The organism is uncultured Rossellomorea sp. (genome assembly GCF_947488365.1).
Classification (GTDB): domain Bacteria; phylum Bacillota; class Bacilli; order Bacillales; family Bacillaceae_B; genus Rossellomorea.
On record NZ_CANKZT010000008.1, the window covers coordinates 1 to 57,671 of the forward strand.

Sequence of the window (57,671 nt, forward strand, 5' to 3'; positions counted from 1 at the left end):
TAGCTGCGGCGGCTAGAGGCTCGAGGTCATAAGTTAAACATGCCAAAAAGGCAAAAAGCGCCTTTCCGGCATGTTCATCTTATGCTTGTCGCCTCTGAACGAGCCGCCTCCGCTTTTCTATTAACCTTATGTTTATGAGAGGACGAAATGACATGATTAAAACAAAAAACAATATATATCTGCTTTATTTTTATCTCTTTTTTGCCCAGTTGTTCTTTGACCGAGCGTTGTGGGTCATCTACCTTGGCGATAAGGGGATGACCTTCGGTGAAATCGGCATATTGGAGGCGTTTCTCCACTTGGCCATTGTCCTGTTTGAGGTTCCGACCGGGATGATCGCAGATTTGTATGGGAGGAAGGTCAGCCTGGTGATCGGGAATGTGTTCAGTCTCCTTTATGCCTTGTTCATGCTGATGAGCGGGACGTTTTCGATGTTTACCCTGGCCTTTCTATCCATGGGTCTCATGGTGACCTTTCATTCCGGTGCCGAGCAGGCGTTTGCTTATGACACGTTGAAGAATGAAAAGCGTGAGAAGGATTACACGAGGATAATCGGAAGCATGACGGCCATTTCCCTTTTATCATTGAGCCTTGCCAAATTCCTAGGGGGATTCATGGCAGAGATCAGCTGGGAATGGGTATATGGTGCAACCATCGTCACCCATGTCCTTGCTGTGATTCCACTGTTTTTCATGAAGGAGCCGGAACGTGAAAAGACGGAGGATATCGGCGGAAGATGGTATAACCAGTGGGTTCATCAATTTAAATTAGGGGTTGCCGTTTGGAGAAATAACACGGTCATTCACCAGCCTGTTGTGCTATTTATCTTAGCGAGTGCAGTCATGGTGATCATGGTGTTCTACGGACAGGAATACTTCATTCAATTAGGGTATTCGCCTGTCGTGGTGGGAGCGGTGTTTACAATCGAAGGGCTCCTTGGTGTCCTGATGGCGAAGATCGCTTACAGGGTGGAGGCGCGATTTAAGTTCTTCAATATTTTATATTATGGCTTAGGTATTTTTCTCTTCTTTTTCATCCTGTTCATTTTCGCCACGGACTGGGCGATCCTGATATCGTTCCTGATCCTTGCACAGCTCTTGAGTCTGTTCGAACCGATCTTCAGCTCATTCGTGCAAAACTTTCTGCAAAGCAATATCAGGTCTACTTTCCTTTCGCTGATCGGATTAATGGAGAGCTTCGTCATCATGATCAGCTTTCCGCTATTCGGATTTGCCATTGAACGAACGGGGTTTACCGATGGGTTTGCGGGCCTGCTTCTGATTTTCTTCGTGCTGGCAGGCGGGTATTTGATTGGTCAGCAGTTAATGCAACGGAAGAGGTAGTGAAAGGGCTTCTCACTTTTGAGTGAGGGGCTTTTTTTATGATCGCTACAGGAAAATTATGTTAAAATATTATAAGGTAGACTCTACACGGAGATCAATATGAAATATCTGTTTGATTTTTTTCTGGCAGCATCATTAAAAGGTCTTTCTTATTACATCGAAAGCTTCGTTCTTAGCCCTGGATTGGCTATTTGGCAGGCGTTCATCACCGACTTATCTGTCGTTTCACTCGGGGCTTTGACCGAAGCTTTGGGAAGCCCGATGTGGTTAATTGTATTGGTCCCATTTCCAGTGGGGAAGTTCTTGCTATACTCGTTCCTTCAAGAATCGGTTCCTCAATGGTTTTTGACGTATTTGCTCACTCTTGCCATATACACCGTCATCCATATACCGATGAGTTATTTCTTTAATTTCCATTCGTTCATTCCGGCATGGAAACTATCTTAATCAAAAGGAGAGATTGTTGTGAATGCTGAAAAGATGAAAAAGACTTTCCGAGTAGTAGGATTAAAAGGAGAAGGAGCTTTCACTGATTTTAACACGGAGGTACCGAAGCTTGCCCGGCAATTTCTAGAGAGGTTACATGAAATCGAAGCCGAGCAGGGTCCTGAAATCGCCCTTTATGAACCTAAGAGAGCTTCGGACCATCTGGAAGGCATCTATTATGTCGGAATCATGGTGGGCGAATCATTCACAAACGTTCCGGTCGGGATGGAATATATCGAATTGGAAGAAGAATATGTTACGGCGAAAGGAAAAATCCATCACATTGGCAAGCTTCATAGCGAACTTGTACAGTGGATGGATGACCGGGGATATAATAGAAAATCGGATTCCTATATTGTGGAGACCTATCATCCTTTGGAAAATGGCGAGGAAGACGTAGCAGTTTACTTACCTATTAAAATGCAAAATTCATAAAAGGTAACAGAGGCTCATAAGCCGTGAAACCGGCTCAATATATTGAAAGGGGGTTGTTCAAGATGAAATTTCTCTGGGCGGCTGCAAACATTCTGATGCCGGTTTTGGTATTATTTCTGGCTTTTGCTACCTGGATCGGGTACATTGCAGAAGATATCCCGGAGTATTATCACTTTAAATGGGCAGCCCTTCTTCTTTTCTTAGTTGGGTACGCTATACAGTTTTATAAAAAAACAATCGGTCTGCTCATCGTATTGTTAAGCCTTGTTAGTTGGTTTTTACTGTAACTGGCTCGCCCTCATTGAAAAGGAAGGTTAGTAGAATAATAAGCTCAAGGCATTAACAATCACTCGAATGTTTTCCATAAGATTTTTGATGCTTTTCATAAAGAAACAGACTATGTAAAAGAGGGCACGGTCGGTGAAGCAAGGTTAATCCCTATAAGAGAGATGGTTGAGTAAGCTGTCGGTTGGATGAATGAAAACAGGGGGGAGACATGAAATGCAATTATTTCATTATCACTGGTGGACGGACAAAGTGGAGGAAATGGAAAGGTTTTATCAGGAGTCAGGATTTGAAACCACGTTAAGAGTCGGTCGATACAATGGGGAAATGCACACATTCAATCCTCCTTTAAACTGGGAGGATTTCCGGGATAAAGACATTCGATTTAGAATCATCGAGATGGTCAAAGGTCAAACCAATCTGACATTTGGACACGGAAAAAGGGATATGTTCGACCATATCGGCTTCTTGGTTAAGGATCCTGAGTATTCAAAGGTCATAGAAAGAGCGAAAGAACTAAAGTGGAAGGTAAATGAAGGCGAACGAAGAACATTCATATCCACTCCCTGGAAGTTTCGGATCGAACTTCAAAAAAGGCGGGAAGTGGTCACTGAAGAAAAACACCCATCTATCCAAGCGATGGAGATTCACATGCCCTTCTGTGAAGACCCTGCCTTAGTAAGCAGCCTATTAGACTTTGAACTGATTGAACAATCTAGTGGAAAAGTAAAAATAAGGGACGGCGAGTGCACCCTTACTTTTTGCAACAGTGAGAAAAAGGAAGCGAGTCTGCATTCCATTATGTACCTTGCCAATCAAGATTTTAACAAGGTAGATCCTGTTCATACCACATTAATAGGAAGAACACAAAAATGGAATCAGTGAAACGACACCTTTTTATAATGGGGATTTTGATCCTGTTCGTAGCATCTTGCGGCAACCAGGACGAAATCACCGACCCTCACTTTATGTGGAGAGGTAATAAGTATATCACTACCTATGAACCAATAGAGGAAGAGCGATTAGCAGAACAGGTGGGTGTGATAAAAGCAGAGGTGGAAGGCCCTGTTGATGAGAATGGGGAAGCCAGGGGTCTTCCGGAAGGCACGCTCCTTTTTAAAATTGATGATCAAAAAGAAAGTCCCGCAGACATGATGGCTTATCATATTGGGGATCGGTTTTATATAGCCAGAAAACTGGTCGTCTATCAATAAGCAAGCGTGGAAACCAACAGGATTGCATCTGTGGTCTTTCTTTAGAATAACGTAAATAATAAATGACCTATCTTATCATGTGGATCAGGAAGGGGGAATTTCGTGTTTTTATTTATCGCATTGGCGCTGCTCTTTCTTAATGTGGCGTTCCTTATATTAAAGCTAGTGGCTCCTTACTCGGAAATGATGAACTCATTTAAAACTGTGAATGGATTTTGGAAAGCTCAAGTGGCTTGTTTGGCTTTTGTCTTGCTCTTCGTATTTCTCCATTTTTCAGGGGAAGAGAGGGCGAAATGGCATACTAGCCCGGACTTTGTTTCAGATGGTCATTTGTATTTGGGTGATGAGAAGGGGAGCATCGAATACAATTCATTTGTGGTGGAGGAAGAAAACTTTGAAACGAATCTGATACTTCCTGAAAAAGCCGTAGGTGCAGATAAAGTGCGCCTTCTATTTTCTCACGATGGACACGGAAAAAAAGCACCGATAGCGTTACCGCATTCCCGGGAGAAGGAACAGCCAGTGACGCTGTGGTTTCCTGAAAGTGGGCAATGGAGAATGGATATTGAAATAAATGGTTCCGTTTACTCCTCGGTTGTGTTACCTGTCCAAGAGAAATAACTGGATCACAGGGATAGGTCCCATGGTTTATAGTGGAATAAGAGCCAAGGGGGTCTGTCCCTGGTTCATCTTCATTCCTCTCTTACTGATTTCGTATCAGGTCGGTGTAAAAGACAAATGTGGCTGCTGGCCGGTTTCAATGAGAAAATGCCCATTTGTTCGATTTTACTATTTAAATGGTTATTGGGGTTTGTCCTCCACACGTTAAAGTGTAAGCGTGCAGGGTGGGCAGATCCCATTTTTTTGTCTTAGAAATTATCTGATGACCATAAAAATTATTAAAAATAAATAAATATTTATTGATAAACAATAAATTTGGTGGTAGATTTAAATTAACAATCAATAAGCGAGGTGCTTTTAATGAAACGGGAAACACTCTTTTTAAAGATCGCTCTATTTCTTATCGGGATTCCAATTGTTGCTTTGTGCGTCTTGGGATTACCTTGGTTAGCCATGGATGTGGCAGAAAGTGATTCGAGGCTTGCGTATGTGGTATATGGCATTCTAGTCGTTATGTATATTTCCGCTATACCGTTTTTCATTGCATTGTTCCAAGCCTTCAAACTTTTAAGCTTTATTGACAAGAACAACGCGTTCTCGGAATTATCCGTAAAAGCGTTAAAGAATATAAAGAAAAGTGCCATTGCCATCAGTCTTATATATGTATCAGCGATGCCGCTCTTTTATATCTTGGCGGAGGTTGATGATGCCCCTGGTATCATATTGATCGGGATGATCTTTATATTCGGTGCAGCGGTGATTGCGGTCTTTGCGGCTGTTTTACAGAAGTTACTGAAAAATGCCATCGATATCAAATCTGAAAATGATTTAACGGTCTGAGGTGAAAACAATGACAATTATCATCAATATTGATGTGATGCTGGCTAAGAGGAAAATGAGTGTAACAGAGCTCTCGGAAAAGGTTGGAATCACGATGGCAAACCTCTCCATATTAAAAAATGGAAAGGCAAAGGCGGTGCGATTCTCGACGCTGGAGGGAATTTGCAAGGCTTTAGAATGTCAGCCGGGAGATATTTTGGAATATCAAGGTGATGAAGACAATCAAGTTGAATAAAGGAGAGGCTTTAAAAACATAGGAGGAACACATGATGAGAGCACTAATACAACTCGTTCGATTTGGTAGGGAGCAGGCCCTTTCATGTTTGTTTCCCGTCGTTATTTTTGCCTCATTGGCTCTTACACAAATCATATCGCTTCCCTTTCTGTCGCGGTATGACTGGCTGCTCATCATCTGTCTGTTCATGCAGTGGGTGATGGTGCGATCAGGACTGGAAACACGGGATGAATTGAAGGTGATCACCTTATTCCACCTGATTGGTCTGGCCCTTGAACTGTTCAAGGTCCATATGGGTTCCTGGGGGTACCCTGAGGATGGGTATTCAAAAGTATTCGGAGTGCCTTTATACAGCGGTTTCATGTACGCGAGTGTGGCAAGTTACCTTTGCCAGGCGTGGAGGAGGTTGAAGGTTGAACTGGTTCAGTGGCCGCCGTTCATTGTCGTTGTCCCCCTTGCATCTGCAATTTATTTGAATTTTTTCACCCATCATTATTGGATCGATATCCGATGGTGGTTATCAGGACTTGTCATAATCGTCTTTTGGAAATCCTGGGTTAAATACCAGGTTGGTGGAACATGCTACCGTATGCCCCTTGCCCTTTCATTTGTACTCATCGGCTTTTTCATATGGATTGCCGAAAACATCGCAACCTTCTTTGGAGCCTGGGAATATCCAAACCAAACCGATGCCTGGAGTCTCGTTCATCTGGGGAAGGTAAGCTCATGGCTCTTACTGGTGATTGTGAGCTTTTTAATCGTGGCTACATTGAAGCTGGTGAAGGGGAAGAGTTCTGTCAAGGTAGGAACCAGTCACTATTCATAATGTCAAAGAAAGGATCAGTCGTTCAGGGACGACTGATCCTATCTTACTATAATCAGCACTAACGAATGTATCGTTTAGTTCGGCCCGTTTATCAATAAAACCGGGGACAAATCACCATTTCCACCTCCATAGAATTCAATGGAATTTGCGTTAAAACCGGCGGCTGTTGTGGCCTTCAGTTTGAATTGAGTCCTGCCATTGCGATTGAGTTGCGATAGAGCGGACGCCGGAAGCTCTACATCGATGTAGCTGGAAACGGCAGGTGGTTGAAAGCTAACAAGGTTACTCAGACTTGCACTGGCTGAATAATCACTTTGTTCAATGGCGGCAGTTCCAAAGGTTCCGCTTTTTATGTCCATGGATATGGAGGAAATCGTACCTGTAAAGGATTTGGTGTAAAGGCGGACCTTGGCGGTGTCTATGGGCAAGTCTCCCAGTACAGTGGTGTCAAATGATAGGAGTCCTCTATAAGTGTCTGTATTGTACATTCCTTTGTCCCCGACTTTGATATCACCGGTTCCTATGCCATCGGCTGTGAAGCGGCCTGCAAACCCATCTTCCCCTGATAGGGAAGAGAGAGTTACATGTTCACTTGGGGCGCTATCATCGATGACATATTCTTCTTGCTTTATGGTTTCAACATTACCGGAGCTGTCCTGACTGAAAAATTTGAGGGTTGTATCCTCCAAGATGTCAATTGCTCCAGTATATAAGGTGGATTGGGAAGAAGGGACTGAGCCGTCTGTCGTGTAATAGGTGTCTGCTTCTTCATTTGTCAGCAACTCCACCTGAATGGGCTGACTGTATGTTCCTCCCTTGGGATTGGCTGATGTGATGGGGGCAACTTCATCATTTTCACTATTTTCCTCTGAGAATGAATGGAAGAATTCCCACATCATCCTGCTGGCATCGGGACCTTGAGGGTCTGTATAGCTTCCTTGCGAACTTCCTCCAGACCAGGCATGCCCCATGTTTTGAACATTGACCTTCTTCATCCAAACCTTCCCGTCCCCGCCTTCATACTCATTCACAGAATAATTTCTCCCCCCCGATACGGTTCCATTCACCGTTCGTTCAGGCTGGTCATCCATCCATCCGTCTTCTGAAGCGTCTTGTGCTAAGTCATTCGTGACGGACCATTGAGTGATCACTTGTTCCCCATTAACCGGGTAGACCGTATAATCAGAAGTTCCGTGAAAGACGATGACGGGTACTACGGCTGCTCTACTTCCCATTGCCTGATAGGCCGTCCTTCCTTGTCTAACAGGGGCGGGGCCTCCACCGGACATGGCTGAAAAAGCTGCGGTGGTACTGGTAGCGGCTTTATATTCGAGTCCTGCTCCCACACCGATCCCCGAGAAGAGGTCTGGGTATGTAGCCCCCATGATGACACTCATGGCTGCTCCGGCAGATAGTCCGGCAACATAGACATGTTCATCCTTTATAGAATAACCATCCTTTATAGTGTTCACCATGCCGGCAATAATGGCAGGTTCCCCGCTTCCCCTCGACTGATGAGCCGTCTCAAACCAGTTCCAACACTTATTTGAATTAGAACTGCTGGTTTGTTCAGGGTATAGGACCAAAAATCCCTTTTCATCAGCAAGTGCATTCATTTTTGTTCCGGTCGCGAACTGACTTGCATCTTGTGTACATCCGTGGAGCATGACATATAAAGGGTATGACTTACTTCCGTCATACTGCTCGGGGACATACAGTTTGTAAGGCTTTCCTCCATAGGAACCATTCAAGAATTGGCCGGCAGCAAAAGATGAACTTGGAGACAGTGTGAATGCACTTAACAACACCAAAGCGATCGTCACAACCCAAACATGTTTACATATCTTCATAAAAATTCAGCCCCTTTCTAGCAAAAGTGTAAAGATTGGGAGTTACAAATAAGTTACATGGCTTTTATTCAAAATTTCTAGAGTTCGTAAAAGTAAAATCGAAAATAGCTGATAAATGCCTTCAAGTTCCTTGGTGGAGAGGATAAATTGTCCACAGAAGAAAAGAATAAAAGAAGCAAAAAAAGTGAACGAATAACACTTATGCGATTATATACTATGGGAGTGAGATGAAATTGACGATACTCGTTACGGGCTTCAATGGAAAAGTGGGGATAGAAGTTGCCAAGAAATTGAAAGAAAGAAGCATTTCCATGAAATGTGCTGTGAGAAATGTTGAAAAAGCAGAAGAGAATTTTGGAGACGGATACCGTTTCACTAAATTGGATTTAGCCGAGCCCACTACATTTGATGGGGCACTGGAAGATGTGGATCAGGTCTTTCTCATCTATCCACCTGGAGACAAGCTTGAGTTTCAAACGTTTCTCGAGGCTATCAAACACAAGGGAATCAAGCATATCGTTTACTTATCCGTCAAGGATGTTCAATATCTGCCTTTCATCCATCACTATAAAAACGAAAAGCATATAAAAAAACTTGGCATCCCGTATACCTTTATAAGGGCAGGATATTTCATGCAGAACCTGCAAGACTTTTTGGGTGATGAAATCAAGGAAAGAAGAAGGATTTTCATACCTGCAGGGAAGGGGAAAACCAGCTTCGTCGACACCCGTGACCTTGCAGAAATCGCTATCCACGCTTTTCAAAATCCTGGGGAGCATACGAATAAGAACCACGTGATTACCGGGGATAGAGCACTTGATTTCTATGAAGTCGCTGATCGTATGACGACGATTCTTGGGGAGAAGGTTCACTATTCCAATCCGACTGTTAAGGAATTTAAATCGTATATGTTGAAAAAAGGGGAAAAAGAGGATTTCGTGAATGTAGTCATCGGCATCCATTTTCCAACCAAGTTAGGGCTGGCAAAAGGGGTGACTCATGAGTTTGAAAGAATAACCCATACAAAGCCCATCACCATTGAACGTTATATTGAAGATTATAAAGAGAATTGGGTGAAAGATTGATTTCTACGAGTCCAATCTCCCGTTTATTCAAGCACATCACCCTGCACATATTAAAGGATAAACCAACCCCCTCCTCGAATAGGAATAGAGAGAATGGAGGGATGCTCATGAATGGCAAGATCGAGGTTGAGAACTTAACCAAAACGTTTAAAAAAGGAAACGTACAAGCGGTAAAAGGCATAACATTCCAAGTCGGGGAAGGCGAGTTTTTCGCCTTTTTAGGTCCCAATGGTGCCGGGAAATCAACGACGGTCCAAATTCTGACGACGCTGATCAATGCTTCTTCAGGAAAAGTGGAAGTGGCAGGTTATGATGTGATCCGGGAGCCGGAGCATGTTCGCCGGCATATTGGCGTTGCCCTGCAGGAGACGGGGGTGGACCCCGATCTGACAGGACGGGAGATAGTAGAACTACAGGCGTACATATTCGGCTTCGGGAAGGAAGAGGGAAGAAGGCGTGCTCAGGAGCTGCTTGAGATCGTGGATCTGTCAGAAGCATCCGAGCGAAGGATCGGCGGTTATTCAGGAGGGATGAGGAGAAGACTGGACCTTGCCCTCACTCTGGTCAACGAACCGAATATCCTTTTCTTGGACGAACCGACAACGGGACTTGACCCGTCGAGCCGGGCGGCGATCTGGAAGGAACTTCGCCGGCTGAATAAGGAGAAGGGGACGACGATTTTTCTCACGACACAGTATTTAGAAGAAGCGGATTCCCTGGCGGACCGGATCGGCATCATCAATAAAGGTGAAATCGTCGCCATGGGCTCGCCGAAAGAATTAAAGGCAGAAATCGGTCAAGACTTAATTACCCTCACATTGAAAGATCCTGATGGCATCCAACGAAGCGTTGAACTGATCGGGATGCACATGGAAGGAGTCGACGTTCTCGCTCAACAAGACAAGATCCTTGTATATGTGGAAGAAGGGACAAAGCAGCTTCTCGAGGTCGTCCGTATCCTGGACACAGAAAACTTCGGGATCATCGATATTCAATTGTCTTCCCCCACCCTTGATGATATCTTCCTGAAATTGACGACTGAGGCGAAAGAGGGGGTGAAGAGCCATGGGGAATAACGTTTTCAAGGATACATGGTTGATGACGGTCCGGAATATCAAAACCACCATCCGAAACCCATTCTCATTCATTCCTAACTTGATCATATCTGCTTTCTTCCTTCTTGTTTATGAAGGTGGATTGAGCGGTATTTCTGAACTTCCAACCTTTGAAGGGGCAGACTATCTCGCCTTCATCCTGCCTGTTTCCATCGTATCTGCTGCCATTGGAGGAGCAGGGGGAGCGGGGCAGAGCATCGTGAAAGATATTGAGACCGGTTTCTTCTCAAGGTTGCTTCTCACACCGGCATCTCGCCTTGCCATCGTGTTAGGGCCGATCATCGCCGGGATGCTTCAGCTTCTGGTTCAAACCCTTCTGATCATCGGAATGGCTTTCTTACTCGGCTTGGAAGTCAAAACCGGGTTTGCCGGCGTATTGTTTGTCCTGTTAATTGCAATCGGCTGGGGCCTTGCCTTTGCCGGTTACTCCGTCGGGATTGCACTGAGGACGAGAAATGCCCAGGCAGCCCAGGCGGGGACGTTCATCTTTTTTCCACTGATTTTCTTAAGTACGACGTTCGTTCCTTATGAATTGATTGAAGCGCAGTGGTTAAAAATCGCTGCTACCATCAACCCGACTACTTATGTATTTGAAAGCATGCGCACCGCTCTCATTGATGGGTGGGTATTCTGGGAGTTGATGCAGGGAGTGATCGCTATCGTAATCGTTTGCGCCATCACGATCACCTTTGCTGCCGTTTCGGCCAAAGGAGCTGTATCACGGAAATAATGCAGCAAGAGAAATCCTTCTCTCAATGGGGAGGATTCTTTTCATAAAAATGGTTGACATCCTTAACTGTAAATATTATTATTACAGTGTACTCGGAAATAAAGATTATATTTTTTATCATAACTGTTACTTTTTGTATTACATTTTAGAAGGAGTGTGTAAACACATGGTCAATTTATTTCTGACACCAAGTTGTACGTCCTGCAGGAAAGCAAGAGCGTGGCTTGACGAACATTCAATACCTTACGTGGAACGTAACATGCTGACAGAACCGTTGACACCTGATGAGATCAAGTCGATTCTTCGCCTGACGGAAAATGGAACAGAAGACATTATCTCAACTCAATCAAAGGCTTTCAAGGAATTAAACGTAGACATCGATTCTTTGCCACTCCAGGATTTATATACAGTAATCAAGGAGAATCCGCAAATGCTGCGGAGACCCATCATGTTAGATGAAAAGAGATTGCAGGTCGGTTATAACGATGAAGAAATCCGCAGCTTCCTGCCAAGGAAAGTGCGTACCTTCTCATATAATGAATTGCAAAAGCTTGCCAATTAACGAAAGCCGGATTCTTGACAGTCTAAACTGTAAAAGTTACCATTACAGTAACATCCGTGAAGGAGGCAGGCCATGAATAGCGACTTTACATTAGCCATCCACAGTTTAACGTACCTGGCACTGCAAACGGACCGCATGTCTACAAGCGATTCCATCTCAGAAAGTGCCGGCGTCCATCCGGTCCGGATCCGCAAAGTCCTTAGTCTGTTGAAAAAGCAAGGATTCATCACGTCTAAAGAAGGAACGGGCGGTGGATTCATTTTTGCAAGGGAACTGAGCGATATCAATCTGTGGGATATTTACAAGATCACATCAGAAGGCGCCCTGCAGCCGAAATGCACAGCATCCAACGAAAAGTGTCTCGTAGGAGCGAACATGAAAAATATCCTGTTTCAGATTTTCCTTGGCGCAGAAGAACAACTGGGTGATTACTTAAAGGACTATACCATCAAAGATATCATCGAGATGATCAATCAAGAGAAAGCATAGAAGGCTTTCTTTTTACATTAAATGTAACAAATAATATTACAGTTGAGAAGGTGAAAAAGTATGTCTAACCAGCAATCTATTTTGAAAATTGGGGATTGGGTCAAAGGGAAATTACTTACTGGTGAATTGGTCATCGGCTATATAGAGAACCTTGATACCAAAGGGGGAGCCGTAAAAGCGAAAATCGTGACCAGTGACAATAAAACCATTGAAGGAAAAAGCATTCCCCTGTTAAACAGACAGGTGAATAAAATCCCTGATGCACACGTCACAAATAAGGAGCAGATACAGTTCCTCATTGACCTTGCCTTGGAAACAGGGGATGAAGAGTGGTTCTTAGAACTGACTGCTACGTTGAACTCCATGAGGGAGCTTGCAGAGGGTGTAAAGTGAATATCTTGAAAAAAAGCTGAAGAATAGGATTCTTCAGCTTTTTCTGTGGGTGCCTACAAAGAAGATTCGACACTAATGAAGGGCTGCTATCTCTGTTTGTTAATGACCAATCCTGATAAAACCAGCACGATCATTGTGCATCCCCCAAACACACCAGCATACAGATAAGGCATGACGATATCACCCAGATCCCTTATAGGTTCGGGTGGGACTAAACTTATTCCAAAGGAAGCAAATAATATATAGAAAAGACCGGTACCGAAAGAAATCAAAACGATATCTTTTCCACTCCATTTTTTCTTCCTTCCATAGAAAAGAAAAACAGCGGTCGTGATAAAGAGTGACCATGCAAAAGATACCCACACCCCGGCCACCGTCCGAATGAAAATAAACGAGAGTAATAAGAGTAAACTAAACAACATTCCAGAAAGAAAATTCTTCATATTGCCCCCTTGTTTTCTTTAAAGATCTTAACCACTAAGCCTGAAAGAAAAGCTAAACAGGTATACACAAAAACCCATACCAGGAACGAATCATTGAATACAGTAAAAGTGGCAACAAGCGTCGCTAGAAAGACCACCACTGGTGAGACCAGGATGTTTTTAAAGAGGTAATAACCAACCATACCGACGATCATCGAAAGGACCGGAAATCCTAATAAAATCATGAATACAATATCCAAGAGCTGTCACCATCCTTTTAGTGTAATTTTACACAAAAAGGATATATTTATCAATTGCATCTTTTCAATCATTTTATGTAACGAGGTCATGACTAACCAACATGAAAACAAGTTGACTTCAAAATAAATACGATATATAATTATCTCATATTCAAGATATTTCAAATTGAGATTTATTTTTTAACTGTATATCTCGAATTCGAGATAATAATCAAAGAATACGAATCTACATTATCGATAACATTAACTTTAATAGGAGAGTGAATGAAATGAACAAACAAACAATGGGGATCCATCATATCACCGCCATCGTCGGACATCCGCAAGAAAACGTAGATTTTTATTCTGGCGTCCTTGGCCTGCGCCTGGTAAAGCAAACCGTCAATTTCGATGACCCGGGTACGTATCATTTGTATTTCGGGGATGAAGGCGGGAAGCCGGGTACGATCATCACATTCTTTCCATGGGCTGGTGCCTATCAAGGCAAGATCGGGGACGGGCAGGTGGGAGTGACATCGTATGTCGTTCCAAAAGGCGCAATGGGCTTCTGGGAAGAGAGACTCGAAACGTTCAGTATTCCGTTCACGAAAATGGAACGATTCGGTGAAGAGTATTTGGAGTTCGATGATCCACATGGACTTCACCTGGAAATCGTGGAACGGGAAGAAGGAGAAGCAAATACCTGGACGCATGGAGGGGTGACACCTGAAGTTGCCATCAAAGGTTTCGGCGGTGCGACTCTCTTATCGTCTCAACCGAATCAAACGGCTGATCTATTGGAAAACGTCATGGGGCTCGAACTCGTCGGGGAAGAAGGAGATTTCAAACGCTTCCGTTCACCTGCTGATATCGGTAACATCATCGACCTGAAATTAACCCCGATCGGACGCGGTCAGGCAGGCGTCGGCACCGTTCATCACATTGCCTGGCGTGCAGTCGATGACAGAGATCAACTGGAATGGCAAAAGGTCGTGGCTGACAATGGATACCGCGTCACACCGGTACAGGACCGCCAATATTTTAACGCAATATATTTCCGGGAGCACGGTGAAATCCTGTTTGAAATCGCAACGGATCCTCCCGGGTTTGCACATGATGAATCCCAGGAAACGATGGGGAATAGCTTGATGCTTCCGGAGAGATACGAGGCTCATCGGGAGCAAATTGCACGGACATTGATTCCGATTGAGGTTCGGGAACTGGATTGAGAGAAGGACGGTTCGCATGCTGAGGGCAAGTGGACCGTCCTTTTGGTTATTATAATGAAGAAATACCACAACCTGGCATGATTACGGGAGTGGAAAATAATTTATTTGGGATAAAACATCGGCACGCCGGGGGCAGACCGCCGTATTCGGTGCAATCATAAAAAACAATGCCCCTGCCAAAATCAGCAAGAGCACTGTTCCCATTAGAAACCAACTGGCTTATTTATATCTTATGAATCGTTTATACTGTTACATCCTTTTCCTCGTGATCTTTACGGATCTGATTTAACTCCTCAGTCAGCCGCAGGAATTCTTCTTTGTTTCGATCACGTAAAGATTGGTCGATTTTCTGTTCGAGTTGCTCTTTCCGGAATGTTAGCAGGGCCTTGTCCAAAATCATTTCTGCAAAAAGAGAGTCTATGCCGGGTACCTCGGACTGTGGTGAATTTAGCAAATACTTCTTCATGAAAAATCAACTCCTTGACCTTTTTTCTATTATACTAACCATTGTCTCAATATTCAAACATTTTAAACAAAAAAGTTAAATTTCTTTAATAAATGAAAAAACACTGACATTCTTTTTTACATTTCTTTTACCATGATAGATAGAACGTGAAAAGGGGGATTTCAAATGAAAAGACCTGAAGTCATTTTGAACGTCTTTTCTTCTATTGATGGGAAAATCACAACGGCTCCGAACCGAAATGTGATGGAATGGACAGCAGCAGGGATAGACGGGGAGGCGAATGACATCACGCATCAGCTGTATGATGAATTGGATTGCGATGGGTTGGTATCAGGTAGTGAAAGTCTGATTGTGTGGGGAAACGATTGGGTGGAACTGGAGAAACCGATTTATGAGCCCCGGAAATCAAAGGCGTATATTGTGTTTGATGGGAAGGGACGCATTGACTGGTTCCAGACTGAAGGGTTATTGGTTATCACCCGGGAGGATGTTCCGGGGGACTATATCGAACAATTAGAACGTAAGGGAATTACCTACCTGCAAGCGGGCAGAGGTGATTACATCGATTTGCCTCTCGCGCTACATAAACTCTATGAATCAGGCTTCAGGCGATTGGGGCTTAGTGGAGGCGGAGGGATCAATGGGGCGTTTTTAAGACAGGGATTGATTGATGAAGTGAGCCTCGTCATTGCCCCTTTAGCCATAGGTGGAACGGCTACACCATCCCTTTTCGAATCACCGGATTTAACCGATTTGGGAAGCGTCACCCGTTTGGAATTGAAAACGATGAAGCCTGTCGGTGAGGGTTCGGTGTGGCTTCATTACCAGGTAAAAAAGTAGCGGAAATAGTAAGAGCCTGCCCTTCTCGGTGAAACGAGGTGAGGGGCAGGCTCCATTTTATTTAAAGAACATCATCAATAATCTCCTCAAACGTATCACTCACACGGCTTCTGTTAACCAGGATCTCCTGATTGTCGAGGGTCACGCTTCCTCTGTGTTCATCCAGGTTGAACTTTTCTTTCAAGGCAGCCATCGTTCCTTTGCTGCGCTTGTCGATTTCGAAGTAGATGGTGGTTTCATGATCGCCCTGAAGGATGTAGACTTCAAGTTCATCAAGCGTTCGGCTGTATTTCCCGAAGGATGGGGTGAATTCATATTGCTGTACGAAAGGACGGTTCGTTTTCACCCATGCCGGGGTGTTCTGACTCTCCATCTGCTTGAATTTAAATCCGATGACCTTGATGGCATCAATAATATTTTCATGTACGGTTGTCGGGTCAACCGATACGTAATCCTTGTCCTTTGGGTCAACAGCATTCTTGATATCGACGCCCGTATCGATCCAGACCGGTGGCACGTTCTTCTGCGTTTCAGGATGTAACATCGTGATCGGCGTATCCAGAGGTACCTTGAATGAGAACGGAATGTGCTTCTTTTCTCCCTTTGAAATAGTAAAGGGATCATTGAGCTGATGGATTTCCACGACGGCAGGTGACAGTCGATCGCCGCCTTCATGGCCGTACAGCGTCATCAGCTTCAGGTGGATCGACTCGATTCGTTGATCCGTGCTCCCGCCTTTTACCTCAACGACTCCCGCGAGCATCTCACCCTGCTGAATATGGACATTCATCACCTTTGTATCAACCGTCGCGGAACCAATGCCGAAACTGGCAATCACTTTATTGAACATGGACATGTGGATTCATCCCCCTTCTTGTTATTCCCATAGTAGCATAGATTACCAGGGTGAGAGGTTAGGGTGATTTCTTTTTAAATGAAATAAAAAAAGTGTTCATGATTGATGAACACTTCTACCTCTATGATTGTCACGCCGCCAGAATGACGTAACGCCAATCGTATAAGGTGAATGTGATACCTCACATTCTTCTTTTAGCCTAAAGTATGAAACGGGTTTCATAGCAAGGGGGAATTTGAAATTAAAATATAATATTCCACAAATAAGCAGCGCCTGTTGAGTCCCAAATGAGCCTAAAGAAAATTCGACACGGAGGATCAATTAATTGAAAAACGGATTAATAAATCAAATTTCGGATCATTAAATCCTAAACCGGATTGATAATCCGAAATCAGGATTGAAAGTGGTTCAAACTGGATTGATTATTGTCGCGAAGGTACACTCCATCGAAGTAATCATCCCAAAATCGTCCTGCAGCCTCTCCAAAACTCCTAATCTCTTTAAAATTAGATAAAACCCGTCCCGAAAATTTCTTAATTAGGGGTTGAGAAGGAAAAATAGGTCGAGATAAAGAATGTCTAATGAGCGGAATAGATTGAAAACGTAGAGCCTAAAAGGCAAGAAAGAGAGAAACCTAAGGGAAGTGTATGACATGAATACGAAGCTGATCATTATTGAAGGTATACCTGGATCAGGAAAGACTACAACAGCTACCTATATCAAACATCATTTGGAGGAGTCAGGATCACATGTAAAGCTTTATCAGGAGGGAAATCCAGGGCATCCTGCAGATTACGAATTTACTTCCTGTTTAAATCATACTCAATTCAGGGAGCTCTTAACTAAATATCCAAAAGAGCAAGATCTAATCATGAAGTATACAAAAGAAAAAGAGGACTGGTATTTTATTCAATATCACGAATTAGGGAAAGAGGATGGCGGTAACTCTCTTATCGCGGATGATTTAGCCTCTTATGATGTGTATGAATTGAATTTGGAAACGTATGAAAAAGTGTCATACAACTATTGGGAGGAATTTATTAACGATACGAACTTTGGCAACACCGTATATATTTTTGAATGCTGTTTTCTACAAAATCCATTTACAAAATTTATTGCAAAACATAACGCCGGCGTACCCAGACTGGAACATCATTTATCCAAGATCGGCTCTTTGATTAACCCTCTGAATCCTTTGCTGGTCTATCTGTATCAAGATGACATCCGTAAATCTTTTAAACAGGTTTTTGAAGAACGTGATCCAGGCTGGAGGGACTTCTTCACCGACTATCACATGAAGAATGGCTACGGAAAAGATAAACTTCTCACAGGGTTCAATGGACTGGTTGAGTACTTGGAAATGCGAAGGGATGAAGAATTAAGATTGATTGATTCCATGGATATGAGAAAACTACTCATAAAGAATGATGAGAAGGATTGGGAAGAATATAATGGATTGATTAATAGGGAGCTTTCTCATTTAGAATAGAGGGAGACATGGTACGGTCCTCTTGTTTCTTGAGGATTTTCCCCTTTAACTTATGTTACTATCTTCTATAGGAACAATAGGATATAATGGTGCCACTAAGCATCATACATACGGATAGGTAACATAGGAGGCTATTATGCCGAGAACGAAGTACGTAGAAATATATGAAGATTTAAAGCAAAAAATTGAAAAGAATGTCTATGAGTATCAGCAATTGCTTCCTTCAGAGAATACGCTGGTGAAAGAGTATGATTGCTCACGGAATACAGTGCGCAGAGCGATTGGGAATCTCGTCAATGAAGGGTATGTGCAGACGAAGCATGGCCAGGGGGCCCGTGTGATTTATCAGGATTTCAAGCAGAATGAATATATGTTTGGGGAGACGGAGACGTTCAAAGAGTTTGCCCTCCGAAATCATAAGAAGCATCAGACGAAAGTGGTTGTGTTTGAGGAATTGACCGTGGATGAATCGATTCATGAGCACACGCTGCTTCCGGTCGGTGTTGACGTGTATCATCTCAAGCGTGTCCGTTATTTAGAGGGGAATCCGGTGATCATGGACTACAATTATTTCCGGAAAGATGTCGTAAAAGGTCTCACAATCGATATCGCGGAAGATTCGATTTATGAATTTCTGGAAAGAGAGTTGAACCAGAGAGCGGTCACGGCAAAGAGGAAAATGGTTGTGGAACGAACAACGGAAGCGGATGAGGAGTACTTGAAGCTGGATGGATTTAATAGTGTCGTGGTTGTGACGAGCCACATCTTTAATGCAGATGGTGTGATGTTCGAGCATACTCAATCCAGACATACACCAGGGAATTTTGTCTTTTTTGATCAGACACAGCGGAAATAAAAAAGTGTACGAGATATTTTCATCTCGTACACTTTTTTTCTCTATTTTGCTAGTTTTGCAGCTAAGTGGATAAACACACTGGATGTCCATGTATGGGCCAGGTCTCTTAATCCTTCTCCAGTTTCTGCATGGAAGTTTTCCGCAAATCCCCCGTGCTTGCAAAGGTCCAGGAATTTCCGTGCTACTTCCGTTGCCAGTTCAAATTCTCCGCACTCTTCAAATGCTTCTACAAACAGGAGGGTGGTAGGTGCCCAAATCGGTCCCCTCCAATACGCATCCTCTTCATATAGAGGGCTGTCGATTGCTTCGGAAGCGATTCCCCATTTGGTTAAATACCGGTCACTGCTCAAGACTTCAATCATTTTTTTTCGAGGAGCCTCAGGAAGTTTGTCGGCCAGAATAATCGATACCAATGGCAGACTCCCTTGACTCTCGATCATTTTTCCGTCTCTGGTAAAACGGGCGACGGGCAGGTCATCTACCAGAAAGTACTCACAGAACTTCTTCGTATATCGTTCCGCTTCCCTTTCCCAATACCTCTTATCCTCTTCGTGCTCCAATTTACCCGAAACAACGGCCAGCATATCCATCGATTTAATCAGGAACGCCGTCAAATCAGGTGAATCGATGATATTGGCGTCTCTGAAAACGGTGCTGTTATCCTGTCCGGAGTCATTTCCGTGATGGTACTCGCAAATGCCATCCCCATTAAAATCCTTGTATTGAAGATAGAATTCTACATGTCTCTTAGTTTGAGAGTAGATGGTCTCCAATTGCCCGGTGGACAGCGACATTTTCTCCATCATTTTCAACACGAATAAACCTTGTACCGGCGGTTTGGAGAAATTCCAGCGGATGGTCGAATCGCTGACGGACCCCGGGATTTGACCTTTATCGTCCTGGTGATCGAATAGCAGCTGGATCTGATCCCAAGCGAGCTCATTGTCGACACCGGCAAGAGCCAATCCGTTGAAGGCATTGTCCCAGCTCCATACACCAGGGAAGTTGGCATTCGACATATACATGGCTTTTCTTTTTAAAAGACCTTGCTCATTCACGATACATGTCCAGTTCAGATAAGCCGCTTCTCTGAGTGTCTGTTCATATCCTTCAGGGACATCCGGCTGTTTTGATAAGAAAGCAGAAAAGTGATTCGTGCTTTTTTCTAAAGCTGCTTCAAACGTGTATTCTCTTTTTTCCGGAACAGCCCCGTGGGTCGGGACGTCTTCGATGACACAAAGGAAGTCTTTGTCACCTTCATTTTGGGTAATGTGTATACTGGACAGGTTATCCGCCTTATTCGTACTGCCTGTCGTGTCCATGAATACATTTTGCTGCAGGCTGACTGAGCCGTTCGGTGCAAAGATCATGTACTTGGTCAGATTCTTGTAGCTGTTGATGAGGCAGAATTCTTCACCGGTATTCCCTAATAGATAGTTATATTCAAAGTTGAAAACAGGCTGGGTATCGAGTGTGAGCCCAACGTTCTCTCCAGTGCCTTTTGCAAAGATTCTCTCTGAATCTTCAAAGCAAAGCTGTAATTCTCCGCCGTCGAATGAAAGGGAGATTTTAAATTCATCGGCTTTATATGTGTACTCAACCGGGATCCCGTTCACTGTAGGTATGATCTTGAGTGCATTCTGGTGCTGCTTGGATTTACCTCGTACTGAATTAACATAAATACCTTTTTTCTCAGGGACTTCGCTCTCCTGGTATGTGAGTGCCATATAGGAACCAAAGTGGCTCATCGGCGTGACTTTTATATCCAACTTTCAACACTCCTTTTCACAATTTTTCTTGACAACTTTTGATAACAATTTATACTGTACTATAACGAACTTGTTTAAACAAGTTAGAAAATTTATGTAAGCGATTAAATGAGGAGGTCATGAGATGGGCTTTAAAGAGAATGTTGCTGACATTATAAAGAATATAGGGGGTTCAGAAAACGTCAGTAATGCGTCGCATTGTGTGACGAGGCTGCGTTTGGTGTTAGTAGATGAGAGTTTGGTAGATAAAGAGGCTTTAGAGGAAAATGAACTCGTGAAAGGAACGTTCTCAGCGAGTGGTCAGTTTCAGGTGATCATCGGTCCTGGGACGGTTGATAAAGTCTACAAAGAATTTGTACAACAAACCGGTGCTGATGAAGTAAGTAAGGATGAAATGAAGAAGATCACAGCAGAGAAAGGAAATGTCCTTCAAAAGGGTGTCCGGGTCTTAGCGGATATCTTTATTCCGATTCTGCCGGCCATCGTGGCTGCCGGGTTACTGTTAGGATTAAATAACCTGCTTGCAAATCCGGGAATCTTTTATGATGAAAAATCACTCCTCGATGTTCATACTGGCTGGACTGGCTTTGCAGAGTTCATTAATGTGATTGCTAATACAGCGTTTACCTTCCTGCCTGTACTCATTGCCTGGTCCGCTGCGAAGAAGTTCGGCGGGAGTCCATTATTGGGAATCGTACTGGGGCTGTTATTGGTCCATCCTTCACTGATGTCTGCTTATGCATACGCAGAAAACCCCGGGGATGTTGAATATTGGAGCTTATTCGGATGGGACATTGCAAGGATCGGTTATCAGGGACAGGTTCTACCCGTCATTTTTGCCACTTTGATCTTAACTTGGTCTGAAAAGCAGTTGAAGCGATTCATACCGGATAATTTACAAATGCTATTTGTGGCACCGCTTGCATTGGTGTTCGCGGGACTTTTAACATTTGGTGTCATCGGACCGATTACGATGACAGGTTCAAACTGGATTACGGATGGGATTCTTTATCTGTTTGAAGTATCACCTGCATTTGCCGGTGGAGTATATGGATTTATCTCAGGGCCACTGGTTATTACAGGGATGCATCATATTTTCTTAGGAGTAAACCTGCAAATGGCCGGTACGCTTGGCTATGTTACGTTATGGCCGATCGGGGAAACGGTTACACTTGCTCAAGGGGCTGCCGCATTGACGATGTTCTTTATCCTGAAGCAAAATAAGAAATTAAAAGGTGTGTCCTTAACAGCGACACTATCTGCATGGCTAGGGGTTACCGAACCAGCCATTTACGGGATCAACCTTCGATTCCGATACCCCTTCATCGCTGTAATGGTCGGAAGTGCAATCGGAAGTGCGTATCTGGCGGCACAAGGAGTGAAAGCAACATCTGTAGGAGTAGGCGGAGTACTATCTTTCCTATCGGTTTATCCAGAACACTGGAGCTTCTACTTCATTGGGATGGCCATAACGTTTGTCATTACCGTTGGATTAACGTTCGGATTTTTTAAGAGCAACTTATTTAAAACCGGTAATACAGCTAATGGAAAGTCGGAAGGAAAAGCTGATGCTACGGTAAAAGGTGAGAAGGCGTTGAAGACGGAGAATGCTTCTGTCTAGTTCCTGGACAGCGTCTTTGTTCCACCGACCAATATAAGAACTTTGTTGAAAATGTACTATTATTGTTGAAGAACCAGTCAGTGATGGCTGGTTTTTTTTATGGTGTAATTCTCTTCATACTGAAAAACTGCCACCGCCCACCAAGCATCCCCTAATTTATTTTCCATCTTTTTTGACCTCCTATACTATGGTAAATTAAGAAGAATAGTAGTTTGAGTTTTCAAAAAAATACACTGATAGAAACGGAAGCAGAATATAATCATTCTGCCTCGATTAATGGAGGCGCTATGTTTTTCTCACTTCGCAACCGATTATTTATGATCTTTACGTTGCTTCTGACGTTTCCTTTTCTGGTTCTATCCATCTTGATCCCCAACTGGTTTACGTCCATCATGGAGGACCGGACGAAGGATTCGACGATCGAGATGATGGAGCAATATTCATTATATATTGATTCGATCACCTCCCAGGCAGAAGATTTAGGGAAGCAGGTATTGGTGAACCCGACGACTCAGGAATGGATTAAGTCCGAGGAAAAGGATGGAGAGGCTACGAGTGCCGAACGGCTTTTGATGAAGAACCAGTTGAAGGCCGAGTTATCCTCGATGATGATTAATAATTCCAAGGCGATGTCCGTGTCTGTTTATCTGAACGACGGGACGGGCACTGCGGGAAATCTTCCTCCTCTTGAGAAGACGATTTGGTTCAACGATTTTTATGAAGAAGACCAGCGCTGGCTGCGTTCCCATAATGATTTGATGGCTGACCAAGTAAACAGTTATCTTCTTCCTCTATTTGATATCAACACCCTCGATTTATCCGGTGTGATTAAAGTCAACTTTCCATCCTCCCTTCTTGAGAAAGCGTTAAGTAAGATCAAGCTGGGGGAAAACGGGAGGGTTTACCTGCTGGATGGCCGCGGCAGAAATGTGCTGACGGGCAGCATCGATACACCAAAGAGCGTGGTAAAAGAAAGTTTGCAGTCCATGAAAACGGGGATCGGAAGCTCTGGCTTGATTGAAATCCCTTATGAGAAGGAAGAGTATATGATCTTCTATCAAAAGGTAAAGGTAGGGGACTGGGTGCTCGTCAGTGAAATTACCAAGTCTGAATTGTTCGCGAAGATCGATGAGCTTCAGAGGAACCTTCTTTTGACGAGTGGCTGGATTTTCTTATTGACGATTATGGCGTCTTATCTTCTTTCTTCTACGATTGTCAAGCCGTTAGGGAAATTGACGGGTGCCATGAAGCTGGTGGAAACAGGGGACTTTAAAAGAGCGAAGGATTTCATCCCTTCGATCAAGACGGCAAATGACGAGATTGGGTATGTGGTGGATGTGTTCGGACAGACAACGAACCGGTTGAACACTCTGATTGAAACTGAATATGAAGCGAACATCCGCAGGCGGGATGCGGAGTACAAGGCACTGCTCCTGCAAATCAATCCCCATTTCCTCAATAATACCCTGGAAATCATCGGAGGGCTGGCAGCGCAAGGGAAAAACAAAGAGGTGATTGACGTCACGATCCATTTAGGGAGAATCATGAGATATTCCCTCAATACGGAAACAGACATGGTGACACTTGGGGAGGAAATGACCTATATACGGAGGTTTACAGAAATTCTCAAGCTGCGTTATGAAGAGGCTCTGACGGTTTCCATCCAGGAGGATCCTGATGCTGCCTCACTACCAATCATTAAGTTTGTCATACAGCCACTCGTGGAGAATGCGGTGAAATATAGTTTCATAGAGAAGACGGCAGCCTCTATCCACATATCCACGAAGAAAGTGGATGACTGGGTGGAGATTGTGATTGAAGACAACGGAATCGGAATCCCTGAGGCAATCGTGGAAGAATTGAAGCATATTCTTGAACGCCATGAATCGAGGAATGTATTGGAGAGCAAAGGACGGAGCATCGGGCTGAGAAATGTCCTTGGCCGCTTGAAGTTGTATTACGGAGAAAATTTTACCTATCACATTGCATCTGAAGAGAAGCAAGGCACTACCATTGCCTTGTACATAAAGAGTGGAAGGGGGGATATTCATGCTGAAGGTGATCCTGGTCGATGATGAAATCCAGATTCGGAAAGGACTCAAGTGGAAGGTCAATTGGGAAGAGGAAGGATACGATATTGTCGGTGAGGCTTCGAATGGAAAGGAAGCGCTGCAGGTCGTAGAAGAAGAAAAGCCAGATCTCGTCCTGACCGATGTCAGAATGCCCGTCATGGATGGGATTCAACTGGTGAAGACGTTATCGGCCGAGTATCCGGATATCAAGGTCATTGTGTTGTCTGGCTATGCTGATTTCGAGTATGTCCGATCGTCGTTGGTCGAAGGCGTTAAAGATTATCTCCTAAAGCCTGTCGATCCAGAGGAATTATCCACTGCCCTCAGAAAGAGCAAGCATGAAATCGAAGCCGAGAAGAAAAGAAGGATCGAAACGGACAGAATGACCCAATTGATTCACCATCATGCAGAGGAAATGAGGGAGCAGTACCTGCTTCATCTGGTGAAGGATGAATGGGCGGAATTGAACATCACCGGGGAAAGACTGCGGCAGTTGAAGCTGGATGAACTCGCAGGAGAGGATGCGGTCGTGCAGTTTATCACCGTCGAAATTCGAAGCTTAGAAGGTGAGCAGGTAAGGGAGCTGTTTCTCCCTTTCAGAATGCTGTGCAGGGAATTATCCTATGAGCATGAGGGGGTTTTGTCCTTTTATGATACGAGCTATCCGAATATGATCCATTTCCTCTGTCATCATCATTCAGGTGAGAATCAAGCTCGGCTTTTTGTTAGTGAGCTTCAACGCAGTGTCAGCACGTATCTGAAACTTGAAACGGTCATCGGGTTAGGCAAAGAGGTGAGAGGCTTATCTCAGTTGAAGAACGGGTATATTTCATCGCTTCTTTCCTGGAGTCAAAGTTCAGCAGGCGCCAAGTCTCAGCTCATCGATGGGACAACGAATAAGCAGACCATCGAGTTTACGGAGGAAGCGGAATGGAAGCTTTCAAACAGTATGGAGCAGGGTGATTTCGGCACTTTCAAGAAACTCCTCCTCGCGAGTCTTGCAGAATGTGACCAGCAATCGATGATGTCGTATTCCTTTGTTGCGAACCGGGTGCTGTTCATGCTTGGATCCATGGCAAGGAAATACGATCTGTATTCCGATGACATGAAGAAAATGATATGGAACTGTCAATTGAGTATATGGGAACTGACCTCCAGGGACCGGGTGAAAGAAAATCTACTGGAGGCAGCAAGGTCGATTACGGAAAAAGTGAGTGAAACCCGCCGTTCCTCAAATGGCACCGCCATCGTGGAGAATGTGAGACAGTATATGGATCGGCACTACGCCAATGAAATTTCCTTAACCTCCCTTGCGGATCAATTCCATATCAATTCAGCCTATTTATCGGAGATGTTTAAAGAACAGGTGGGACAGAATTTCAGTGATTATCTCGTAAATCTTCGAATGGACAAAGCCCGGTCCCTATTAATGGATGAACAGTTAAAGATCATTGAGATTGCTCATCTTGTGGGTTACTCCAATTCAGGCTATTTCAGCACCGTTTTCAAGAAGAGATTCGGGCAGAAGCCCTTGGACTATCGAAAATCCATGATAGCGGATAGGGCGGGGGAGGCGCGATGAAATACAAATTAACTGCCATCTATCTTACAGCTTCGATTCTCATTGTTACGGCCGGGGTATACATCGTCTTCTATTTCACCTCCTTCCAAGATGGTGGAGGAGAACAAGTAGGAGAAAAAGTGGATGACGAGTCTAAGATCCACCTGACATTCTGGAGAAACAGGGGGACGGACCTCGAAAATCAGGCATATGACGAGCTGGTGAATGAGTTCAATAAGGAGCATCCGGAAATTGAAGTAGAGATGGTCCCCATAGCATATGGTGATTATGAGTTGAAGCTTAGAACCGAAATCGCAGCGGGTGACCCTCCTGATATCATGACGATCGATACGCCGACCCTCGCCCTTTATGCCAGTGCAGGTTCTCTTCTATCTTTGGACAGCTATATGAGAAATGGTGGACACATAGAGGATCTGGCCTCTCCGACTTTAAAGGGAATCACGTATGAGGATGAAATCTACTTATCACCGATTGTAGAATCAAGTGTGGCACTTTTTTATAATATTCATTTATTCGAAAAAGCCGGGGTGCCGCTCCCATCCAAAAACCCGAATGATCCGATGACGTGGGAAGAGGTACTTGAAGCAGCAAAGAAAATATCTGCGTTATCCCCGGATGTCACGGGAATCGATCCGGCCCAGGGATTTCCTGATGGAGAGTCCCCGTCCTACTTCAAGATGCCGCTCCTCTGGCAATTCGGTGGTGACGTACTGGGTCCGGATAATCAGACGGCGAGGGGGTATTTGAACTCTCCGGAATCACTTGAAGCACTTCAGTTTTATCAGGATCTGTATCAAGTCCATAAAGTCGCCAAAGTGGAGATGCCTCCTGAGGCACTGGAAACCGAGAAGCTTGGGATGACGGTGCTCGGTTCATGGATGGTGGAGAGCCTCTCGATGATGAATCCTGACTTCCGATTGGGGGAGGACTTCGGCATTACAGCCCTTCCTAAGGGAACGTATCAGGCAGTTCCGAATGGAGGTTGGTCCCTCGGCATATCGTCTGAAACCGACTATCCTGATGAAGCGTGGGAGTTTATCCGTTACGTCACCAGCTTTGAAGGAGCAAAGAAGTATGTGGAAATCACCGGGGATGTTCCGGCCCGTTATTCTGTTGCAGAAGCCTTTCCCGAGTTCAATGAATATCCTAAGAATATTTTCGTACAGCAAGCACAGAAGTATTCAAAGAACAGACCGGTTACCCCCGCCTATCCTGTCGTCAGCGATGCAGTCAAAACCTTATTCGAAGACGTGGGGATCGGAGGGAAGGATGTAAGAACGTCTGCAGAAGAAGCCGTTCGAAAGATTAATGAAGAATTGAATGATATGGAATAGAAACCTCTGGCAGATGCCAGGGGTTTTTTATATGAAAAACTTCCAAAAAAATTAAACCTTTTTACCCGAAAATAGTAAACGTTTTCATTCTGGGATTCTAGTAAAGTGAAAGCAACAGACAGATTGGTAGTAACAAAAAATGCAGGAGGTGACATCATTCAATGCTTTTAATGAAACCGCTGTCAGACGTTTGATTGATTTTTTTCAAAGGGGGTCAAAGGATTGCAACCACTTGCCAAGGCTGAAACCCGGCCTGTTTCAAAACCAAGGACCAATAGTAAATTGAAAACCAAGCTCCATTATATGAAGAAAAACTATATTCTCTACTTATTTCTTGCGCCAGCTATCATTCTTACGATCATTTTCAAGTACGTTCCCATGTACGGGGCATCGATTGCTTTTAAGGATTTCAGCCCGATCAGGGGTATCGCGGGCAGTGAATGGGTGGGATGGAAGCATTTTTCGACCTTTTTATCGTCTCCTAATTTCATGGATATCCTGGTCAATACGCTGAAACTCAGCTCCTTTGAACTTCTGATAGGGTTTCCGATCCCCGTGATCCTGGCACTCATGCTGAATCAACTCAGAAAAGCAGGAGTGAAGAAGAACATTCAGTTGATCCTGTATGCCCCTCACTTTATTTCCGTCGTCGTCATTTCGGGGATGATCTTCCTCTTCCTATCGCCGACGGGACCGATAAATGCCATGCTGTCCGTCTTTACGGATAAACCGATTTCGTTTATGTCGGACCCTGATTCATTCAGGAGCATCTATATCTGGTCAGGTGTATGGCAGGGTGCAGGGTGGGCTTCGATCATCTATGTGGCGGCACTCGCCAATGTGGATCCGCAGCTTCATGATGCAGCCACTGTAGACGGGGCTTCCCTGCTGCAACGCATTTGGCATATTGATCTTCCGACGTTGAAGCCTGTCATGGCTGTCCTGTTCATCCTGGCTGCTGGTGGGATCATGGCAATTGGGTTCGAGAAAGCTTACCTCTTGCAGACGTCTATGAATCTGCCAAGCTCGGAAATCATTTCGACCTATGTATACAAGCGGGGGCTGCAGGCGGGAGACTATTCATTTGCTACCGCAGTAGGATTATTCAATGCCGTCATCAATGTCATCTTACTAGTGTTTGTTAATCGGGTTGTAAAGAAATTAAACGAAGGCGAAGGTCTCTTATAGAAAGGGGGAAACGAGATGAACCAATACACCAGGTCCGATAAATTCATTCTTTTCATTAATAAAATCCTGCTTGGGGGAATCGTGATCGTCGTTCTGTTTCCTTTAATGTACGTGCTACTGGCGTCGGTCCTTGAACCGAATGTGCTTGTGAAAAAAGGATTGTTCATCAGCGGTTCGGATTGGACATTTGAAGGATATAAACGGATTTTCGAAGACGGGACCATCGTCAAAGGATTCATCAATTCCATTCTGTATTCCTTTGGGTTCACCCTCATCACCGTGAGCGTCTGTATCTTTGCAGGCTATTCCCTCTCGGCTGATGGGCTCGTCGGCCGCAAGTTCATCATGGTGTTCTTTCTCATCACGATGTTCTTCAACGGAGGGCTGATCCCGACTTATATGGTGGTGAAGGACTTAGGGATGTTGAACACGATCTGGGCCATCATTGTCCCGAATGCCATCAACGTCTGGTTCATCATCCTGGCAAGAACGTATTTTAAATCAATTCCGAATGAACTGAAGGAAGCGGCAAGGATCGACGGGGCATCGGAGTTCAGAATCTTCCTGAACATCGTATTTCCATTGTCTAAACCGATCATCTTTGTCATCGCCCTCTATGCTTTCATTGGACAATGGAATTCCTATTTCGATGCGATGATCTACCTTGAAGACAGGGATCTGTACCCGCTTCAGCTCGTCCTGCGTTCCATCCTTATTCAGAATGAAGTACAGCCGGGAATGATCGCTGACCAGCAGGCGGCAGCGGAACTCCAAAGGATTTCTGAGATGATCAAGTATTCATCCATCGTATTGGCCAGTTTGCCGCTGATCATTATGTATCCATTCTTCCAGAAATACTTTGAAAAAGGTGTTATGGTGGGATCTTTAAAATAATCTATATTTTATCAATGGGGGTTTAATAATGGGGAAAAAGACGAAGACAATGTCGGTACTTCTAATGTCAGGCATGCTCCTGGCAGCCGGATGCAGCAACAACAGTGAAAGTGCTTCTTCAGAGAATTATGAACTGGAAAATGTGAAATTTCCTTTAGAGGAACAGGTGACATTGAAAATGATGACGTCCAGTTCACCGCTCGCTCCGGATGATCCGAATGAAAAGCTGATTTTCAAAAGGCTGGAGGAAGAAACCGGAGTGAAGGTCGACTGGACCAATTATACAGCAGGGGAAACCTTCAATGAAAAACGGAATTTAGCGGTAGCAAGCGGTGAGCTTCCCGACGCGATCATGAATGCGGGGTACAGTGATTATGAGCTGTTGAAGCTTGCGAAGGATGGTGCGATTGTACCGGTTGAGGACTTAATTGATGAGCATATGCCTAACCTGAAAAAGGTACTGGACGATGCGCCCGAATATCGATCGATGATGACGGCGCCGGACGGACATATCTATTCCTTCCCTTGGATTGAAGAGCTTGGTTCAGGGAAAGAAAGCATCCACTCCGTCGATGACTTCCCTTGGATCAACGTCGAGTGGCTGAATAAACTGGGCCTTGAGATGCCGAAAACAACCGATGAGTTAAAAGAAGTCCTGAAAGCATTCAAGACGCAGGATCCAAACGGGAATGGAGAGGCAGATGAAATCCCTCTGTCATTCATCATCAATCATGGCGGTGAAGATGTGTCCTTCTTATTCGGATCGTTTGGATTAGGGGAAAACTGGGATCACACCGTCGTCACGAATGACGGAGAAGTAAAGCTGACGGCAGCGGATGAAGGGTATAAGGATGCCATCAATTATTTGAATGAGTTATATAAAGAAGACTTAATCGACGTAGAAGCCTTTGAACAGGACTGGAACACGTACCTGTCGAAAGGAAAAGAAGGTCGCTACGGAATGTACTTCACATGGGATAAGGCCAACATCACGGGGATGAATGATCAGTATGACCTCATGCCCGCCCTTGAAGGACCGGATGGAACGAAGAATGTGACAAGAACCAACGGCATGGGATTCGACCGTAACAGAATGGTGATTACAAGTGCGAACCAGAATCTTGAATTGACGGCGAAATGGATTGATCAGTTCTATAATCCGCTTCAATCGGTTCAAAATAACTGGGGAACCTACGGAGATGACAAACAGCAAAACATCTTTGAACTGGATTCTGCAACCAATTCATTGAAACATCTCCCATTGGAAGGTACTGCACCTGTCGAGTTAAGGGAAAAGACGTCTGTAGGAGGACCACTGGCGATTTTGGACGAATACTATGGAGTCGTCACGACGAAACCGGATGATGCGGCCTGGAGGCTGGGGCTGATGAAGGAAGTCATGGTACCGGATATGAAGGCAGAAAATATCTATCCTCGAGTATTCTTCTCCCTTGATGAATTAGATAAGCTTTCAAAGATCGAGACCGATTTACTTTCGTATGTGAAGCGGAAAAAGGCCGAATGGATCACGAATGGGAAGGCCGATGAAGAATGGGCAGATTACCTGAAAGAGCTGGACCGTCTCGGATTACAAGAGTGGCTGAAAATCAAGCAGGATGGATATGACCGAAATTAATCTTAATCGTATTCCTGGCTGCACCTTGCATGAGCAAACGTGCAGCTTTTAGATGTAAAGGAGGATCCTTATGACAAATGAGTATAAAGAAAAAACAAACCTATATTCCGAGACACACCGTCCGCAATTTCACTTCTCACCAAAGGAAAAGTGGCTGAATGATCCCAATGGTATGGTCTTTTTCGGAGGTGAATATCATCTATTCTTTCAATATCATCCACATGGCACCACGTGGGGACCGATGCACTGGGGACATGCAGTCAGTAAAGATTTAATTCATTGGGAAGAACTGCCGATTGCTCTTTATCCTGACGAACACGGTGCCATTTTCTCCGGAAGTGCCGTGGTGGACTGGAAGAATACGTCGGGTTTCTTCGAAGGGGAGAATGGAGGACTTGTCGTCATTTATACAAGTGCTGATACCTATACGGATTCTGAGCGCCCGAGGCAGAGGCAAAGTCTTGCCTATAGCCGTGACAATGGCAGGACGTGGGATAAATACGATGGGAATCCGGTCCTGTCTGATGAAAACATTACCGATTACAGGGATCCCAAAGTATTTTGGCATGAAAATTCTGACCGTTGGGTGATGGTACTCGCCACCGGTCAAACGATTACTCTATATACGTCCCACAACTTGATCGACTGGGAGTTCGCCAGTGAATTTGGTCAGGACGAAGGGGCACATTTCGGAGTATGGGAGTGCCCGGATCTGTTTCCACTCATGGTCGACGGAAATCCCGATCATGTAAAGTGGGTGATGCTGGTGAGTATCGGAGACAATCCCGACTATAAGGAAGGATCCAGGACTCAGTACTTTGTAGGTGATTTTGACGGCAGGACGTTTACCAATAATCATGACAGTGACATCATTCTCTGGCTTGATCATGGAAGAGACAACTATGCAGGAGTGAGCTGGTCCGATATTCCGGAAAAGGACGGCAGGCGAATCTACCTTGGATGGATGAACAATTGGAGATATGCAAACCAGGTTCCGACTGAAGTGTGGAGAGGAGCCATGACGATTCCAAGAGAGCTGACCCTGGTTTCGAGTGCAAATGGAGTCCGTCTTTTGCAAAAACCTGTCACAGAGCTTAAGCAAATAAGAAAAGAAACAAAGGTCAGCGAGCACATAAAGCTTTCGGATGAGGAATGCTATTCGATTGAAGTGGATCAAGAATTAATGGAAATGAATCTGGTTGTAAAGGTGGATAAGGTAAAGGAGTTCAGCCTTGATATCCATCATTCAGCAGAAGAGAGAACCAGTATTCGTTATGATAGGTTCACCAATCTTTTATCTGTCGATCGGACACAGTCAGGCATAGACGGCTTTTCTGATTCATTCTCCGGCATATCAGACAGTCATGTGGAATTAATGGACGATAAGCTTATTCTTCAGCTGTTCCTGGATGCGTCATCTTTAGAGGTATTCGCGCAGGAAGGCCGTGCCGCTTTCACCAATCTTATCTTTCCGAAGGGAACGAATACGACCCTTTCGTTGACGGTTAGCGGAGGAAAAGCGAATGTTGAACAACTATTCCTTACTGAACTTTCTTCTATCTGGAGTAAGGAAAAGGGGATAAAAAGGAGCTTAATAAATGAATGAACCCGCGATTCTGTGTATCGGAGAATTGCTCATCGATTTCTTCTGTACAGATATTGATACCGACCTGACTCAAGGAGAACACTTTTCTAAACAAGCAGGAGGAGCTCCAGCCAATGTGTGCGCGACCATTACCACACTTGGTGGCAGCGCCCGATTCCTAAGCAAAGTAGGAAATGATCCATTTGGCCATTTCCTGAAACGAACCATGATGGACCTTACCATGGATGATTCTTCGATTATCGTAGATGGAACTCACCCAACGACGATTGCTTTCGTCTCATTGAAAAATGATGGAGAAAGAGATTTCGTGTTTAATAGAGGGGCAGACGCCCATCTGAAAGAGGAAGAGCTAAATGAAAGCCGCTGGCGGGACTCATCCATCATTCACTTCGGCTCAGCCACCGCTTTACTGGATGATCCCTTTAAATCCGCTTACTTATCCTTTATCCAGAAAGTCAGAGAAGAGGGGAAATTCGTCTCCTTTGACCCGAACTTTCGAGCAGACTTATGGAAAGATAACGTGCGTGCCTTTATTAAGCTGGCAGAGGCATGCGTAAGAAATGCTGACTTCGTCAAAGTAAGTGAAGAGGAATGTAAACTCATTTCCGGATACTCCAATCTTTCAGACGGAGTCAACTGCCTCCATAGAGTGGGGGCTCATGCGGTAGCCGTCACCTTAGGGAAAGATGGGACCCTGATTTCAAATGGAAAACAATCAGCCGTCGTACCAAGCGTTCCCGTTCATTCCATCGACTCAACAGGGGCGGGGGATGCCTTTGTTGGGGCAACCCTACATCAATTCAATCAACACCAAAATCCCCGCGACCTTTTGGACGATATTGAACAACTAAAGAAAGTCATCAGCAATAGCAATGGCGTAGGGGCAGAAGTCTGTACAAAAATGGGAGCCATTAGCGCCATCATGGGACTGGGGGACAGGCACCGTGTCCCATCAGGATAAGCAAAGGGACGGACCTCTATCCAGAGGTCCGTCCCTACCTTATTTCTCTTCATTCAAATAGTCTTCATTCTTCCAGTCCGATACAAACATACATCCCGGAGCGTGGGTAATCATGTAGGGGATCTTTGCGTGGAGGGCTACTGCTTGAGGCGTCACACCGCAAGCCCAGAACATAGGGGTTTCCCCATCCTTGATCCCGACAAAGTCACCATAGTCTGGCTGTGTTATATCCCCAATGCCTATTTCACCAGGGTCGCCGATATGGACAGGAGCCCCATGCATCTTAGGAAATAACGAGGTGATGTCTGTTGCTTTCTGTACGAGGTGATCGGGAATCGGTCTCATTGAAACCACCGTCGGACCTTGGAATACACCCGCTTTTTCCGTCTGGATGTTTGTCGTATACATGGCGACGTTCTTATTCTCCTCGATATGACGCAAAGGAATCTCACCCTTGATCAGCTGACTTTCAAATGTAAAGCTGCAACCGATGAGAAAGGTGACGAAATCATCTCTCCAGACATCATCGACTTTCGTTTTCTTTTCAACCAACCGGCCATCCTCATACACATGATACATGGGTATATCCGTTCGAATATCTGAACCCTTCGCGTATCTGGATTCGAATTGACCTGCTTCCAGTACTTCGACGATGGGGCAGGCTTTAGAATTTCGGGTGGTGAACAGTAAAAAATCAAAAGCATATTCTTTAGGGAGAACGACGAGATTGGTTTGGACATAATCCTGGCAAAAACCGGATGTATGGGTTTGGTGCTTTCCGTTCCTGATGTTGGTTCTTAGCTCAGATGGCAGCATGGAATCAAACTTCCTTTCTCTTACTTAATGTGTTACGAATAGTAAGAATATTATAACATAGTGATGGGGCAGGCTTTGGCCACGAAAAATGCTAACGAGAATTAGGGCCGTGATGAACCCTTTTCTGTAGCTTACGATTGAACGGCTACTTGTTTTCTCTTCTCCTATTCATTAAGTACATAATAAAAAATCCAATAAATACTCCAAAACTATATAAAAGAATAAAGGACAGCTCCTGTTTTCCTATGAAATACAATCCCAGGAAGACGACAATTCCAACAAGGAAAGAAAAATACCAATGATTCATGATTGTCACCTCATTTTAAATTTTTTAAAATACTAATTTTTCCAAACTAGGTTATAGTACTATACCCGATCGATGGATTACTAACCTGGAATGTAGGCATGGGTAGAAGCACATCTCTTACTGCACCGCATATGATAACGTGGTAAAAACCTGAAAGGAATGAACAGTATGTACAATGTTCCGATGTCTTATCCAAATCATACCTATGCGAATCCAACGTTTCATAATAACGACTCCATGCTGAGAAACGGACAGGAGAATCACCAGCAGCTAGTGGATGTCCTCCTTAATGGAATCCAAGGAAAAGCTTCATCTGCGGAGTTTTATGGCCGGTTAGCGAGTGTTGCACCGAACCAGGATCACCAGCACAACCTCCTTCAAATGATGGAAGACGAACAGCGACACTGGTGGCAGTTGACCAATCTGTATACCTCCATTACTGGAAGTCAGCCTGTTTACCAGGTCGAGAGTATTCCATTTTGTTCCTACCGGGAGGGACTGCAGAGAGGATACCAAACAGCATTAGAGGACTATGAACAGTTTCGGATCGGCTGCCTGCAGGCGCAGCATTCACCTGCGTATGAAGTTCTCCTGAATACGTGTAAAGATGAATGGGAGCATGCGAAGCGATTGAGTCATCTCGGGGCAGATGCGGACCAGCGATTCACATTGAAGGATTATGGTCCTGCGCCGTTTGTGGTGAACATCGACGAGGCCACCGTCCAGAATGATACGTTCCGAACGGCCTTATGGACGGGAAAACATCTTCAGCTCACCTTGATGAGCATCAATCCGGGCGAAGATATTGGTCTCGAAATCCATCCTCATCTTGATCAGTTCCTGCGCCTTGAACAAGGGCAGGGGATCGTTCGAATGGGAGATCGGCAGGATAATTTATATTTTGAGAGTGAAGTAGAAGAGGACTTTGCCATCGTCATTCCTGCAGGTACGTGGCATAATCTGATCAATACGGGTGATACCCCGATTAAGCTGTATTCGATTTATGCGCCACCGCAGCATCCATTCGGGACGGTTCATGTGACGAAGGCGGATGCGGAGGCTGCTGAGGAAGCGGAGCAGGGGCGTTATTACTCAAGGTACTGATGGACATAAGGGACGGTTCTTCTTTCAAAAAGACCGATACTTTAGCTTGAAAAAACCTGAGCCCTTGATTTTGGGCTCAGGTTTCAAAACTTTACTTATTATTTTTTCTTTTCATTCGTGCTGTAGTAGAATTTTGCAGTAATGGATCCATCTTCTTTTTCTACGATATCTGTTACATGAATGCCTGAATCAGCTGGCGTTGAGCCATTGCCCTTCCAGAAATAATACGACCCCGTGTGAACATTTCCGGAAACTGGTGTCAGTTTATCCCCGGTTTTGAAGAAGTCACCGGAATCTCCACGATTCACGTTTTTCTCGAGATCATAGTTTCCATCCGATTGAAGAACAGATAGACCATAATGAGTGACAACTGTTCCGTCACTTGCTGTTTGAGTTTGATTATACTGGAATCGCTTATTCATCCAGTTCTCCACATTGTTTGGACGGAAGCCCGCTGTTTGATAAAGATTGATGATGTTCTCATCCACATGCCATGCTACCAAACCGTGTGAGTCTTCACCTTGACGGACTAGACCTTTGTTGAATCCGTCTTGCTGAACGTTTTCGAACAAGAAATACTCAGTACCGTTTGATCCCGGTACTTCCATTTTAACGATTCCATTATCGGCAGAAGCTTTGTTGATTGGTGGTAAGGTGATTTTCTGAATACCATCTTCAGGTGCTACATTTTTCGGTTCTGCCCATCCTAAGAAAATCTTGGAGAACGGATCAAAGTGTGTCGGTGAGTTTCCAGAGTAGGCTGGAGCATTTGGAAAACGCATCCACGAGCCGCCTGCCATCATGGAGTAGTTTCCAACACCTTCGGATGTATAAAGAGTGTCATAGAAATCCGGTAAGCCAAGGGCATGTCCGAATTCATGGGCGTATACCCCGGTTTGGGCAGGATAAGGTCCTTGTTTCAATTCATCTTTATAACCGTCCGTGGCCATATCATATCCTGCAACATTTCCGCCGATTCCTGGCTGGATGTTATAGTTATTAACCACAACTCCATCGTACGTCATATCTTCTACAACCGTTTTATTTATCCATTCTCCTTGACTCATACCTGCATAGACATCTGCAGTTTTACCCGTTTCATAGTACTTCCCATAATAAAGGGCACTTAATAGAGACCATTTATGAGACCAGAACTGTGCCGGGTCACGGCTGAATTCAGCCCCTGTTCCTTCATGGACAACGAAGATATTTGGAACTTCTCCATTTTCGGCATACTTTGAGAAATCAATCTGATCGTCTGCAGCCTTTAGAAGATCCCGGATGAATTCACCTGTGTGGGCGTCGCCATTAGCATTTCCATTTACGTATTCATCGTTTTCAGCATATGTACCTTCCTGGTCCAAATAGTAGGAAGCACCTTTTGGCAGCTCAACCCATGCAAAATCAGTATTTTCTTTACGTACCAGGTTAACTTTCCCATAACTGGATTCTTTGTAAGCATTTTGCATGGTACGGTCTTTCGGTACGTCTTGGCTATCATATTGCTTAAATACATCGAGTTCATATGGATTATATTCATCTCCAAAAATTAAATCCTCATAGTATTTCGCTGGAACTTGACCCTTCATGTCACCGATTGGCTCATCACCATCTTTGTACTTGGCTAATAAAACAAGTACTGGCACATCACCAGTAGCCTCTTTATAAGCGACATGATGATCCCCAGCTTGTTGGAACTTTGCACCATGACCAGCGATTTTTTCAGCGGGATCCGCTTTTGATACATCAATCCCTAACTCTTTCGCCTTTGCGGCCAGTTCAGGAGACGCACCCACATAATGGGCAAGACTTAAATCATATTTGCTGGATTCCTTTGCAGGGCTATCACCTGCTTGGAAGCCTGCCACAGCAACACCCCCGGCTATAACAAGAGATAAACCAGCTTTAGATAGAACTTTTAACAAGAGCACCACTCCTTTATATTTGATACAAATTAAATATATCAGAATAGTCTGTCAACAAATAGTTGAATTATCCTACAAGTTTCTACAACTATTGCATGTAAAGTTGAGAACAATAAATATTCTACAAAGAAAGACACAAGTATTAACACATGCTTCCATTTCTGTCTGCTTTTATTGATGGTTTTTGTCTAATATTGTAAAAATATTTTGAGGGAAAAGGATGAAATAGGGGAGACGTGTAGGATTCCCGAAAATTAAGAGTCATTTTAAGAGGGACATGGGGACAGGTTCGTTGTCCCAGGCAGTAGGTTCTGTGAAACAGACAATTGGGACACGGAACCTGTCCCCATGTCCCGATATCAGACGGTGGCCGTTGAGGTGACAAAAAACCCATTGAACGCATGAGGAGTCCAATGCGTTTTTGTTTGGCTAGATATTTTCCCCATCGGGATAATCACAGTACTCAATGATCGTGCCTTCCGTATCAGCAGGGTTCAAGTAGATCAATCTTCTGCCATGCTTGTTGATCCGAAGGCTATCCTCCAATGTGCGGATCCCCTGATGCTTCAGTTCTTCGAGAGCGACATCGAGGTCATCCACACGATAGGCGATGTGATGGACGCCCTTGCCTTTTTGCTTGATGAACCGTGCGATGGGTGATGTATCATTATTTGTCGGCGCAAGTAATTCGGTTCTCGCACCGTCCACCTCCAGGATGGCAATTTCGCTTTCGACACCCTTGGCATCGCTTCGATAGCGGTCGATCAGCTTGGCCCCTAGAACATTCTCGTAAAAGTGGATGGTATCTTCTATGTTTCTCACAGCTACTCCAATATGGTCGATCGTCTTTTTCATGCTCATTCTCCTAAAGTCTGAATCAGTGTAGGTGCTATCTTACCATATCTTTTTGGTGGCGTGAAAGAATCGGTTCGACTCTGCTTTTTAGTAAGTTTCGATCCTGAAAAAATTTTCACCGTTCAATCCTGTCATTCGACTCGTTTCTCCGCTTCACCAAAAAGTAAGCCGTGATCCAGGAAGTGACCGGAATCGCGAGGGCGACACCGATCCCTGCTGAACCGATGAAGATCATTTCGGAACTGAATACTTTGGAATTCACGATTTCCCCGATTGAGTAGGATAAGTCCTTGAACCAGATCAGCAGCCCCATATAGCCTCCGAAGAAAGCAAAGAACAGCGTATTCGTGCTGGTTCCAAGGATATCCCTGCCAATGCTCAGCCCCGAGGAGAATAGATTTTTTCTGCTGATGGTGGGGTTGTGATAGGCGATTTCACGCATGGGCGAGGAAATCGAGATGGATAAATCAATGATGGCACCGATCGTACTCATGATAATCATGGATGCCCCGATTTTCACAAAGTCCACTCCGACAAATAAGGAAAACGCCCCGATTTCCTCGGTTTCCTCTTCACTGAATCCCTGGATCATCGCCTGATCGGTCAACATCAGGATGAAGAAGAGCAGTAAGCCGGTGGTGATGATCGTCGAAAGAAAGGCTGTCCCCGTCTTGATGTTGATCTCACTGATGAAAAACAGGGATATGCAGCTGATCAGGGTGCAGGCGATCAGCGTGAGGATGATTGGATTCATATTTGGATCATTCATCAAAATGATGGTGAAAAGAAGCACGCCGAAGTTCAGGAATAGAGCTACAAAGGAGCGTGCACCTTTTTTTCCACCAATCGTGATCATTAAGATGAAAAGGATGGCTGCGAGATACAGTTGTACAGTCATGATCTAGCCTTCTTTCTGTTAACAAAAAAGATGGATGTATAGATGGCGATCGGGATTGCTAGTACAATGCCGATTCCCCCGGTCAGTGCCCTCGCCATTTCCAGTGAAAGATTCATGGAAAGGGTGAAACCGAGTGGAGAAGCATTTTTGAAAAAAAGAATGAGCATGGGAATCGCCCCGCTGATATAGACGAAGAACAAAATATTCGTCATCGTTCCCATGATGTCCTGGCCGATATCGAATCCCGACTTCCTCAACGCTTTGATGGAGATGTCTGGATTCTTCTCGTACAGTCCGAAGATGGACGACGATAGGGTGATGGCGACATCCATCACCGCTCCCAAGCACCCCACGAGTATCCCTGCCATGAACACCATTTCATATGGACGGGTAAGGAATTGCATCTCCTCGTAACGGAGACCGTTTCCGGAGGTGAATCCGACCACAACATAAGCAATCAAGAGTGTCATGAACGTTCCAATCAAGGTCGCAACAACTGCTGCATACGTTTTTTCATTAAAGCCATTGACGAATAAAAGGGATATACCGGTAAATAAAATCACCCCGATGCTGCATACTGCCAACAGGCTTATATCCTCTGAGTTCAGGTAAATATCCAGGGCATAGGACAGGATGACGGCATTGACTCCAAGGGTGATCAGGGAGAACAGCCCCTGCTTCTTCCCGACCACTAATAAGAGCAGGATAAAAACCCAACCGATGATCATCATGTATGTATCCCGCTTGACGTCTTCTATGTTCCCGGCCAGCTCCGTCGTTCCTGCTGAAGATGAATCGATACTTACGAATAATTCGTTCCCGGGGTGATATTCCTGATCAGTGGCCCCTGAGGAAGAATATTCATTGGTTAAAGTGATCATCTCTCCCTTTTGAACCCCGTTCTTCAATTCAGCTATGACCTGCTGGGAGTAGAGCTTATCCTTATTTCCATTCATATCCTCCATTTCCGTCGTTTCCACAATCTTCGTACTGATCACTTCGGCAATCGGTCGATCATACCATTCATGATTGTGGTAGACGAAATAGAGGGAAGCGGCCACGCATAGTGTGAGGGTGATGTATATAAAAAGATGTTTGGAACTCAAGTTTTTGCGTTCAGTGATTTGTGCAAACAACCATCCATACCTCCATGATTTAAATCAAAACTAGTATATGTATGGGATGAACTAAACAAGCTCATCCACCTGGTCTTCCATTGGTTACTTGCATTAATGGAACGAGCATTTATTCATTATTCCATAAAAAAGACGGTTAATCAAAAGAAGGGACGGACCTTGTGCGTTCATAAGAAAGCATGAGGTCCGTCCCTGTTTATTAAGTATGTTCCTTACCTAACACAAGGTGCGTTCTTCCAAGATGCCCCTGTTTACCCCCTATTTTTGCAGAAGTTATACAAATAAAAATAAACCTCTTTGTTTATAAAAAAATGTACCTTATCCGTTTATTGCAAAATGAACGGGATATAGTAAACGTGTAGGAAATACTTAATCTTAAAGGAGGAATTCAAATTGTCACACGAACAATACCAATCGGCCATCAACGCACTCCATGAATGTATGGTGGCGTGTAATCATTGTTACGATTCTTGTCTAAAGGAAGAAGATCTCAACATGATGAAAGAATGTATCCGGTACGATAGGGAATGTGCGGATATGTGTGCATACTTAGAACAATCCTTAGTAAGAGGGACTCCATTTGCGTCTGAGCTTGCCAGAGTGTGTGCTGCGATTTGTGAAGCATGTGGGGAAGAATGCAAGAAGCATGATCATGATCATTGTCAGGCATGTGCCGATGCTTGCTTCAAATGTGCAGAAGAATGTAAGAAAATCGCCTAAAGGAAATGAACATAAGAAAAGATCAAAGGACAGGGAGCCTTTGATCTTTTTTTATGTTTTCCATTGGTAGCCGATGCCCCATATTGTTTTCAAATGATGTTCAATGGGGAAGCCTGCTTTTTTCAGCTTTTCCCTTAAATTCCTGATATGGGAATCCACGGTTCGGATATCGGTCGTGGAATGGATATCCCATACCATGAGAAGGAGCTGTTCCCGGGTGTATACCCGTTCAGTGTTCTTCATCAAGGAGTGCAGGATTTTATATTCTTTTAACGTCAGAGGGCTGATTTCATTTTCATATTTTAACGTGTAGGAGTCTTCATCCAACGTAAAAGCCCCTCTGGTCAAGTGATGATCCTCTACTTGGTCATACTGTTTGATCCTTCTGAATTGAGCGTTCACACGTGCGACCAGTTCCCCTTCGTCAAAGGGTTTTGTGATATAGTCATCAGCCCCGGCGTTTAAGCCTTTAATGACGTCATCCTTATCACCCCTGGCCGTTAACATGATGATGGGGACGTTTGAAAACTCCCTGATTTTTTCACAGGTTTGAAAGCCACTGAGCTCAGGCATCATGATATCCAATATGACCAGGTCTACGGAATGTTTTTTAACAGACTGAATTGCGTCATAGCCGTTATTTTTCTTTTTGCATACATACCCGTGAGGCTTCAGATAAAGCTCCAGCAGGTTCAGCATCCTTCTTTCATCATCGATTAATAAAATGGTATTCACCAGACTGACCTCCAAGCATCACAGAATAATGTTGATCGATGTTCCTTTATTTCGTTGACTTTGTATTGAAATTTGACCGCCGTGTGCTTCCACCAGTTCTTTGACAATGGATAGCCCGAGACCGGATCCGCCAAATTCCCTGGAACGTGATTTCTCCACCCGGTACATCCTGTTGAATACCTGTGGAAGTTCATCCGGTGGGATGCCCATTCCCTGGTCGTTAATCAGGAGGTTCATATTCCCTGATTCGTTTCGCTCAACCGTCACTTCAGTCGTTGAATGCGGGGGCGAATGTTTTAGGGCGTTATCCAATAAGTTCATGACGATTTGTTCAAGTCGAATGGGATCGGCATGGAACGGGAAATCCTCCTTCACAGTCAAAATGAGATCGATTCCCTTTCTTTTAAAAACAGGAGCAACCTTGTTGATGACTTTTTGATAAAAAGAGCCCGAATCGATGGTTTCAGTTTGAATGGAAAAATTGTTTTCATCAATCTTTGCCAGCTCAAATAAATTTTCGATCAACGTCAGGATGGTTTTGGATTCTTCTTGGATGATGTTCAGATATTCTTTTCGTTCAGATTCCGGGATGTCCTCTCGAAGAGCCACATTGGCATATCCTTGAACATATGTCAGGGGGGTTCTGAGCTCATGAGAAATATTCGCTAGGAATTCAGTACGCTCCTGTTGAATGGTCTCTAGATCTGTCGCCAGCCTCTGAATGGAATCCGATAGATCCCCAAGTTCATCCTGACCGAGTTCCGGAAGTTTCACCTCAAAATTCCCTTTGCTCAATTTTTCCGTCGCCTGCTTCATTTTTAACAAGGGACGCGTCAGAAGTTTCGATAGGAGAAAATGGATACCCGTTAAGATGATGAGACTAAGTATTCCTGCGAGAAGGAAATGGCTGTTCAATTGGCTGATCAGGTTCCGCAACGGTGTGGCGCTTTTGAACATATAGACATATCCTTCGTTCCGTTCACTTTCGAAGGATGTAACGGTAGATAAATAATTCATATCCTTCCAATTTGATTCGATGACCCTTCCTTCACGGGTCAACGATTCAGGGGTGACTTGGATTAGTTCACGCATCCCATCCGTTAATACACGTGAACCAATGATGACGTTATGGTTTTCATCTGTGATCACAACTTCCGTTTCCGTTTTGGATTCCATGAGGGCTATGTGGTGGAGCGTCGTTTCCGAATAACGATCCTCTAACACATCACGATGACTGTTCCCCCGTGATAGAATCGATTGAAATTCTTCCTCGATCCGTGTATCGATGATATTGTCATGTAGATAGAGCATCAATAACCCTTCCATCACGAGAACCGCAATCGTGAAGTAGAGGGCTAACTTTGTTGAAATTTTCTTCATAGTAAAACCTCATTTTGTCATTTCCTTTATTTTACCGAAAAAATATGAAAAAACTATGCACAATGCTTCAAGCCTGAAGGCATTTGTCATAAATCTTTCATGATTTTCTCGCATTTCTCCATATAATTTGCAATTTTGCGGGATAAACTTTAATTCATAAATGAGAGGAGGACTACCATGACTCAAAATAGTAAAAAAACGATCCTATTATTTTTTACAGCACTGTTTCTCCTGTTGGGTGCCTGCTCCAACAATGAAGAGGATATGGGACATGAAGACGGAAATGACCAGGAGATGAAGGAAGAAATGGACGGGATGGACCATGATGACATGGATCACTCAAGTTCAGGAGAAGTACCTGAAGGCTTGAAGGAAGCGGCGAATCCCACCTATGCAGCAGGAAGTAAAGCCATCATCCAAGATGACCATATGGAAGGGATGAAGGGAGCCGAAGCCACAATCACAGGTGCTTACGAGACCTTTGTCTATACCGTTTCCTATACACCAACCACTGGCGGAGAAAAAGTGGAAGATCATAAATGGATCATTCATGAAGAAATTGCCGATCATGGTGAGGAACGTTATTCATCTGGGGATGAAGTCGTCCTAAACGCCGATCACATGAAAGGGATGGAAGGCGCGACCGCGACAATTGATTCCGTTGAAGAGACGACGGTGTATATGGTGGATTTCACACCAGTAACAGGTGGGGAAGAGGTAAAGAATCATAAATGGGTGACAGAGAGCGAGTTGTCACCGGCTGAATAAAGGTTGTTTAGTAAATCTTAATGCATGAGCTTATTCTAAAAAAGGATAAGCTCTTTTTTGTGCAATAAAGAATTGAAGGAATCTTGAATATTTGAAATAATTAGGAGGGAAGGGGGAATACCCATGAGCCTTATAAAACGGGTGTTGGTCCTATTAGGGTTAGTTGATGCAGTACTGATCATCATGTATCCTATGGATTACTACATCCTTTTCTTGAGACCACGGGATACGTATTTCCGATAATTTTAATATGGGGAGGTATGAGATATTTCACTTGAAGCTGTTGGAAGAAAAGAGGCTCCATCGTTCTTCTTTTTACTGGAAAGCCGGACGATGGAACCCTATTTTTAATGCACTCAGATTTCAAAATAACCTTCAATCGATTTCGTCACTTCAAACGGGCCAGATGATTCTCTATTAGATGGAATTGCCAGCTTCAAGTCAAGTGCAGGGTAAAATGAGGCGCGGAAACTCACTCCGGGATCATAGCCCATCACATGAAACTTGTAGATCTCCTCATTCCTTTGATTCATCCATATTCCATACCCGTAGTGCACTTCTCCATTCACATGGACATGAGGGGTCAGCAGCATCCCGGTCGTTTCTTCATTTACCAGTTTATAAGAAAATAAAGCTTCCCAAAGGCTCATCATGTCTGATGCTGTAATAAACGCACCGCCGTCAGCCCCGCCTTTTACAGGAATTGAATAGAGGTTGGTTCTCCATGTATTCTCTTCCTCTATATATCCGACTGCCGTGTTGGAAGGAAGGCAGTCCAATGAAAAATAGCCAGAGTGGTCCATGCCTGCTTTATGGAAAATCTCAGATTCTATATATTCTGTAAAAGACTGCCCTGTTTGCTGTTCAATGATCAATCCCAATAGGATGAAACCTGCATTATTATAATGAAATCGATCACCGGGAGTGAATTTCATCTGACCGGATTGAAAGAATGGCAGGAAATCCCGTAGCGATCTCATGTGATAAACTGGTGTTTCTTTCCATAGCTCTTCAAAATCAGACATCACTTCTTCATCAAAATAATCCGGAATGCCTGATGTATGTGTCAAAAGATGATGGACGGTCACACGGTCATCAAAATGAGGAAAGTCGATATCCAAACAATCCTTTAGACGAGTGTCAAAAGAGAGTGCCCCTTTTTCAACCAATTGGGCTATTCCTATGCTCGTAAATAACTTACTCCCGGAGGCAATTCCGAATCGTGTAGTCGGTTTGTTCGGAAGGCGATCAGATCGGTTCGCATAGTCACGGGCGCTTTCGGATACAACTTCTGTCCCTTGTTTAACTAGGACGACACCAGAGAAGTCGAGTTCTTGACAGCTTTGATCAATTAGATTACGCAGCTCGGTATGTTTGCTCATTGATTTAACCTCCGTTATAGTCTATGACTCTACAAATCATTTTTTATTACATATTAACATAAATTTCCTTTGTGGGACATCGGGGACAGGCACCATGTCCCACTACTCAAGCTAACGCCTGTAGTGTTTAGGAAATAACCCTATCCCTGAAATTTCTGCTATACTACATACAATGACAATTTTTCCCTAACAAAAAACGAATTGGAGGAACCGATCATGGACAGCATCATCTTCGACCTGGACGGCACACTTTGGGACCCAATAGAATCCGTACTGGAAGCATGGAACAACGTCATCAACGAACATAACCAGTTAAAAGAAGGCATAACAAGGGAGCATCTTGAGGGAACCATGGGGCTTCAAATGAAGGAAATCGGGAAGAAATTGTTCCCTGAATTGAACGAAGAGGAGAGGGAGCAGCTACTGAAAGATCTGTCCAGTCATGAAATCCCGCACTTAAGTAAGCATGGAGGGAGTCTCTATAACCATGTGGAAAAGGTGCTTGTAGAGCTGTCGAAGAAGTACAAGCTGTTTATCGTGAGCAACTGTCAGGACGGATACATCGAGGCCTTTTATGACTATCATGGACTGGATAAGCATTTCATCGATTATGAGAACCCCGGCAGAACAGGTCTTTCAAAAGGTGAGAATATTAAGCTGATCATCAAACGCAACCATTTAATTGACCCAGTATACGTAGGTGATACAGAAGGGGACCAAAGGGCGGCAAAAGAAGCAGGGATTCCATTTATCTATGCCCGCTATGGATTTGGGGAGGCGAAAGAATACACCCAAGCCATTGATTCATTTGATGAGCTGCTGAATATTTTCTGATCATGTTGAGGAGGGACGGACCTTGTGAAGGTCCGTCCCTCCCATTTTAATTGATTTCCATTATTGACTATTCCCGATTTTTGTAAGATAGTTACTATGTCCTGTCATAGAATGACAGAAATAGAGTTTTCTAGTGGGAGCATTTCTAATGAAAGAATTTAATGGCCGATTACATAAGAAATACTATTATATGATTGTTTCGTTGATCATCGTCCTGATGATAGCGGGTTTACTGGTGGATAATCCGGTCAATTCACGATTCGCGGTGCATGGAGTGATGATCGTGATCATCTCTGGCTGTCTATTGATTTATCCTTGGTATGAGAATGCGTGGATGAGATATATGACGGTCATTTCGTCGACCGGTTATTTTTACACCCTGTTTTACTTGTATCCGGAAACCTGGTCGGGGTTTATTTTACTTTGTTTTATTCCTGCTTTTTCGATTCTCTTTTTTGACAAGAGGCTTTTTTATTTTTCGCTTGTGATCAATTTTGCTTTCATTGCCTTTACATTCGGTTATATCGGGTTCGTGGATAAGGGGCAGGATTATCCTTACATATACACAGATTTAGTAGGGAATGTGGTGAACTTCCTGGCAAGTCAGGTCCTGCTGTATTTTATCTTTCATTTAACGAATCTGCGGATTCAGAAGCAGCGGGTTTACTATGAACAGGTGCAGCAGGCGGAGCGGATGAGGACGACTGGTCAGTTGGCGGCGGCTGTCGCCCATGAAATCCGGAATCCCTTGACCGTGGTGAATGGATTTCTTCAATTTTATGTGGAAAATCCCGCATTAAGTCAAAGCCAGAAGCAGAATTTTTCCCTTATGATCAATGAACTCGATACGGCGGAGCATGTCATTTCACAGTTCCTCTCCGTTTCAAAGCCCGATCAAGGGGAGAAGGTGGACAACGTTGATATTGAACTGGTTCTGCAAGATGTAACGGAACTCCTTAACATGTACGGTTTGTTGAATGATAATGGCATTGATCTCAACGTGGAAAAGGATTGTCATGTGGCGGTCAATTCTATTGAATTTAAGCAGCTTTTCATCAATCTAATAAAAAATGCCATCGAAGCTTCCCCGCATAGCGGGTCCGTTAAGGTGACGGCTACCAAAGTAAAAGGCCATGTCTGCATTCGAATTATTGACAACGGACGTGGAATGAGTCAGGAGGAAGTGAAAAACCTCGGTACTCCTTTCTATTCCTTGAAGAGTAAAGGAACCGGCCTGGGTCTTATGATTTGCTTCAACATTGTGGAGAAATATAAGGGGACCATACACTTTGACAGCGAGACGGGAAAAGGTACGACGGTTACACTTCGGTTTCCGCTTGTTGACGTGTGAGTTTAAATGATAACAATAGCAAAACGACCTGTTCCAATAAAGGCAGGACGTTTTGCTATTTTAGTTAGCTGAATTCGACGGTATAAATTAATTTACAAAAATGTTAAAATCTCCAAAAAATCGTTTAGGAAGATCCTTTCGAGGTATATAACGAGTGTACAAACGTACACACCACTTTTACTAAACTTAAGGAGGATTTTCATTATGGCAAACAGTAACAGCAACAACAGCAACAAAAACAGTAGCAACAACAATGACAACAACAGCAAAATGAGTTACGAAGAAGCAGGCCGTAAAGGCGGAGAGAAAACAGCCAGAACCCATGATAAAGAATTCTACCAAGAGATTGGTGAAAAGGGCGGAGAAGCAACCTCAGAAAACCATGACAAAAAATTCTATCAGGAAATTGGAGCAAAAGGCGGTAGTAATTCCAGCAACTCCAATGGTTCAAGCAACTCAAGCAACTCAAGCAGCTCAAACAGCTCAAACAACAACAATAGCTAGATAATAGTTAGGGAGAGGGATCTTACGTTAAATAGATCCCTCTTTTTTCTTTCTATCCCAGTTTGGCTTTAGAATTAGGGAAATGTAAAAGACCTGTTAGACGAACAGGTCTTTAACACCTGAATTCAGATCATCAATCACAATGTTCTTGTTTGTTTTTATGAAGGGGCGGCGGGATTAACCAGCCTTTTTCTTTGTTTAATTTGAGTACTTTAGCCCCTAATTGAGCTTTTTGCATATGGAATTGTCCAAACATCATGGCCACATCTTCACGGATACATTGACCGATGGCCGTACTGCAAGCAACTAATCCAGCAGCAATATTGGTTGAAAGTGCTCCTGAGATAGCAGGGTCCGGCATACGGGCACCTGTTGGAATGTCATCGAGACATGCCTGTGGCGGTTCTGGAGGGGTAGGCGGTAAGCCGATTCCATTTTCTTTAAGCAGGGTTTCAATTTGTTTTGCCTCTTCCTGCCCGGCTTCAATACCTTCTTTAAGTAACTTCTTAAGATCTTCATCCCCGGCGTGGTTCAGTTGAAGCTGATAACCAGCAACCGCATTTTTAGCTGAGAATAAATAGTTCCATGTGCTGAATACTTCACCATAATGCATTGGTTCATCTTTTGGATTTCCACTTAAAATACCCATAAACATCCTCCTGAAATTCATTTTGTGTGCCTCCTTCCTGCTTTGAACGCACCATTTATATATTCTCCCAAAATGATAAATGAATTCATCCGAGTCAGGTTAAATCAACAGTGTGAGTTAAAAAGTATCGGATCAACTAAGAGAAGAGATGTCGGAGAGAATGACACTTATGTTGACGGTTACTTAAAAGGCTCCTTTCTAATTTGAACAAGAAAAAAACAGCAAATAAATTTGCTGTCGTGTATCAAAAATGGCTTTGAACTAACTTTTCGATAGCTGTTACCAATTCGTCTGTATCCCCTTGGAACATATGGAAATTAAGTGAGGATTGAAGTTTTGTACTTTGAATTCTGATGTCATCCTTTTGATTGAATTCTGCAGACCAATGGATTGCTGGTATCGATACGATAAATCGTTTGTCGGGAGTTTTATGGAGATAAACTTCAGCCAGTTTGTTTCCGGACAGATTGATTTTCTCATATGAGGTAATCATGACATCACTCATTTCAGGTTTATAGTAAGTATCGTAAGTATAACAGGATTATCCAGAGAAGGCGAAGCATGCGCAGAAGATGTCTGAATCGGTTCATTAATCGGTAAGCTTCTTTTTCATTGAGGTCATACTATAAAACATGTCCTTAAAGTGGTAAGCTAATAATTTAGTGATAGGAAATTTTTCAGGAGGTCGACACATGAACCTAAATAATAACGATCTATTGATTCGATTACGATATGCATTGGATCTTAAAAATACAGAAATGGTTGAGATCTTTGAGCTGGGAGGCATTGAGCTTTCAAAGGAAGAAGTGCTGAAGGTTCTAACAAAAACACAGTATAGTGATGATTTCGAGGACGATATCCTGGAGGATGAAGACCATATCCCATGTGATGATGAAATGTTCGAGTCATTCTTGAACGGCTTCATTACGTTTAAAAGAGGGCCAAAACCGGGACAGACGGGACGACCGGAATTGACGTATGAACATGTGAATAATCTTCTATTAAAAAAGGTGAAGATCGCCCTCTCATTAACAAGTGAGGATATGATCGACATCCTGGATCTGGCTGGAGTGGTAATTACAAAAGGTGAATTGGGAGCGATTATGCGAAGAGAAGGCCATAACAATTACAGAGTGTGCGGTGACCGGTATGCACGGAATTTCTTAAAAGGGTTGGCCATCCGATACAGGGGATAAAAGATGAATCATACTTATTCTGGTGAGACCATACAGTTTGAGATTAAATATAAGAATCGGACATCCATCGGCATCTACTTGGACAGCTTCGGAAACATTGAAGTCCATGCACCTAAAGGGACCCCGGACGAATCGGTGATCCGGCTGCTGGAGGATAAATGGGATGTGATCCTGGAGAGATCGAAGGAGATGAAGGATCGTCTGAATGGACCACAGGAGAAGACCTATCAACATGGGGAACCCTTTTTGTTTCTTGGGAACTCATTTCCCATACAGGTTCAACACGATCCATCGATCATACAGGATCATGTCACATTTGACGGAAAAACACTGCATATCCAAGTAAAAGAGCTTGAGGATGAACGGATCCAACAGGCGTTAAAACGTTTTTACTACAAGCAGTGCAAAGCGATCGTAGAGAAAAGCATTGCGGTCCATCAACGTCACTTTAAAACCAAGCCCCGTTCCATCCGTATCTCAGACAGTCAAACGACCTGGGGTACCTGTGATGGGAGAAGACAATTGACCTTCAACTGGAAGCTTGCCATGGCCCCCCAGGATGTCATCGACTACGTCGTCGTCCATGAAATGTGCCACATGGTCCACCTCAATCACGACCGGTCCTTCTGGCGTCTTGTCGGGAGAATCGTGCCCGACTATAAAGAGAAAGAACACTGGCTGGCAATGTCCAGTTGGAAGATGACGGTGTAAGTGGGACGAGGGGACAGGCACCTTGTTCCCATTAATTAAATAGTTGAAAAGAAAGAAGTGAAGGTCTTGATAAAGTACAAATATCTCCATCACGTAAGTCTTACGGTTACAGATTTGGAAAAAGCAAAAGATTTCTATGGGAAAACGTTATGTTTAAACGAAATTCCGCGTCCCGATTTTGGTTTTCCGGGTGCCTGGTATGATATTGAGGGTCAGCAGCTCCACTTGATCGTCGATCCTTCTTCGCAAACCATACGCAAGGATAAACGTCTATCCAGCAGGGAAGGCCATTTTGCCCTTAGAGTGGAGAGCTATTATGATACTCTCCAATGGTTAAAAGAAAACGAAGTGGAAATTCTCGAAAAACCACAATCGAAAAGTGGATTCGCCCAAATTTTCTGCGCCGATCCAGATGGTAATTTGATTGAACTTAATGTGGAACAAAAAGATCTATAATTTTCTATGAAACCAACAGGCGCGATGAACTCAGGGAATGAGTCATGCTCCTGTTGGTTTTGTTTTTAGGGGAAGCTGTATGTTCTATATCTCAGTGGATAGAATAAGGGTGTACAGTATTTTATGATAATACTTATTAATTGATAATTATTATAAATAAGGATATAATACATTTATAACAAAGACAAAAGGAGAGAACATACATGAATCAACAATTAGTCGTGGCCCTTAACAAACAACTTGCAAACTGGAACGTCCTTTATACAAAACTACACAATTATCATTGGTATGTAACGGGTCCGGAATTCTTCACCCTGCATGAGAAATTTGAAGAATACTACAACGAAGCGGGAAATTATATTGATGAAGTAGCAGAAAGAATTCTTACAATCAAAGGGAAGCCGATTGCTACCCTAAAAGAGTACCTTGAAACGGCTACCATTGAAGAATCCAATGGAAAAGAAACCGCCACAGAAATGGTGGACGCATTAATAAACGATTTTAAACAAATCGTGAATGATTCCAAGAAAATCATCGAAGCAGCAGAGGATTCTCAGGATCAGCCTACAGCTGACTTATTCATCGGAATTAAAACATCACTCGAACAACATATTTGGATGTTGAATGCATTTAATACACGATAAGACAAAAAAAGCATTGACCTGCATGGGCCAATGCTTTTTTACATCATGGACATTCATTCGCCTATTCGTTCCATATCCTATAAAATGAAAGTATCTCGGTTGAAATGAAAGGATGATTAAAATGAATGGTTCACTCACCATTAAAGAAAGAGCAGTCTCATTTCTGGAACTTGTCGCATCAGGAGACGTCCGTGAAGCATACGAGAGTCACGTAAGTCCTGACTTTCGCCACCACAATCCGCATTTTCCAGGAGATGCCAATTCACTTATGTCTGCTATGGAAGAGAATGCAGCCGGAAACCCTGAGAAGATGCTCGAAGTCAAACGTGCCATCCAGGAAGGTGACACGGTTGCGGTTCATTCACACGTGAGACAGAATCCAGAGGACCTGGGAGGGGCTGTCGTTCATATCTTCCGTTTCCAGGATGAGCGGATCGTTGAATTGTGGGATGTTGGACAAGCCATTCCGGAGGATTCACCCAATGAAAATGGGGTTTTTTAATTTCTTTCATTCACTATAATAAGTCGATTCCTATGGGAGTCGACTTTTTTATGTTCAACACATAGGCCAGTGGAAATTTCGAATGGCTTCATATTTATTGCCATCCTTGTGCACTATATAAATAAAACAAAAAGGGTGGTGAAAGTATGTCTAAACAGAAGAACAAGGACCTTAAGAATAATAAAGCAATGCCGAAGTCAGATGTGGAATTTGCACAAGATGGACTTGAAAAAGTGGCCATTAAAGCGCAGGAACGAAAGAATAAGTAAATAGAAATAAGAAATGAGAAGTTAGGCAACTTCTCATTTTTGGTTTTACTGAATCGTTTAGTTAAGAGATATTATTGAATGCTAACATCATTGATTTCCAAATAACCGGCAGGACTGATAGAAAAATCTTTTACGTTGTTTCGAATCGCCGCCATATTTTCAATCACTCGAACCGGGATATAGACCGCGTCTTCCATTTCCAGCTCCTGAGATTTTGCATAAAGCTCCAATCGTTTCTCTTGAACCATTTCAGAACGTGCCTGTTCGATCAATCGATCTACCTCTTCATTACTATAGAAAAATGTATTTCCGGCAGGTCCATGGGAGTTGCTGTGGAAAAGATTGTATTGATTATAGTCTGCATCACCTGTAGCATTTCTCCAACTGATGATGAACATTTCCGAATTTCCACTTGTGGCTTGCTCTACAAAGGTTCCATACTCCTGGATCTGGATTTCCAGGTCGATTCCAATTCCTTTGAGCTGGGATTGCATGACTTCAGCCAGGCTGATCCTTTCCTTACTGTCCATTGTAAGCAATGTTGTTTTGAATCCATCAGGATACCCAGCTTCGGACAGTAACCGCTTGGCTTCATTTACATTATACTCATATGCCTTCATATCCTGATGATAGCCAAACACTTTAGACCCTAATAAGGAGTTTGCCTTTTTTCCTATATTATTAAATACACCTTTCATGATGGAATCCATTTCAACTGCATGGGATATGGCTTTCCGGACACGGACATCATTGAAAGGTTCCTTTTGTACATTGAATCCTACATACTCGGTACCAAAGCCTTCACTTCGGTATACTTCAACATTATCGGAAGCCTTCACTGAATCCATCATCGTGACAGAAAGAGGTTCCGCAATATGGGCTTCGCCTGTTTCAAGCATAGAAATCCTCGTTGTCTCTTCTGGTACGACTTTGAATACGACTTCGCTTATAGTTGGTTGATCTCCCCAGTACTCGTCGTTTCTATTAAACACAATCTCTTTTCCTGTTTCCCAGGACTTGAACTCAAATGGACCTGTGCCGACCGGCTCTTGGATAATGTCCTTTCCATATTTATCGATCGTCTTGGGACTGATGATTCCGCCTTCATGACTCGCCAGGATGGATAATAAGGGTGAAAAAGGTTCAGATAAAAGAAATTGAACGGTATGATTATCGACTACTTTTACTTCCTTGACCATTTTGAATACAACTGCTCGAGGCGAAGCCACCTTTGGGTCTGTTAAACGACCAAACGTTTTCTTCACAGCCTCGGCATTAAATGGTGTCCCATCATGAAACGAGACATCATCTCTTAGTTTGAATTCCCACGTTGTATCATCCAACTGCTCCCATTCCTCAGCAAGTAATGGCTTGATTTTGGCATTTTTGTCTCTGCCGACAAGCCCCTCGTAAATTTTACCGTGTGTCACACTTGCTGCATTGATGGTGGACATAAAATGATGATCAAGATTCTCCACATCGGATAGACGGGCAATGACCAACTTATTTTCTTTGTTGGAAGCCTGTCCATCAGCCTGGTCACCCGAATTTGCCCCCATATTGGTAGAGCAACCGCTAATCGCTAACATCAGTACCATTATTCCAATCATGACAACCCTGCTCCTGAAACTACTTACCTTCGTCTTCATCTATTCATCCTCCCCTCCGTATTTATTTAATTATAAGAATTTTCAGACATATAAAATTAAGATATCTTTACTGTTTTTTTTGTTTTGTTGACCTTTTTATTAGGCAGGATGAGTTTGTTCTAAGGTTCATAGCAAATCAAATGTAGTCCCAAGTATCCGGCCCACTTTTCTTACAGGTGTCGATAGGTGATTAAAATGAATGGGTAAATTGATTAATGATTTTCTGCCCAACAAACCTGACGATTAAATTGGTGTGAAATGTTAAATAAATATTTGAAATACTTGTTTTAGAAGGATTTTTATTCAAAGCAACGAATAGGGAATATATCAGGATAAAAAGGAGCGTGTTATGATGAATGGATTATTCCATAATAAGGAAGAGGTAACGGATTTTCTTACGGCTAACAGAGAGAAATTCCAGCAAATGCTCTTATCTGAAGCTGTAAATGTTGGGAGCAAAATCAATGATATTCTAGAAAAAGGAAACATCGATCTATTAAAGAATGCAGAAATGTTAGCTCACTATATCGTTGAAAACAGAGAAGAAGAGCTGGTTGAATTTGCAAAGGTAGAGGGTATTGCATGGGCGCAACATTCTCTCACACTTGCATTCAAACTGGAATGGGTACATGCAATTAGAAGAACTTTATGGTATTTCCTTTATCAATTTGATGATCAGAATGAGGATAATGAATCTCCACGAAAGAAATTCTTTGATTTGGAAAAACGAATCAATGACAGTGTTGATCAGTTCCTGAACAATTTCTTTATCAGTTATTCTGATTACAAAGATGAACTGCTATTGTCGCAAAAAAAGCTGGTGGAAAATCTATCGGTACCTATCATTCCGATAGCCAGCTCGGTTGCGGTACTTCCTTTAATTGGAATGATAGATACCTATCGTATCAATACATTGGAAGAGAAAGTGTTGATGGGAATCAGTTCTATGCAAATTCAAACCCTTATTATAGATTTATCGGGTATTGCCGAAATGGAATTGGATGTCATTTTTCAATTTGAGAAGATCTTAAACGGAATTAATATGATGGGATGCAAGGCAATCCTTACAGGGCTACGGGTAGAGCTTGTCAGAAAAATAGTTGATACAGGAGTGTCATTCGACAGTCAAGTAGAGACAAAGGGTACATTACAGCAAACACTCAAAGAACATCTGGTGTTGGAATCAGGAGTGCAATTTTAATTTAATAATTATATTTAAAGGGGAAAAAGCTGAAGATCAACCATCTGATCTCCAGCTTTTTCATTGTTCAATCATCATGCAGGGTTACTTTCTAACGCGACTATCCGACATTTGATCCAGATCCAGTGGCAAAAAAGCATAATCTCCGTCTTTCATAATCTCACGTTTTAAAACGGGAACAGGTTGTTTGAAAATCGGTCCATCCACTACTGTGGTATGGAATTCTCCACCTTCTCCGCAAGGATCGATTCCACGGGCTTCAAGTTCCTTTATGTATTCATGGGTCAACGTTCGCCCTAAATCTTCAAGGCGCATGCCCAGGGATAAATTAACCGTAACAACGATGGATACAAATCCCAGATTGATAAACTCTTCGACAGCTTCACGATGGTTCATTCCCCATAAAGGCATCCCGAGCTTAAGCCTTGCGTTCTTCGCCACTTTTTCATGCCAGCAGCCGTGTTCAGGCATATCCAGGTCTCCCGTCACTAACACTTCTGCCCCATGATTCTTTGCTTTATCTAAAAGGGTCATGAAGACTTCTTCATAATCTGTCCAACTGGCAGCTGCTGTGAATACGGGCAAGCCGATCGATTCCGCTTGTGCTCGGATAAGCTCCGGAGGCATCCCGTGTGATCTGGAACGTTTTCCTTCTTCCTCCAGCATCACTATCAGGCCGATCGCCTCTCCATCCTTCGATGCTTTGTATAGAGCTAAGACACTATCCTTTCCTCCGCTAAACGAAGTGATGAATGAATGTCCGCGAGCACCATGTTTCCATTCCTTTGATTCTGTCATTCTTATCTTTCCTCCTTATTTGTAATAGTTTCATCGTTTCTTTCATTCTATCACGATAAGGCTTTATAGATAACATCATACAATCCTATGATTAGTAGATGTCTTAGTCCATTAAGTCAAAAGAGTCGCCTACTTGACGACTCTCTTACTCGGACCATTACGAGTGTGGTCTCATTTTCTATGAATCCGAATCTCATTAACCACCAGGGATATCACCACTAACCCACTCGACACGAAAAAGCTGATCCAGGTCGATTGAATTGAGTTATAGTTTAGGAGAGACAGCAGCCCCACTCCTAAACCAATCAACGAACAATAAGGGAGGAGCACCGGAATCGTTCTTTTATAAAAGATGACCACCAGCATCGTCGGAATGATGGCTGCATACACCTGGGCGAAAAAGAAGATAAGCTCCATCAGACTGGGTGACAGGATCGAGCTGATGAGTAAGAGTGAAAGGGAAAGCACACCAGAGACCAAATAGGTCTTTTTCAATTGCTGGTCTTCACTCCAATCGAACTTGTGGCTTAGCATATTCCGGATGACCATGATCGATGTGGCATGGAGCTCTGCCCCCACGGTGGAAGCGATGGCACTGAAGCAGCAGCCGATAAATAATAGAAGCAGAAACAATGAGTCGATTTTCTCCACCAGCTGACTCAATATGGAGTAAATGTTTTCAAAGCCCTGCCCATAAACCGCAATCAATACAATCGCGGTGAAGGCGAGGGGGATGGTCGCCCAAATGATCCCGGCCATCATAAAGGATGTTCGGACCTTGGATTTTTCAATGATATAGATCCGCTGCCAGGTCGCCCGGTCGATCAATACTTGTCCGAATCCAATCAGAAATGCGGTAAGAATGAACAAGGTGATTTCATTATGTTTCAGAAATAATAAGTAGGGATGATAAAGCAGCAATCCATCGTAAACGGGAAAAATACCTTTTTGGATAAAAAAATAAACGGGAATCAGAATGATGGCTGCGAAAATAAACGAGATATGAATCCCTTCAAAGCGATGGATTTGCTTCATGCCCCCTATGGACAACAGGAAGCAGTATAGAAAGAATACGAGTAACCCTACATAGATCGGTGTTTTTAATAGAAAATGAAATAACACACCTGCCCCCAGTGCTTGTATAAGCAGTGAGTCCAGGCTTGTCAGGAGCAATACCCACATGACGAACCAGTATGACCTCCCACGGAGCCTTTCTTTCAAAACATCCCCTAGAGTCATGTAGTTTGGGAATCGTTCCCTGATATAGGGGGTGATCCACCCGAATAGAAAGAGAGCGGTGGCTCCCATCATG

The 57,671-nt window shown here is 43.6% G+C and carries 61 protein-coding genes (1 of these 61 running past the window's edge); 42 read left to right on the top strand and 19 right to left on the bottom strand.

Annotated elements, in window-relative coordinates; all coding sequences use genetic code 11:
- The first annotated feature begins 152 nt into the window (after positions 1-152).
- The 10 genes from Q1B03_RS19610 (at position 153) to Q1B03_RS19655 (ending at position 6,285) form a co-directional block, all read left to right on the top strand.
- Positions 153-1,343: an MFS transporter gene (locus Q1B03_RS19610; RefSeq protein ID WP_299745674.1), complete on the top strand. Its 1,191-nt coding sequence runs from the start codon at positions 153-155 to the stop codon at positions 1,341-1,343.
- A 99-nt stretch (positions 1,344-1,442) separates the two neighbouring features.
- Positions 1,443-1,790 (top strand): hypothetical protein, encoded by a 348-nt coding sequence (locus Q1B03_RS19615; RefSeq protein ID WP_299745677.1) that lies wholly within the window; start codon positions 1,443-1,445, stop codon positions 1,788-1,790.
- An 18-nt stretch (positions 1,791-1,808) separates the two neighbouring features.
- On the top strand, positions 1,809-2,264 hold the full coding sequence (locus tag Q1B03_RS19620) for a GyrI-like domain-containing protein (protein ID WP_299745680.1): 456 nt from the start codon (positions 1,809-1,811) through the stop codon (positions 2,262-2,264).
- A 62-nt stretch (positions 2,265-2,326) separates the two neighbouring features.
- Positions 2,327-2,551: a hypothetical protein gene (locus tag Q1B03_RS19625; RefSeq protein ID WP_299745684.1), complete on the top strand. Its 225-nt coding sequence runs from the start codon at positions 2,327-2,329 to the stop codon at positions 2,549-2,551.
- Between the two features lie 214 nt (positions 2,552-2,765).
- Positions 2,766-3,434 (top strand): hypothetical protein, encoded by a 669-nt coding sequence (locus tag Q1B03_RS19630; protein WP_299745687.1) that lies wholly within the window; start codon positions 2,766-2,768, stop codon positions 3,432-3,434.
- Positions 3,422-3,763 carry a hypothetical protein gene (locus Q1B03_RS19635; RefSeq protein ID WP_299745690.1) on the top strand — a complete coding sequence of 114 codons (342 nt, stop codon included), beginning with the start codon at positions 3,422-3,424 and terminating at the stop codon, positions 3,761-3,763. Before Q1B03_RS19630 ends, Q1B03_RS19635 begins: the two co-directional genes overlap by 13 nt.
- 102 nt (positions 3,764-3,865) lie before the next feature.
- Complete coding sequence (locus Q1B03_RS19640; RefSeq protein ID WP_299745692.1) at positions 3,866-4,384, top strand: hypothetical protein; 519 nt, start codon at positions 3,866-3,868, stop codon at positions 4,382-4,384.
- A 360-nt stretch (positions 4,385-4,744) separates the two neighbouring features.
- Positions 4,745-5,224, top strand: a complete 480-nt coding sequence (locus tag Q1B03_RS19645) for a DUF2975 domain-containing protein (RefSeq protein ID WP_299745695.1) — start codon at positions 4,745-4,747, stop codon at positions 5,222-5,224.
- Between the two features lie 10 nt (positions 5,225-5,234).
- Positions 5,235-5,459: a helix-turn-helix transcriptional regulator gene (locus tag Q1B03_RS19650; protein WP_299745698.1), complete on the top strand. Its 225-nt coding sequence runs from the start codon at positions 5,235-5,237 to the stop codon at positions 5,457-5,459.
- Positions 5,460-5,493: 34 nt separating this feature from the next.
- Positions 5,494-6,285 carry a DUF817 domain-containing protein gene (locus tag Q1B03_RS19655; RefSeq protein ID WP_299746044.1) on the top strand — a complete coding sequence of 264 codons (792 nt, stop codon included), beginning with the start codon at positions 5,494-5,496 and terminating at the stop codon, positions 6,283-6,285.
- A 74-nt stretch (positions 6,286-6,359) separates the two neighbouring features.
- Here Q1B03_RS19655 and Q1B03_RS19660 read toward each other — a convergent pair whose 3' ends face one another.
- Positions 6,360-8,135 (bottom strand): PHB depolymerase family esterase, encoded by a 1,776-nt coding sequence (locus Q1B03_RS19660; protein WP_299745701.1) that lies wholly within the window; start codon positions 8,133-8,135, stop codon positions 6,360-6,362.
- A 233-nt stretch (positions 8,136-8,368) separates the two neighbouring features.
- On the opposite strand from Q1B03_RS19660, the gene Q1B03_RS19665 reads away from it, so the two are divergent.
- From Q1B03_RS19665 to Q1B03_RS19690, 6 genes are all read left to right on the top strand, one after another.
- On the top strand, positions 8,369-9,220 hold the full coding sequence (locus tag Q1B03_RS19665; protein WP_299745704.1) for an SDR family oxidoreductase: 852 nt from the start codon (positions 8,369-8,371) through the stop codon (positions 9,218-9,220).
- Between the two features lie 107 nt (positions 9,221-9,327).
- Entirely contained in the window at positions 9,328-10,296 is a 969-nt protein-coding gene (locus Q1B03_RS19670) for an ATP-binding cassette domain-containing protein (RefSeq protein WP_299745707.1), read from the top strand.
- Complete coding sequence (locus Q1B03_RS19675; protein WP_299745710.1) at positions 10,286-11,065, top strand: ABC transporter permease; 780 nt, start codon at positions 10,286-10,288, stop codon at positions 11,063-11,065. The genes Q1B03_RS19670 and Q1B03_RS19675 overlap by 11 nt, the downstream gene beginning before the upstream one ends.
- A gap of 166 nt (positions 11,066-11,231) precedes the next feature.
- On the top strand, positions 11,232-11,627 hold the full coding sequence (gene spxA, locus Q1B03_RS19680; protein ID WP_299745713.1) for a transcriptional regulator SpxA: 396 nt from the start codon (positions 11,232-11,234) through the stop codon (positions 11,625-11,627).
- A gap of 72 nt (positions 11,628-11,699) precedes the next feature.
- Entirely contained in the window at positions 11,700-12,116 is a 417-nt protein-coding gene (locus Q1B03_RS19685) for an Rrf2 family transcriptional regulator (RefSeq protein ID WP_299745716.1), read from the top strand.
- Between the two features lie 60 nt (positions 12,117-12,176).
- The gene (locus Q1B03_RS19690; RefSeq protein ID WP_299745718.1) at positions 12,177-12,509 is read left to right on the top strand and encodes an IDEAL domain-containing protein; all 333 of its coding nucleotides are present in this window, start codon (positions 12,177-12,179) and stop codon (positions 12,507-12,509) included.
- Positions 12,510-12,595: 86 nt separating this feature from the next.
- Here Q1B03_RS19690 and Q1B03_RS19695 read toward each other — a convergent pair whose 3' ends face one another.
- Both Q1B03_RS19695 and Q1B03_RS19700 read right to left on the bottom strand, forming a co-directional pair.
- Positions 12,596-12,952 (bottom strand): hypothetical protein, encoded by a 357-nt coding sequence (locus Q1B03_RS19695; RefSeq protein WP_299745721.1) that lies wholly within the window; start codon positions 12,950-12,952, stop codon positions 12,596-12,598.
- Complete coding sequence (locus Q1B03_RS19700; RefSeq protein WP_299745724.1) at positions 12,949-13,191, bottom strand: DUF2651 family protein; 243 nt, start codon at positions 13,189-13,191, stop codon at positions 12,949-12,951. Before Q1B03_RS19700 ends, Q1B03_RS19695 begins: the two co-directional genes overlap by 4 nt.
- 269 nt (positions 13,192-13,460) lie before the next feature.
- Here Q1B03_RS19700 and Q1B03_RS19705 point away from each other — a divergent pair, with 269 nt between their 5' ends.
- Entirely contained in the window at positions 13,461-14,399 is a 939-nt protein-coding gene (locus Q1B03_RS19705; protein WP_299745727.1) for a ring-cleaving dioxygenase, read from the top strand.
- A 241-nt stretch (positions 14,400-14,640) separates the two neighbouring features.
- Here Q1B03_RS19705 and Q1B03_RS19710 read toward each other — a convergent pair whose 3' ends face one another.
- A complete protein-coding gene (locus tag Q1B03_RS19710) occupies positions 14,641-14,865 on the bottom strand; it encodes an IDEAL domain-containing protein (RefSeq protein WP_282137216.1) in 225 nt (74 codons plus the stop codon).
- A 165-nt stretch (positions 14,866-15,030) separates the two neighbouring features.
- Here Q1B03_RS19710 and Q1B03_RS19715 point away from each other — a divergent pair, with 165 nt between their 5' ends.
- Complete coding sequence (locus Q1B03_RS19715) at positions 15,031-15,705, top strand: RibD family protein (RefSeq protein WP_299745734.1); 675 nt, start codon at positions 15,031-15,033, stop codon at positions 15,703-15,705.
- 61 nt (positions 15,706-15,766) lie between these two features.
- Here Q1B03_RS19715 and Q1B03_RS19720 read toward each other — a convergent pair whose 3' ends face one another.
- A complete protein-coding gene (locus Q1B03_RS19720) occupies positions 15,767-16,561 on the bottom strand; it encodes a sporulation protein (protein WP_299745737.1) in 795 nt (264 codons plus the stop codon).
- Between the two features lie 652 nt (positions 16,562-17,213).
- Here Q1B03_RS19720 and Q1B03_RS19725 point away from each other — a divergent pair.
- On the top strand, positions 17,214-18,050 hold the full coding sequence (locus Q1B03_RS19725; RefSeq protein ID WP_299745740.1) for a hypothetical protein: 837 nt from the start codon (positions 17,214-17,216) through the stop codon (positions 18,048-18,050).
- A gap of 136 nt (positions 18,051-18,186) precedes the next feature.
- The gene (locus Q1B03_RS19730) at positions 18,187-18,906 is read left to right on the top strand and encodes a UTRA domain-containing protein (protein WP_299745743.1); all 720 of its coding nucleotides are present in this window, start codon (positions 18,187-18,189) and stop codon (positions 18,904-18,906) included.
- 41 nt (positions 18,907-18,947) lie between these two features.
- Here the strand turns inward: Q1B03_RS19730 and Q1B03_RS19735 are convergent, their stop codons facing one another.
- Complete coding sequence (locus tag Q1B03_RS19735) at positions 18,948-20,675, bottom strand: amylo-alpha-1,6-glucosidase (protein ID WP_299745746.1); 1,728 nt, start codon at positions 20,673-20,675, stop codon at positions 18,948-18,950.
- A gap of 124 nt (positions 20,676-20,799) precedes the next feature.
- Between Q1B03_RS19735 and Q1B03_RS19740 the strand changes: the two genes are divergently transcribed.
- The 9 genes from Q1B03_RS19740 to Q1B03_RS19780 all read left to right on the top strand — a co-directional run bounded on the left by Q1B03_RS19740 (position 20,800) and on the right by Q1B03_RS19780 (position 33,569).
- Positions 20,800-22,296, top strand: coding sequence for a PTS transporter subunit EIIC (locus tag Q1B03_RS19740; protein WP_299745749.1), 1,497 nt, complete (start codon positions 20,800-20,802; stop codon positions 22,294-22,296).
- A 212-nt stretch (positions 22,297-22,508) separates the two neighbouring features.
- Positions 22,509-24,371, top strand: a complete 1,863-nt coding sequence (locus Q1B03_RS19745; RefSeq protein WP_299745752.1) for a sensor histidine kinase — start codon at positions 22,509-22,511, stop codon at positions 24,369-24,371.
- Positions 24,346-25,950 (top strand): response regulator transcription factor, encoded by a 1,605-nt coding sequence (locus tag Q1B03_RS19750; protein WP_299745755.1) that lies wholly within the window; start codon positions 24,346-24,348, stop codon positions 25,948-25,950. Before Q1B03_RS19745 ends, Q1B03_RS19750 begins: the two co-directional genes overlap by 26 nt.
- Complete coding sequence (locus Q1B03_RS19755; RefSeq protein ID WP_299745757.1) at positions 25,947-27,284, top strand: sugar ABC transporter substrate-binding protein; 1,338 nt, start codon at positions 25,947-25,949, stop codon at positions 27,282-27,284. Before Q1B03_RS19750 ends, Q1B03_RS19755 begins: the two co-directional genes overlap by 4 nt.
- A gap of 303 nt (positions 27,285-27,587) precedes the next feature.
- A complete protein-coding gene (locus tag Q1B03_RS19760; protein WP_299746047.1) occupies positions 27,588-28,472 on the top strand; it encodes a sugar ABC transporter permease in 885 nt (294 codons plus the stop codon).
- Between the two features lie 15 nt (positions 28,473-28,487).
- Entirely contained in the window at positions 28,488-29,366 is an 879-nt protein-coding gene (locus tag Q1B03_RS19765; RefSeq protein WP_299745760.1) for a carbohydrate ABC transporter permease, read from the top strand.
- Positions 29,367-29,394: 28 nt separating this feature from the next.
- Complete coding sequence (locus Q1B03_RS19770) at positions 29,395-31,002, top strand: ABC transporter substrate-binding protein (RefSeq protein WP_299745763.1); 1,608 nt, start codon at positions 29,395-29,397, stop codon at positions 31,000-31,002.
- Between the two features lie 70 nt (positions 31,003-31,072).
- Complete coding sequence (locus tag Q1B03_RS19775; RefSeq protein WP_299745766.1) at positions 31,073-32,608, top strand: glycoside hydrolase family 32 protein; 1,536 nt, start codon at positions 31,073-31,075, stop codon at positions 32,606-32,608.
- Positions 32,601-33,569, top strand: a complete 969-nt coding sequence (locus Q1B03_RS19780) for a carbohydrate kinase (protein ID WP_299745769.1) — start codon at positions 32,601-32,603, stop codon at positions 33,567-33,569. Before Q1B03_RS19775 ends, Q1B03_RS19780 begins: the two co-directional genes overlap by 8 nt.
- Positions 33,570-33,608: 39 nt before the next feature.
- Here Q1B03_RS19780 and Q1B03_RS19785 read toward each other — a convergent pair whose 3' ends face one another.
- Positions 33,609-34,385 carry a putative hydro-lyase gene (locus Q1B03_RS19785; RefSeq protein ID WP_299745771.1) on the bottom strand — a complete coding sequence of 259 codons (777 nt, stop codon included), beginning with the start codon at positions 34,383-34,385 and terminating at the stop codon, positions 33,609-33,611.
- Between the two features lie 475 nt (positions 34,386-34,860).
- On the opposite strand from Q1B03_RS19785, the gene Q1B03_RS19790 reads away from it, so the two are divergent.
- Positions 34,861-35,796, top strand: a complete 936-nt coding sequence (locus tag Q1B03_RS19790) for a cupin domain-containing protein (protein WP_299745774.1) — start codon at positions 34,861-34,863, stop codon at positions 35,794-35,796.
- Between the two features lie 98 nt (positions 35,797-35,894).
- Here Q1B03_RS19790 and Q1B03_RS19795 read toward each other — a convergent pair whose 3' ends face one another.
- The 4 genes from Q1B03_RS19795 to Q1B03_RS19810 all read right to left on the bottom strand — a co-directional run bounded on the left by Q1B03_RS19795 (position 35,895) and on the right by Q1B03_RS19810 (position 40,610).
- Positions 35,895-37,721 (bottom strand): M6 family metalloprotease domain-containing protein, encoded by a 1,827-nt coding sequence (locus Q1B03_RS19795; protein WP_299745777.1) that lies wholly within the window; start codon positions 37,719-37,721, stop codon positions 35,895-35,897.
- Positions 37,722-38,150: 429 nt separating this feature from the next.
- Positions 38,151-38,576, bottom strand: coding sequence for a methylmalonyl-CoA epimerase (mce, locus tag Q1B03_RS19800; protein ID WP_299745780.1), 426 nt, complete (start codon positions 38,574-38,576; stop codon positions 38,151-38,153).
- Positions 38,577-38,691: 115 nt separating this feature from the next.
- A complete protein-coding gene (locus Q1B03_RS19805) occupies positions 38,692-39,474 on the bottom strand; it encodes a YibE/F family protein (RefSeq protein ID WP_299745783.1) in 783 nt (260 codons plus the stop codon).
- A complete protein-coding gene (locus Q1B03_RS19810; RefSeq protein ID WP_299745786.1) occupies positions 39,471-40,610 on the bottom strand; it encodes a YibE/F family protein in 1,140 nt (379 codons plus the stop codon). Before Q1B03_RS19810 ends, Q1B03_RS19805 begins: the two co-directional genes overlap by 4 nt.
- 393 nt (positions 40,611-41,003) lie before the next feature.
- On the opposite strand from Q1B03_RS19810, the gene Q1B03_RS19815 reads away from it, so the two are divergent.
- Positions 41,004-41,330, top strand: a complete 327-nt coding sequence (locus Q1B03_RS19815; protein WP_299745788.1) for a four-helix bundle copper-binding protein — start codon at positions 41,004-41,006, stop codon at positions 41,328-41,330.
- A 51-nt stretch (positions 41,331-41,381) separates the two neighbouring features.
- On the opposite strand, the gene Q1B03_RS19820 is transcribed toward Q1B03_RS19815, so the two are convergent.
- Positions 41,382-42,065, bottom strand: a complete 684-nt coding sequence (locus Q1B03_RS19820; RefSeq protein ID WP_299745791.1) for a response regulator transcription factor — start codon at positions 42,063-42,065, stop codon at positions 41,382-41,384.
- An 18-nt stretch (positions 42,066-42,083) separates the two neighbouring features.
- The gene (locus tag Q1B03_RS19825; protein ID WP_299745794.1) at positions 42,084-43,445 is read right to left on the bottom strand and encodes a cell wall metabolism sensor histidine kinase WalK; all 1,362 of its coding nucleotides are present in this window, start codon (positions 43,443-43,445) and stop codon (positions 42,084-42,086) included.
- A 177-nt stretch (positions 43,446-43,622) separates the two neighbouring features.
- Between Q1B03_RS19825 and Q1B03_RS19830 the strand changes: the two genes are divergently transcribed.
- The gene (locus Q1B03_RS19830; protein ID WP_299745797.1) at positions 43,623-44,213 is read left to right on the top strand and encodes a YdhK family protein; all 591 of its coding nucleotides are present in this window, start codon (positions 43,623-43,625) and stop codon (positions 44,211-44,213) included.
- 356 nt (positions 44,214-44,569) lie between these two features.
- On the opposite strand, the gene Q1B03_RS19835 is transcribed toward Q1B03_RS19830, so the two are convergent.
- Positions 44,570-45,595, bottom strand: coding sequence for a serine hydrolase (locus Q1B03_RS19835; RefSeq protein ID WP_299745800.1), 1,026 nt, complete (start codon positions 45,593-45,595; stop codon positions 44,570-44,572).
- Between the two features lie 216 nt (positions 45,596-45,811).
- Between Q1B03_RS19835 and Q1B03_RS19840 the strand changes: the two genes are divergently transcribed.
- From Q1B03_RS19840 to Q1B03_RS19850, 3 genes are all read left to right on the top strand, one after another.
- Complete coding sequence (locus Q1B03_RS19840; RefSeq protein ID WP_299745802.1) at positions 45,812-46,429, top strand: HAD family hydrolase; 618 nt, start codon at positions 45,812-45,814, stop codon at positions 46,427-46,429.
- A gap of 148 nt (positions 46,430-46,577) precedes the next feature.
- Positions 46,578-47,780 (top strand): HAMP domain-containing sensor histidine kinase, encoded by a 1,203-nt coding sequence (locus Q1B03_RS19845; protein WP_299745805.1) that lies wholly within the window; start codon positions 46,578-46,580, stop codon positions 47,778-47,780.
- Between the two features lie 204 nt (positions 47,781-47,984).
- On the top strand, positions 47,985-48,284 hold the full coding sequence (locus Q1B03_RS19850; RefSeq protein ID WP_299745807.1) for a KGG domain-containing protein: 300 nt from the start codon (positions 47,985-47,987) through the stop codon (positions 48,282-48,284).
- 133 nt (positions 48,285-48,417) lie between these two features.
- Here Q1B03_RS19850 and Q1B03_RS19855 read toward each other — a convergent pair whose 3' ends face one another.
- A complete protein-coding gene (locus tag Q1B03_RS19855) occupies positions 48,418-48,933 on the bottom strand; it encodes a DUF3231 family protein (RefSeq protein WP_299745810.1) in 516 nt (171 codons plus the stop codon).
- A 244-nt stretch (positions 48,934-49,177) separates the two neighbouring features.
- Entirely contained in the window at positions 49,178-49,426 is a 249-nt protein-coding gene (locus Q1B03_RS19860) for a YueH family protein (RefSeq protein ID WP_299745813.1), read from the bottom strand.
- A gap of 199 nt (positions 49,427-49,625) precedes the next feature.
- Between Q1B03_RS19860 and Q1B03_RS19865 the strand changes: the two genes are divergently transcribed.
- From Q1B03_RS19865 to Q1B03_RS19890, 6 genes are all read left to right on the top strand, one after another.
- Positions 49,626-50,129 (top strand): DUF1456 family protein, encoded by a 504-nt coding sequence (locus tag Q1B03_RS19865; protein WP_299745816.1) that lies wholly within the window; start codon positions 49,626-49,628, stop codon positions 50,127-50,129.
- Positions 50,130-50,132: 3 nt separating this feature from the next.
- The gene (locus tag Q1B03_RS19870; RefSeq protein WP_299745819.1) at positions 50,133-50,840 is read left to right on the top strand and encodes a M48 family metallopeptidase; all 708 of its coding nucleotides are present in this window, start codon (positions 50,133-50,135) and stop codon (positions 50,838-50,840) included.
- A 66-nt stretch (positions 50,841-50,906) separates the two neighbouring features.
- Positions 50,907-51,296: a VOC family protein gene (locus Q1B03_RS19875; protein WP_299745822.1), complete on the top strand. Its 390-nt coding sequence runs from the start codon at positions 50,907-50,909 to the stop codon at positions 51,294-51,296.
- 203 nt (positions 51,297-51,499) lie between these two features.
- Positions 51,500-51,940, top strand: coding sequence for a Dps family protein (locus Q1B03_RS19880; protein ID WP_113970302.1), 441 nt, complete (start codon positions 51,500-51,502; stop codon positions 51,938-51,940).
- Between the two features lie 121 nt (positions 51,941-52,061).
- Positions 52,062-52,442, top strand: coding sequence for a nuclear transport factor 2 family protein (locus Q1B03_RS19885; RefSeq protein ID WP_299745827.1), 381 nt, complete (start codon positions 52,062-52,064; stop codon positions 52,440-52,442).
- A gap of 146 nt (positions 52,443-52,588) precedes the next feature.
- Entirely contained in the window at positions 52,589-52,711 is a 123-nt protein-coding gene (locus tag Q1B03_RS19890; RefSeq protein ID WP_258549680.1) for a hypothetical protein, read from the top strand.
- A gap of 71 nt (positions 52,712-52,782) precedes the next feature.
- On the opposite strand, the gene Q1B03_RS19895 is transcribed toward Q1B03_RS19890, so the two are convergent.
- Positions 52,783-54,360, bottom strand: coding sequence for a glutathione ABC transporter substrate-binding protein (locus tag Q1B03_RS19895; RefSeq protein ID WP_299745837.1), 1,578 nt, complete (start codon positions 54,358-54,360; stop codon positions 52,783-52,785).
- Positions 54,361-54,712: 352 nt separating this feature from the next.
- Between Q1B03_RS19895 and Q1B03_RS19900 the strand changes: the two genes are divergently transcribed.
- The gene (locus Q1B03_RS19900; RefSeq protein ID WP_299746050.1) at positions 54,713-55,561 is read left to right on the top strand and encodes an STAS domain-containing protein; all 849 of its coding nucleotides are present in this window, start codon (positions 54,713-54,715) and stop codon (positions 55,559-55,561) included.
- An 84-nt stretch (positions 55,562-55,645) separates the two neighbouring features.
- On the opposite strand, the gene Q1B03_RS19905 is transcribed toward Q1B03_RS19900, so the two are convergent.
- Together Q1B03_RS19905 and Q1B03_RS19910 are read right to left on the bottom strand one after the other, a co-directional pair.
- Positions 55,646-56,359: a diphthine--ammonia ligase gene (locus tag Q1B03_RS19905; protein ID WP_299745840.1), complete on the bottom strand. Its 714-nt coding sequence runs from the start codon at positions 56,357-56,359 to the stop codon at positions 55,646-55,648.
- Positions 56,360-56,530: 171 nt separating this feature from the next.
- On the bottom strand, positions 56,531-57,671 hold the 3' portion of the coding sequence (locus Q1B03_RS19910; protein WP_299745843.1) for a hypothetical protein. Its footprint extends 161 nt past the window's final position; only the last 1,141 of its 1,302 coding nucleotides appear in the window; the start codon falls outside the window, past its right edge; its stop codon occupies positions 56,531-56,533.

Excerpts from the sequence above, each read along its gene's own strand:
- Q1B03_RS19610 (WP_299745674.1), top strand. The coding sequence starts at position 153 with ATGATTAAAACAAAAAACAATATATATCTGCTTTATTTTTATCTCTTT.
- Q1B03_RS19615 (WP_299745677.1), top strand. The coding sequence starts at position 1,443 with ATGAAATATCTGTTTGATTTTTTTCTGGCAGCATCATTAAAAGGTCTT.
- Q1B03_RS19625 (WP_299745684.1), top strand. The coding sequence starts at position 2,327 with ATGAAATTTCTCTGGGCGGCTGCAAACATTCTGATGCCGGTTTTGGTA.
- Q1B03_RS19630 (WP_299745687.1), top strand. The coding sequence starts at position 2,766 with ATGCAATTATTTCATTATCACTGGTGGACGGACAAAGTGGAGGAAATG.
- Q1B03_RS19635 (WP_299745690.1), top strand. The coding sequence starts at position 3,422 with ATGGAATCAGTGAAACGACACCTTTTTATAATGGGGATTTTGATCCTG.
- Q1B03_RS19645 (WP_299745695.1), top strand. The coding sequence starts at position 4,745 with ATGAAACGGGAAACACTCTTTTTAAAGATCGCTCTATTTCTTATCGGG.
- Q1B03_RS19650 (WP_299745698.1), top strand. The coding sequence starts at position 5,235 with ATGACAATTATCATCAATATTGATGTGATGCTGGCTAAGAGGAAAATG.
- Q1B03_RS19655 (WP_299746044.1), top strand. The coding sequence starts at position 5,494 with ATGAGAGCACTAATACAACTCGTTCGATTTGGTAGGGAGCAGGCCCTT.
- Q1B03_RS19660 (WP_299745701.1), bottom strand. The coding sequence starts at position 8,135 with ATGAAGATATGTAAACATGTTTGGGTTGTGACGATCGCTTTGGTGTTG.
- Q1B03_RS19670 (WP_299745707.1), top strand. The coding sequence starts at position 9,328 with ATGAATGGCAAGATCGAGGTTGAGAACTTAACCAAAACGTTTAAAAAA.
- Q1B03_RS19675 (WP_299745710.1), top strand. The coding sequence starts at position 10,286 with ATGGGGAATAACGTTTTCAAGGATACATGGTTGATGACGGTCCGGAAT.
- spxA (WP_299745713.1), top strand. The coding sequence starts at position 11,232 with ATGGTCAATTTATTTCTGACACCAAGTTGTACGTCCTGCAGGAAAGCA.
- Q1B03_RS19685 (WP_299745716.1), top strand. The coding sequence starts at position 11,700 with ATGAATAGCGACTTTACATTAGCCATCCACAGTTTAACGTACCTGGCA.
- Q1B03_RS19690 (WP_299745718.1), top strand. The coding sequence starts at position 12,177 with ATGTCTAACCAGCAATCTATTTTGAAAATTGGGGATTGGGTCAAAGGG.
- Q1B03_RS19695 (WP_299745721.1), bottom strand. The coding sequence starts at position 12,952 with ATGAAGAATTTTCTTTCTGGAATGTTGTTTAGTTTACTCTTATTACTC.
- Q1B03_RS19705 (WP_299745727.1), top strand. The coding sequence starts at position 13,461 with ATGAACAAACAAACAATGGGGATCCATCATATCACCGCCATCGTCGGA.
- Q1B03_RS19710 (WP_282137216.1), bottom strand. The coding sequence starts at position 14,865 with ATGAAGAAGTATTTGCTAAATTCACCACAGTCCGAGGTACCCGGCATA.
- Q1B03_RS19715 (WP_299745734.1), top strand. The coding sequence starts at position 15,031 with ATGAAAAGACCTGAAGTCATTTTGAACGTCTTTTCTTCTATTGATGGG.
- Q1B03_RS19720 (WP_299745737.1), bottom strand. The coding sequence starts at position 16,561 with ATGTCCATGTTCAATAAAGTGATTGCCAGTTTCGGCATTGGTTCCGCG.
- Q1B03_RS19725 (WP_299745740.1), top strand. The coding sequence starts at position 17,214 with ATGAATACGAAGCTGATCATTATTGAAGGTATACCTGGATCAGGAAAG.
- Q1B03_RS19730 (WP_299745743.1), top strand. The coding sequence starts at position 18,187 with ATGCCGAGAACGAAGTACGTAGAAATATATGAAGATTTAAAGCAAAAA.
- Q1B03_RS19740 (WP_299745749.1), top strand. The coding sequence starts at position 20,800 with ATGGGCTTTAAAGAGAATGTTGCTGACATTATAAAGAATATAGGGGGT.
- Q1B03_RS19750 (WP_299745755.1), top strand. The coding sequence starts at position 24,346 with ATGCTGAAGGTGATCCTGGTCGATGATGAAATCCAGATTCGGAAAGGA.
- Q1B03_RS19755 (WP_299745757.1), top strand. The coding sequence starts at position 25,947 with ATGAAATACAAATTAACTGCCATCTATCTTACAGCTTCGATTCTCATT.
- Q1B03_RS19760 (WP_299746047.1), top strand. The coding sequence starts at position 27,588 with ATGAAGAAAAACTATATTCTCTACTTATTTCTTGCGCCAGCTATCATT.
- Q1B03_RS19765 (WP_299745760.1), top strand. The coding sequence starts at position 28,488 with ATGAACCAATACACCAGGTCCGATAAATTCATTCTTTTCATTAATAAA.
- Q1B03_RS19770 (WP_299745763.1), top strand. The coding sequence starts at position 29,395 with ATGGGGAAAAAGACGAAGACAATGTCGGTACTTCTAATGTCAGGCATG.
- Q1B03_RS19775 (WP_299745766.1), top strand. The coding sequence starts at position 31,073 with ATGACAAATGAGTATAAAGAAAAAACAAACCTATATTCCGAGACACAC.
- Q1B03_RS19780 (WP_299745769.1), top strand. The coding sequence starts at position 32,601 with ATGAATGAACCCGCGATTCTGTGTATCGGAGAATTGCTCATCGATTTC.
- Q1B03_RS19785 (WP_299745771.1), bottom strand. The coding sequence starts at position 34,385 with ATGCTGCCATCTGAGCTAAGAACCAACATCAGGAACGGAAAGCACCAA.
- Q1B03_RS19790 (WP_299745774.1), top strand. The coding sequence starts at position 34,861 with ATGTACAATGTTCCGATGTCTTATCCAAATCATACCTATGCGAATCCA.
- mce (WP_299745780.1), bottom strand. The coding sequence starts at position 38,576 with ATGAAAAAGACGATCGACCATATTGGAGTAGCTGTGAGAAACATAGAA.
- Q1B03_RS19805 (WP_299745783.1), bottom strand. The coding sequence starts at position 39,474 with ATGACTGTACAACTGTATCTCGCAGCCATCCTTTTCATCTTAATGATC.
- Q1B03_RS19825 (WP_299745794.1), bottom strand. The coding sequence starts at position 43,445 with ATGAAGAAAATTTCAACAAAGTTAGCCCTCTACTTCACGATTGCGGTT.
- Q1B03_RS19830 (WP_299745797.1), top strand. The coding sequence starts at position 43,623 with ATGACTCAAAATAGTAAAAAAACGATCCTATTATTTTTTACAGCACTG.
- Q1B03_RS19835 (WP_299745800.1), bottom strand. The coding sequence starts at position 45,595 with ATGAGCAAACATACCGAGCTGCGTAATCTAATTGATCAAAGCTGTCAA.
- Q1B03_RS19840 (WP_299745802.1), top strand. The coding sequence starts at position 45,812 with ATGGACAGCATCATCTTCGACCTGGACGGCACACTTTGGGACCCAATA.
- Q1B03_RS19845 (WP_299745805.1), top strand. The coding sequence starts at position 46,578 with ATGAAAGAATTTAATGGCCGATTACATAAGAAATACTATTATATGATT.
- Q1B03_RS19850 (WP_299745807.1), top strand. The coding sequence starts at position 47,985 with ATGGCAAACAGTAACAGCAACAACAGCAACAAAAACAGTAGCAACAAC.
- Q1B03_RS19855 (WP_299745810.1), bottom strand. The coding sequence starts at position 48,933 with ATGGGTATTTTAAGTGGAAATCCAAAAGATGAACCAATGCATTATGGT.
- Q1B03_RS19860 (WP_299745813.1), bottom strand. The coding sequence starts at position 49,426 with ATGATTACCTCATATGAGAAAATCAATCTGTCCGGAAACAAACTGGCT.
- Q1B03_RS19865 (WP_299745816.1), top strand. The coding sequence starts at position 49,626 with ATGAACCTAAATAATAACGATCTATTGATTCGATTACGATATGCATTG.
- Q1B03_RS19870 (WP_299745819.1), top strand. The coding sequence starts at position 50,133 with ATGAATCATACTTATTCTGGTGAGACCATACAGTTTGAGATTAAATAT.
- Q1B03_RS19880 (WP_113970302.1), top strand. The coding sequence starts at position 51,500 with ATGAATCAACAATTAGTCGTGGCCCTTAACAAACAACTTGCAAACTGG.
- Q1B03_RS19885 (WP_299745827.1), top strand. The coding sequence starts at position 52,062 with ATGAATGGTTCACTCACCATTAAAGAAAGAGCAGTCTCATTTCTGGAA.
- Q1B03_RS19890 (WP_258549680.1), top strand. The coding sequence starts at position 52,589 with ATGTCTAAACAGAAGAACAAGGACCTTAAGAATAATAAAGCAATGCCG.
- Q1B03_RS19895 (WP_299745837.1), bottom strand. The coding sequence starts at position 54,360 with ATGAAGACGAAGGTAAGTAGTTTCAGGAGCAGGGTTGTCATGATTGGA.
- Q1B03_RS19900 (WP_299746050.1), top strand. The coding sequence starts at position 54,713 with ATGAATGGATTATTCCATAATAAGGAAGAGGTAACGGATTTTCTTACG.
- Q1B03_RS19905 (WP_299745840.1), bottom strand. The coding sequence starts at position 56,359 with ATGACAGAATCAAAGGAATGGAAACATGGTGCTCGCGGACATTCATTC.